The following is a 57,671-nucleotide window of genomic DNA, read 5'->3' as shown; positions in this document are numbered from 1 at the left end:
TCCCGATTATCTGCCGCAGAGCGAGGAAGAGAAATACTTTGATTCTCTGTTAGCCGGACTGTGTGTTGGTTACGCCGCCGAGCGTCACGCTGGCACCAAAAAGCAGGTCTGTACCTGCGTTGGCAACGTCGATTTACAGATGGGACGCGACCTGACCACCGTGCGCAAAGTGGTCGGCTCGGGCGGCTGGCTCTCCCGCGCCAGTCAGTTTGATATCCATCACTGGCTCAAATATCGCGAACTGGACGACGACGGCAGACGCATTCTTTTACCCACTCAGTTTGAGTACTACCGCGATGCAAAAGGTCTGCTCCCGCTGCTGGCAAACGTTGCCAGACTGGATCCCCAGGCCGCTGCGCGCACCAGCATTCACTGTTTAACCCTATAAAACCTAAGGCAGCGACGAATGGAACTTCGAAATAAGAAATTAACCCATGACGAATTTATGACTGAGCGGCATCAGGTGTTGCAGACGTGGCATACCGGCAAAGACGTCGAACATTTTGAAGATGGCGTGAAGTACCAGCAGACCATTCCTGAGAAAAAACGTTTCTCTCATGCCTTGCTGAAGGCTGACCAGGAAGGGAAAACCCTGAGCCAGCCGCGCGCCGGCGTGGCGCTGATGGATGAGCATATTGAACTGCTGAAAACCCTGCAGGCAGAGTGTGACCTGCTGCCCAGCACTATCGATGCCTACACCCGTCTGAATCGTTATGAAGAAGCCGCCATTGGGATCCAGAAATCCATTGAAGCCGGGACGTCGAAGCTCAACGGGTTGCCGGTGGTTAACCACGGCGTGGCGGCCTGTCGCCGAATGACCGAATCGCTGGAGAAACCCATTCAGGTACGTCACGGTACGCCGGATGCGCGTCTACTGGCAGAGATTGCCATGGCCAGCGGCTTCACCAGCTACGAGGGCGGCGGTATCTCCTACAACATTCCTTACGCCAAGCGCGTCACGCTGGAAAAATCCATTCGCGACTGGCAGTACTGTGACCGTCTGATGGGGCTGTATGAAGAACACGGCATTCGCATTAACCGCGAACCGTTCGGCCCGCTGACCGGCACGCTGATCCCACCGTTCATGTCTCATGCTGTGGCGATTATCGAAGGTCTGCTGGCGCTGGAACAAGGCGTGAAATCCATCACCGTCGGCTACGGCCAGGTGGGCAGCCTGACGCAGGATATTGCTGCGATCCAGTCACTGCGCGAACTGTCCCACGAGTATTTCCAGAATTACGGTTTCAATGATTACGAACTGAGCACCGTCTTCCACCAGTGGATGGGCGGCTTCCCGGAAGACGAATCCAAAGCATTCGCCATTATCTCCTGGGGTGCAGCGGTCGCCGGCATGTCCGGTGCCACCAAAGTGATCACCAAGAGCCCGCACGAAGCCTTCGGTATCCCGACGGCCGCGGCTAACGCCCAGGGACTGCGCGCATCGCGTCAGATGCTCAATATGGTCAGCGACCAGAAATTCCCGCCGTGCGCGGCAGTAGAACAGGAAGTGGATCTGATTAAGAGCGAAGTTCGCGCGGTTCTGAAGAAAGTGTTTGAGCTGGGCAACGGCGACGTTGCGCGCGGGACGGTGCTGGCCTTTGAAGCTGGCGTTCTGGATGTGCCTTTCGCTCCGGCATCCTGCAACGCCGGGAAAATCCTGCCGGTTCGCGATAACTCCGGCGCTATCCGTATTCTGGAAGCCGGCTCGGTTCCACTACCAAAAGACATTCTCGCCCTGCACCACGACTATGTGGCCGAGCGTGCGCAATACGAAGGACGTAAACCCTCATTCCAGATGGTTGTTGATGACATCAACGCTGTATCCCACAGTCAATTAATAGGAAGACCATAATGAAAATTAAACAGGCGCTTTTCACCGCTGGCTACTCCTCATTCTATTTTGATGACCAGCAGGCGATCAAAAATGGCGCAGGTCATGACGGGTTTATTTATACCGGCGATCCGGTCACCCCAGGCTTTACCTCTGTGCGTCAGGCCGGTGAGTGCGTTTCCGTACAGCTGATTCTGGAAAACGGCGCGGTGGCGGTGGGTGATTGCGCCGCGGTGCAGTACTCCGGTGCGGGTGGTCGCGATCCGCTGTTCCTGGCTGAACACTTTATTCCGTTCCTCAACGATCACATTAAACCGCTGCTTGAAGGCCGCGACGTGGATGCGTTCCTGCCGAACGCCCGTTTCTTCGACAAACTGCGCATCGACGGTAATTTACTGCATACCGCCGTTCGTTACGGTCTGTCACAGGCACTGCTTGACGCTACCGCGCTGGCTTCGGGTCGCCTGAAAACGGAAGTCGTGTGCGACGAATGGCAATTGCCCTGCGTACCGGAAGCGATTCCTTTATTTGGTCAGAGTGGCGATGACCGCTATATCGCCGTCGACAAAATGATCCTCAAAGGCGTTGATGTACTGCCGCACGCGCTGATCAACAACGTTGAAGAAAAGCTCGGTTTCAAAGGTGAAAAACTGCGTGAGTACGTACGCTGGTTGTCCGACCGTATTCTCAGCCTGCGCAGCAGCCCGCGCTACCATCCGACGCTGCATATCGACGTGTACGGCACCATCGGTCTGATCTTCGATATGGACCCGGTCCGCTGCGCCGAGTACATCGCCAGTCTGGAAAAAGAAGCACAGGGTCTGCCGCTGTACATTGAAGGCCCGGTCGATGCAGGCAACAAGCCGGATCAGATCCGCATGCTGACGGCCATCACCAAAGAGCTGACCCGTCTGGGTTCCGGCGTGAAAATTGTTGCGGACGAATGGTGTAACACCTATCAGGACATCGTGGACTTCACCGATGCCGGCAGCTGCCACATGGTGCAGATCAAAACCCCGGATCTCGGCGGCATTCACAACATCGTTGACGCGGTGCTGTACTGCAACAAACACGGGATGGAAGCCTACCAGGGCGGTACCTGTAACGAAACCGAAATCAGCGCCCGTACCTGCGTACATGTGGCTCTCGCCGCACGTCCGATGCGTATGCTGATAAAGCCTGGTATGGGCTTCGATGAAGGTCTCAATATCGTGTTTAACGAAATGAACCGCACCATCGCGCTGTTGCAGACTAAGGATTAAGAGATGGCACGCACATTTAAGATCTTATCGCCGACGGCTATCCTGGGTTATGGCTTCCCGGAAGAGAGCTTTCGTAAAGCCATGGAAGAGTCACCGGATCTGATCGCGGTTGACGCAGGCTCCTCCGATCCTGGCCCCCACTATCTGGGGGCGGGTAAACCGTTTACCGACAGGGCCGGGGTGAAACGCGATCTGCGTTATATGATCACGGCGGGCGTTAAGAACAACATTCCGGTGGTGATCGGCACCGCCGGGGGATCCGGTGCTGCACCGCACCTTGAGTGGTGTCGGCAGATTATCCTTGAGATTGCACAGGAAGAAAAACTGTCCTTTTCAATGGCCCTGATCCCATCGGATGTGAATAAAGAGGTGGTTCATCAGGCGCTGGATAACGGCAAAATCACCGCGCTGGACTTTGTTCCGGCACTGACCCACGAGGCTATCGAAGAGAGCACCTATATCGTGGCGCAGATGGGGATCGAGCCGTTCCAGCGTGCGCTGGAAGCGGGGGCGCAGGTGGTGCTGGGCGGACGGGCTTACGATCCGGCCTGCTTCGCGGCACTGCCAATTATGCAGGGCTTTGATGAAGGTCTGGCGCTGCACTGCGGCAAGATCCTGGAATGTGCGGCCATTGCCGCGACCCCAGGTTCCGGTTCCGACTGCGCGATGGGGATTATCGACGACAACGGCTTTACGCTGAAGACGTTCAATCCAAAGCGCAAGTTCACCGAAACGTCGGCGGCGGCGCACACTCTGTATGAGAAGTCCGATCCGTACTTCCTGCCAGGCCCTGGCGGCGTACTGAACCTGAAAGGGTGCAGCTTCACGGCGGTAAACGATGGCGAAGTGTACGTCAGCGGTTCCCGTCATGAAGAAACGCCGTATGCGCTGAAACTGGAAGGCGCGCGCCAGGTGGGCTTCCGCTGCCTGACCATTGCCGGTACCCGCGATCCGATCATGATTGCTGGCATCGACACCATTCTCGAAGAAGTTCAGGCAAGCGTTGCCCGCAACCTCTCACTGAATGATGACAGCATCCGCATGACGTTCCACCTGTACGGTAAGAACGGCGTGATGGGTAATCATGAACCGATGCAGACTGCCGGGCACGAACTGGGCATTTTACTGGACGTGGTCGCGCCAACGCAGGATATCGCCAACAGCGTCTGTTCGCTGGTGCGCTCTACCCTGCTGCACTACGGCTACGAAAACCGGATCGCCACGGCAGGCAACCTCGCCTTCCCGTTCTCGCCATCCGATATTCAAAGCGGGCCGGTGTATGAGTTCTCAATCTATCACCTGATCGAAGCCAGCGACGCCCTGCGTTTTGACTTCCATATCGAACAGGTGACGCCAGAAGGAGTTCAGGCATGAAACACGCTATTTGCACCCTGGCGCAGGTGATTCGTTCCAAAAACGCCGGACCGTATGAACTGGTGTTAGATATTTTATTTAAAACGCGCGAAGACTATCAGCGGGTAAAACGTTCTGAGCAATTAACTCCGCAGTTAATTGCCCGCTTATATAACGTTGAACCTGATTTTATTCATCGCATCGTCTGGTTTGACCCTGCGAATGCCGTAAAAATCGTGATGCCTCGCGATATTATTTCCGGCAACGTCGGTGACAATGATGTTTATGGCGCGCAGCAGCATGCGCCGTTATTAAGTATTGAGTTCGACCTGTAATTAAAAAAATACAACAACGTCCATTGGCGTACAGGATTTCGCTGTATCACTGTATTCCAGATAATTCATGCGGTTGGTCATAACAGGCGTGCATCTGAGCTGCTGTCCGCGCTCAGGCGCACGCCGCCCTACATTATTTTACAGACTAGCCTTGATCCGATGGAGTAAACATGAAGAAAATAAGTCTAACAAAAATGATCATATTAGGCCTGATACTCGGCATGATTGCCGGGGTGGCTATTAATAATATGGCATCGGCAGATACAGCAAAATCATACGCGCAGGATATTTCTATTTTTACCACTATCTTCTTACGTATGGTAAAAATGATTATCGCGCCGTTGGTTATTTCAACCCTGGTCGTTGGTATCGCGAAAATGGGCGATGCCAAAACGCTGGGCCGTATATTCTCAAAAACCTTTTTCCTGTTTATCTGCGCCTCGCTGTTGTCGATTGCGCTGGGTCTGGTCATCGTCAATCTGTTCCAGCCGGGTGCGGGCATTAACTTTGTCGCCCATGACGCTGCGGCAGTGGCTGGCGTGCAGTCAGAACCGTTCACGCTGAAAGTGTTTATCTCTCACGCCGTGCCGACCAGCATCGTGGATGCGATGGCGCGTAACGAAATCCTGCAAATCGTGGTGTTCTCGATTTTCCTCGGTTGCAGCCTGGCCGCCATTGGCGAAAAAGCCGAGCCGATCGTGAAAGTACTCGACTCGCTGGTTCACGTTATGCTGAAGCTGACAGGTTACGTCATGCTGTTCGCCCCGCTGACGGTGTTCGCCGCTATCTCCGGGCTGATCGCTGAACGCGGACTGGGCGTGATGGTGAGCGCCGGGATCTTCATGGGTGAGTTCTACCTGACGCTGGGCATGCTGTGGGCGATCCTGATCGGCCTGTCAACGGTGATTGTCGGTCCGTGCATCAGTCGTCTGACGAAAGCGATCCTCGAACCGGCACTGCTGGCGTTTACCACCTCCAGTTCTGAAGCCGCATTCCCTGGCACCCTGAATAAACTGGAGAAATTCGGCGTCTCATCCAAGATTGCCAGCTTTGTGCTGCCTATCGGTTACTCCTTTAACCTGGTGGGTTCAATGGCCTACTGCTCGTTTGCCACCGTCTTTATCGCGCAAGCGTGCAACATTGAACTGAGCATGGGCGAGCAGATCACCATGCTGCTGATCCTGATGTTGACCTCCAAGGGCATGGCGGGCGTACCGCGTGCCTCGATGGTGGTCATTGCCGCGACCCTCAACCAGTTCAACATTCCGGAAGCGGGTCTGATCCTGCTGATGGGCGTCGATCCGTTCCTCGACATGGGCCGTTCTGCGACCAACGTCATGAGTAACGCCATGGGTGCCGCCATTGTCGGTCGTTGGGAAGGTGAACACTTCGGTTCAGGCTGCCGGGGCACTGCGCCGGTCAAAACGCCAGAACAGGAGCGTCCAGCAACTGAACCGTCAGAAGTGGTGATGTCCTGATGATATAAGGTTGCCGGGTGGCGCTATTGCTTATCCGGCCTACACATTGAGTATTAACCTGTAGGCCGGATAAGGGGCTTGCGCCGCCATCCGGCAACATGCCAATCACACCAACAAGGTTGCACCATGAACGTAAAATTCTTCGGCGCGAGCATGTTAACCGCCAGCCTGTTTTTTAGCGCCGCCACGCTGGCGCAAACGGTGCCGGACTACGCCGCATTGATCGAACAGGCACACCAGAAATACAAAAGTAACCACGACGGCAACGTCGCCGACTACATCCCTGCCCTTGCCGCATACAGCCCCAACAACTTCGCCATTACCCTCGCTACCGTTGACGGCAAAATTTACCAGGCTGGAGACATCAATAAAGCGTTCCCGATGGAGTCGCTGAGCAAAGTCTTCACCCTCGCGCTGGCAATGGAACAACGCGGGCCGCAGGAAGTGCTGGATAAACTCGGTGCGAACGCCACCGGCCTGCCCTTTAATTCCGGCCTCGCCGTCGAACTCACGAAGGGCGCGCCGGAGAATCCGCTGGTCAATGCCGGCGCCATGAGTACCGTCAGCCTGATTGATGCTAAAGACAAAACCGACCGCTGGAACAAAATCCTCGCCAACCTGAACGCCTGGGCCGACGCCACGCTCACGGTTAATGAACCGGTGTTCAGATCGGAAATGGAGACCAATCAGCATAACCAGGCGCTGGCGCAACTGATGGCATCGTACAACAGCTTCTACGGCAATACGCAGGATGCTGTGGAGATCTACACCCGCCAGTGTTCAGTGGATATCACCGTTGAGCAGCTCGCCAAAATGGGGGCTGTGCTGGCCAATAAGGGCAAATCGCCGTTCAACGGCAAACAGTTGCTGAATGAACGCTATGTGCCGCAGGTGCTGGCAGAAATGGCCATCGCCGGCCTCTACGACGGTAGCGGCAAATGGCTGTATACCGTCGGTATTCCGGCGAAAAGCGGCGTCGGTGGCGGGATGGTCGCAGTGGTTCCGGGGCAATATGCCATCGCCGTTTACTCACCGCCGCTGGATAGCGCCGGGAACAGCGTGCGCGCCCAGCAGACCATTGAATATGTTGCCCATGCAACGCAGGCCAATCTCTTTATGGCGCATTAAGCAGATGCCGGCGAGCGCTCATGCGCATCCGGCCTACGAATCAGGCATTTTTGTTGGTCGGATACGGCGCGACGCCGCCCTCCGGCGATATCAACCTTAACGTGAGAAGTAACATGTCTAAACCCTTTGTCTGGCAAGAACTCTTTGTACAAAGCAAAGAGAGTACGGAATACGAATTACTGAGCAATCAGCATGTTACGGTGACTGAATTAGATGGCGAAGAGGTCATCAAAGTGGCGCCGGAAGCATTAACGTTGCTGGCTCAACAGGCATTCTATGAAGCATCGTTCTTCCTGCGCACCGGACATTTAAAGCAAATAGCCAGCATCCTGCACGATCCGCAGGCCAGCAGTAACGACAAATACGTCGCCCTACAGCTGTTACGTAATGCGGAAGTGTCGGCGAAAGGCGTGCTGCCGAACTGCCAGGACACGGGCACGGCGACGGTTGTCGCCAGCAAAGGTCAACAAATATGGACCGGCGGCGATGATGCTGAAGCGCTCAGCAAAGGGATTTATGCCACCTTTAAAGAGAATAATCTGCGCTATTCGCAAAACGCCCCGCTGGATATGTACAACGAGGTCAACACCGGTACTAACCTGCCCGCGCAGATAGACATCAGCGCCACGCCGGGTAACGAATACCGCTTCCTGTTCGTCAATAAAGGCGGCGGCTCGGCTAACAAAGCGGCACTGTTCCAGGAGACGAAATCTATCCTGCAACCGGAAAAACTCACCGCATTTCTGATCGAGAAGATGAAATCACTGGGCACGGCCGCCTGCCCGCCGTACCACATTGCCTTTGTGGTCGGTGGTCTCTCCGCTGACCAGGCGCTCAAGGTCGCCAAACTGGCCTCAACCAAGTATTACGACAACCTCCCCACCAGCGGTAATGAACTGGGCCAGGCGTTTCGTGACACGGCGCTGGAGTCCACGCTGCTTAACGCCAGTCGTGAATTTGGCATCGGCGCACAGTTTGGCGGGAAATACTTCGCCCATGACATTCGCGTGATTCGTCTGCCGCGCCACGGCGGCTCTTGTCCGATCGCGATGGCTCTCTCCTGCTCCGCCGATCGCAATATCAAAGCGAAGATCAACAAGCACGGGATCTGGCTGGAAAAACTCGAGCATAATCCAGGCAAATTTATCCCTGAATCCAGCCGCGTCGAGAACAGCGCGCAGAGCGTAAATCTGGATCTGAACCGTCCGCTGCGCGAGATCCTGCATGATTTATCCGCCCTGCCTGTCGGCACACGACTTTCGCTAAACGGCCCGATTGTCGTCGCCCGCGATATCGTGCACGCCAAACTCAAAGAGCGTCTGGACAACGGCGAAGCGATGCCGGCGTATATGAAAGATCACATTGTCTACTACGCGGGCCCGGCTAAAACACCCGACCAGATGGCTTGCGGCTCGCTCGGGCCAACCACCGGCGGGCGCATGGACGGCTATGTCGATGCCTTCCAGGCCGCTGGCGGCAGCCTGGTCATGCTGTCAAAAGGCAACCGCAGTCCGCAGGTGACCGAGGCCTGTCATAAACACGGCGGATTCAACCTCGGCAGTATCGGCGGTGCCGCCGCCTTGCTGGCGCAGCAATATGTGAAAAGTCTGCGCTGTCTCGAATATCCCGAACTGGGAATGGAAGCGGTCTGGATGATGGAAGTTGAAAACCTGCCTGCCTTCGTGCTGGTGGACGACAAAGGCAACAACTTCTTCAGCCAGTTTGAACAACAGCACCGTTGTGCATCCTGCCCGGCAGGACATTAAGGAGCGTTTATGCAAGCGCGAGCCAATAGCGACCGTCATCGTCAGCGCCAGCAAAAGCTGAAAGAACAGGTTGATATCCGCGTGGCTGCCGCCACGGAACAAAAAGGGATTGTGATCGTTTTCACCGGTAATGGAAAAGGGAAATCCACGGCCGCCTTTGGCACCGCCACGCGTGCGGTGGGACACGGCAAAACCGTTGGCGTCGCGCAGTTTATCAAAGGCCAGTGGGATAATGGCGAATACAACACCCTGCATCCGCTGGGCGTTGAGTTTCACATTATGGGCACCGGGTTTACCTGGGAAACGCAAAACCGCGAGTCAGATATCGCGGCGGCGCTTGCCGTCTGGACAGAGAGCAAGCGTATGCTGGCCGACGCGCATTACGATCTGGTGGTACTGGACGAACTCACTTACATGCTGGCGTATCACTATCTTGATACCGAAGAGGTGATTGCCGCCATCCGGGAACGTCCGGCCCAGCAGAGTGTGATTGTCACTGGACGAGGTTGCCATGCGCAGTTACTGGAGCTTGCCGATACCGTGAGCGAGCTGCGCCCCGTGAAGCATGCGTTTGACAACGGTATTCAGGCACAGGCGGGAATTGACTGGTAGTCACGTAGTTGCCGGATAGCGCACGCGCTTATCCGGCCTATCGTTCGCCTGCCAACCGGCATCAGCGTTCCAGGGGTGACACCACCGATTTTTGCAACAACCACTCGCGGAAGACCTGTAAATGACGGGATTCCGCTTTTTCTTCCCGCCAGGTCATGATGAAGCGATTACCTGTACGCATAGGCACATCACAGGGGATCACCATGTCACCGTTATCCAGATCGTGCTGGATAGCAAAGCGCGGGAGCAGCGCGACCCCCAGATTAGACCGCACCGCCGCGATCAGCATCGACAGCAGATCAAAACGCGGGCCTTTGTTGGCCAGTGGACTACTGACATCCGACAGGGCGAACCACTCCTGCCAGCCGTTAATTCGTGTACTTTGATGCAGCAACGGAAACTCATTGAGCAGCTCTTCGACCGCCAGTTTCTGGTTGGGCTGCGACAGCAGACTGCCGCTACAGACCGGTAGAATTTCCTCTTCGAACAGATACTCCACTTCTGACCACGGCGAACAGAAGTCCTCTCGCATAATGGCCGCATCATATTCACGGTTGAGAAAATCACCGATGTTCGCCAGTGAGTGAATATTGACGATAATATCGGGGTTACGTTTATTGAATTCGCGCAGATTGGGGATCAGCCAGTGGGTACTGAACGTCGGATTGACCGCCAGTTCAATGACCTCCACCGTGGGCTGCCAGGTCATAATGGTGTTGGTATCACGCTCAAGTTTATTCAGCGTTTCCTTAACAATGCTCAAATAATGCTTCCCGGCCGCGTTTAAAAAAATCCGCTTTTTGGCATGACTAAATAATGCAGTATGCAGAAAATCCTCAAGTGCATTCACCTGGCGAAATACGGCACTTTGCGTTAATGCTAACTCCTCCGCCGCACGCGTATAACTTTCATGACGTGCCACTACTTCAAACGTCACCAGTAATTCAGTCTTTGGTATCTTTCCTCTCATAACGTCTTCCATATGCCGCGTACAAAAATAGTTTAAATTATAAAAAATAAATGCAACCGACTCCCGATTGGCCTGAGAGTTATATTTTATTTCCTACCTGGATGTCATTGATCCACTCCATGGTTTATTCACACAGAAGGCGAACAAATAATAACCAATAATACGCAAGACTGGCCATAAACACAATTTAATTAAGGTTATTTTGCGACAAATAGCGCCAATAAGTTCTTAATAATTTTTCAAGATAACTTGTTTATCGGAGAAAAAACTTTGCGGGGTTAATCAATATTATTTACTTATTATTTCAGGAGAATTCAGTTCACTTAACGATAAGCAAACGATGGCGTTTTTCCATCCGTTTTTACTCTTTTTACCGTTTTTCCCGACAATAATTAAGGACGACATATGAAAAATTCCGGAAAAGTCTGGCTGGTTGGCGCAGGTCCTGGTGATATCACCTTACTGACCCTCAAAGCCCTGCAGTGCATTCAACAGGCTGATGTCATTATTTACGATCGGTTGGTCAACCCTAAAATACTCGACGGGTGCTCAGTGAACTGTACCTGTATCAATGTCGGCAAAAGTCCGGGCTATCATTGCGTTCCTCAGGAGGAGATCAATGCCCTGCTTATCCAGCATGCGCGGACGCATCGGAACATTGTCCGTCTGAAAGGCGGCGATCCTTACGTGTTTGGTCGTGGTGCCGAAGAGGTGGAGTGTCTGGTCGAGGAAGGTATTGCCTTCGAAGTGGTGCCGGGCATCAGTTCCGCCATTGGCGGGCTGGCCTGCGCCGGGATCCCGGTCACCCACCGCGACCTGGCGTCGGGTTTTCATGTCGTGACGGGACATACCCGCGAAGGCAATCAGCAGCAGGACTGGCGGCAGCTTGCGAAGCTCAACGGCACGCTGGTGATCGTTATGGGGATAGCGAATCTGCCGTTTATCTGTGAAGAGCTATTGATGGGAGGCAAATCACCAGACACGCCCGCCGCCATTGTCATGTCGGCCACCCGGGAAAATCAGCGGCGCTTAACCTGTACGCTCGGCACATTGCTCACCAGAGCGCAGGAAGCGAATATCGTGCCGCCGGCGCTGATTGTGGTCGGCGATGTTGTCCGTCTGAGCGACCGACTCTCTTTTATTCCAGAGGTGATGGAACGCGTCTACAGCGAGAGCTGTTCATGACGGAATGACTGCGGAGAAGTCTGGTGAGCCGCCCGGAATACCCGACAAAAGTAGCTGGTCTGCGCATACTGGAGTTTCCGGGCGATACTGTCGATAGAGTTCGTCGGATCGCACAGTAACTCGCTCGCCCGCTGCATTTTTTTCTGACTCACCCAGGTTTTAAAATTCACTCCCTGCCGTTTCTTAAAGAAGCGGCTAAAGTAATTGGCGCTTAAACAGACATGTGCCGCCACCGACTCCAGCGTCAGTTCCTCGTATAAGTGTTCATCGATATAACGCAGTGCGGCGACCAGTTTCTTTTCGTGACGCGAAAGCTCCATTGCCGACAACCGCAGGTCGCTCAACTGGACATCGGCATTGCTCAGCGTTGAACTCTGGACTGGATTGATATTATTAATAATAAAACTAAGCAGGTTTGCCGCCGCCACCAGATGATTATTTTCAACAATGGCAACCTGATTCCAGGCTGATTTAATTTTGGGATCAAAAACCCATTGCCGATCGTCATCAATGACAATCGTTTTATATTCTGGATACTTTGCGCGCACCTGACCACAAATAATAAATCCCAGCAGATGCCCTTGACGAATTAATGGCATCGAGAAAAAACTCAACCCTGCATGACAGCAGAGTATTCTGATTTTTTCTTCTTTCAGTCCTTCAAAAGCACAATATTTATCACATTTCTGACAACTTTTTTGATATCGCGGATCGGTGCGCAGTAATGAACAGAAAGAATTAAAATTATGACAGGCGGAAATTTCCCGACCATTAATGTCCACCACCACGGCGGCAAGCCCTGTCGCCTTAGAAAACACCTCGGCCAGTGAGTAAAAACTGTGTAAGACATCGTCCTGAATATGCTGAGGCACGTTACGCTCCGCCCGTGGTCTGGATAACGTTGCTAATATGCAAAATTTATTCAGGGGAAAGAATGACCCTGACCGCAAAAAATAATCTCATTTATTCAGGTGATTATGATCAAATTGCAAGAGCGGCGTCCCGTCTCCTCGAAACCTGTCCCGCAGCTGTTGTGACAACATTTCCCAAAGATTAACGAATCTTCACATCACTCTGTGAGCATTATTTCAATGTGAATTGAAATTTTATCTATTGTTTTCATAAAGTTATTAAATATTCATACAATTTTATGATGTGCTTATTTGTGAGAATCATCATGTGAATGTGAAACGTCCTCCTGAATAATAGGCTCAATTACCAGACAATCTGAACGGAGTGGATGTATGCCCGTCACGACAGGTGTTATCGCCGACGACTTTACTGGCGCAACGGATATAGCAAGTTTTATGGCTGAGCAAGGCTGGCGAGTCGCACTGCTGCCCGGTATGCCAGACGCCGCACAGCCGTGGAATGAAGAGGTCGACGCGATTGTCATCTCGCTTAAAAGCCGTTCTCTGGCGGCTGACCAGGCCGTCGATCAATCATTACGCTGCTGGCAATGGCTGCACAACACAGCCGGTGCGCAGCAGATTTACTTCAAATATTGTTCCACCTTTGATTCCACCCCTGCCGGTAATATCGGTCCGGTCAGCGATGCGCTGATGGAAGCCATGCACACGCCGTACATCATTCACTGTCCTGCCCTGCCGCAAAACGGACGGACGGTGATCCACGGCCATCTGTTTGTGAATGGCGTATTGCTGAACGAATCCGGCATGGAGAAACATCCGCTCAACCCGATGACCGACGCGAACCTGATTCGACTGCTCGCGGCGCAAACCCCCCGTACCGTCGGACGCATCGATCTCAGCACGATTCAAAGAGGTGTGGAAGCGGTCACTCACGCCCTGGACCGCTGTCAGTCTGAAGGTGTACGCCACGTGATCGTGGATACGTTCAGTGAAGCCGATCTGCAGACTCTCGCTCAGGCCTTGCGTCATACGCCGTTGCTGGCGGGCGGTTCCGGTCTGGGCGGCGCACTGGCCGCGTGTGCCACCCCGCAGCGTGGACAGGAGGCGGCACATCCTTTCCCGCAGCCTGCAAAAACGGTGGTCTTTTCCGGAAGCTGTTCCACCATGAGCAACCGCCAGGTGAACCGCTATAAAGCGCGGGCCGCGTCCCGTTTACTCGACGTGGCGCGCTGCCTGGCAGACGCAGAAGGTTACAGCGATGAGCTGTCGCTGTGGGCGATGGCGCATGTCGATGACGCGCTCGCCCCGCTGATTTACGCCACCCAGCCGCCGGAAGCGCTAAAACGCATTCAACAGGAGTATGGCGAGCAGCCTGCCAGCCGGGCGATTGAACATACCTTTGCCAGACTGACGGCCAAACTGCAGGCCGCAGGTGTGAACGGTTTTATCGTTGCGGGCGGCGAAACGTCCGGCACCGTAGTGGAAGCGTTGCAGGTATCGCGACTGGCGGTCGGTAAAGCCATCGCCCCCGGCGTCCCCTGGGTGTTTTCCGCCGAACCACCGTTAGCGCTGGCATTGAAGTCAGGCAACTTCGGTGATGAAGAGTTCTTTTTTACCGCGCAGGAGTACACATCATGAACCCGCTTACCGAACAGCAACTCCGCGAACAACTGGTGCATTATGGTCGCTCTCTGTTTATGCGCGGCTTCAGCAGCGGCGGCTCGGGCAACCTGAGCGTAAGGCTGCCGGACGGCGGCTATCTGGTCACACCGACCAACTCCTGCCTGGGAGAGCTGGACGCCGCCACGCTCAGTAAACTGGATGCCAACGGCGTTCACCTGAGTGGCGATAAGCCATCAAAAGAGGTGCCTATGCACCTGGCCTGGTATCGCCATCGTCCGGCCTGCGGCGCGGTGGTCCATCTGCACTCGCCATGGCTGACCGCCCTTTCCTGTCTGCCGTGCAGCACGCCGGAAAACTGTCTTCCGCCGTTAACGCCGTACTACGTGATGCGCGTCGGGCAGTTGCCGCTTCTGCCCTATTTCAAACCTGGTCATGAAGGCATTGCCAGCGCACTTAGCGAAATTGCAGCGGACCATACTGCGGCGCTCCTGGCCAATCATGGCCCGGTAGTCAGTGGTCGCTCACTTCGTGAGGCGGTGTTTAATGCCGAAGAGCTGGAAGACAGCGCCCGCATCTGGCTGACCTTAAAACCCCTCGGTTACGTGCCGCTCACGGCGGAAGCGGTGGCTGAACTCGAACAATCCCAGCGAGCATGAGGTGAAATGATGATCCCCGAACAACGACGTGATTTTATCTACCGCTACGTGCATGAAAAAAACGTCGCCTCGTTTAATGAGTTGGCGGATCTGATGAGCGTGTCACACATGACCGTGCGTCGCGATATTCAGTTGCTGGAAGAAGAAGGCAAAGTCATCTCGATTAATGGCGGGGTGAAACTCAACAATCTGCTGAAATCGGAGCTGCCGTGGCGGGAAAAGGCCGAACTGCATCATGAGGTGAAGCGGCGGATGGGACAGCTTGCCGCAATGCTGATCGAACCGGGGCAAACGCTGTATCTGGATGCCGGCACCTCACTGTTTGAAGTGGCGAAAGCGGTCGCCGCCAGCCACTGCTTCAACCTGACGGTGGTGACGAACGATTTTTCCATCAGCCACTACCTGATGGACATGCCGCACATCACGCTGTATCACACCGGAGGTCTGGTGGATCAGCGTAACCGTTCCTGCCTCGGGAAAAGCGCTGCCAGCTTTCTGCGCACGATTAACATCGACGTGGCGTTTCTCAGCTCGTCCTCGTGGGATACCGAACGCGGTATGTCGACCCCCAGCGAGGGCAAAGCCTCGGTGAAAGAGGCGGTGCTCACCGTCTCCCGCCGGCGGGTGTTGGTCTGCGACAGCAGTAAATTTGGCAAATACGGGATGTTCCACATCTGCTCGCTGGATCAACTGACCGACATTATTTCGGATAACCAGTTACCCGATGTGGCGCAGGACACCATTGCCAGCCAGGGCGTGAAACTGCATCTGGTTGATTGCCGGGAGGGAACGCACCATGCTGAAGTTAGCGGCTAACCTCGACTGGCTGTTTTGTGAACACCCCATTGCCGGACGCTTTCAGGCAGCTAAGGCGGCGGGTTTCCACGGCGTTGAAGGGCTGTTTCTCTGGCAGCATTCGCTGGGCGTTCTACTGGCAGCGCAGCAGGAAACTGGCCTGCCAGTAGCCTTGATGAACGCCCCGGCGGGTAACTGGCAGGCAGGTGAACGTGGGCTGGCATCCCTGCCTGAGCGTGATGAGGAATATCAGCGCAGTCTAATGATTGCCCGCGATTACGCCACGGCGTTAGGTTGTCGCAAGGTGCACGTCATGGCCGGACTGCGCGTGGACACGCTTTCCGCCAGCGCCCAGCGCGAACGATTGACTGACAGACTGCGTATCGCCTGTGACGTCATGGTCGAGGCCGGAATCGACGTACTGATTGAACCCTTAAATCCGCAAGATATGCCAGGTTATTTCGTCGACAGCTTTCCTCTGGCCGAAAGTCTGATTAACGAAGTGGACAGAAAAAATATCGGCTTACAGTTTGATATTTATCACTGCCAAAAAATACACGGTAATGTTGCGCATTTTATTGAACGCTATTTACCGATAATTAAACATTTTCAGATTGCTTCTGTGCCTGGTCGCCATGAGCCAGGAACGGGAGAATTAAACGAAGCATGGCTCTTTGATTTTATTAAGCAGACAGGTTATCAGGGCTGGATGGGTTGTGAATACAAACCGTCAACACCAGGGCCCGAATCGTTACGCTGGATGACACCGTACTTATAATTTTAATATCTCTGTACCGGAATACCGGAGGAACACATGTCGGATACTGTTATTATCTCGTTGGCACCCGTTGCCGCGGATTGCCCCAGAGTTATACCCGAAGAACTGGCGCAGGAAATATTGGCCAGCGTCGAACATGGTGCGGCAATAGTGCATTTACACGTTCGCGATAAGCAGGGGCGCCTGACGCCGGACACCACGGATTTTCAGGCGACAATCGATAACGTCATGCGCCATTCTGACCTGATTATTCAGGCCTCTACCGGCGGCGTCTCCGCTATGTCGATTGCCGAACGCTGCGCGCCGCTGGATTGTCCCGGCGTCGAAATGGCCTCGCTGAACGTCGGCTCCGTTAACCTCGGCGATGCCGTGTATTTTAATCCCGGACCGGACGTCGAATATTGTTCCCAACAAATTACCCAGCGTTCAATTATTCCTGAATTCGAAGTCTTTGAAATAGGGATGATTAATAACATTCTGGCGCTGGAAGAAAAAATTCAGTTCAGAAAACCCATGTTATTCAATATTGTGCTCGGCCATCGTGGAAGTTCCCCGGCGACGGTTGATGCGTTAATTGCCTTGCGGAGTATGATTCCACGTGACGCCTTGTGGGGAATTACGCATTTTGGCCGTAAGAACTTCGATATTATTGCAGCAGCGGTCGGAATGGGTGCCAGTGAAGTGAGGATTGGTTTTGAAGACAGCTATTATTTAAGCGCAGAAGAGAAAGCCCAGCATAATTATCAGCAGGTTGCCAAACTCGCCACGCTTATTCGCAGTATGGATAAAAAGGTCGCCACGCCGGATATTGCGCGGCAAATGTTAGCTATTCCACCACGACAGTAATAACGAGAGAAAGGACATTTCATCATGACTATCACGACCGTTATTCACAAAACCGGACTGGGCGTCTGCATCGCCGGTGGCGCACTGGCGGCAATTGGCGCGCTGATGCAGTCTCCTGCCCTCTGGCAGTCGGGGCTGGTGATGCTGACAGCAGGCTTCGCGGCAGGCGCGGGTTATTGGCCTGGTCTTCGCAGCTATCAGTTTACCCTGTGGATCATCGCCGGCTTTGTCGCCGCGATGACCTGGTCAACCGATCTGATCGTCTGGGGCGGATTCAACATCACGCATAAGTGGATCGTCTTCTTAGTGATCCAGGCGACCATGTTCAGTATGGGCACCAAACTCACGATTCAGGATTTTATCGACGTTGCCAAAATGCCATGGGCGGTGTTCATCGGCACCTTCTGTCATTTCGTCATCATGCCTTTGCTTGGTCTGAGCATCACGCTGCTCTTTGACTTCCCGCCGGAAGTGGCTGTGGGCATTCTGCTGATTGGTTCCTGCCCCAGCGGGCTCTCCTCCACCGTGATGGTGTATATCGCTAACGCCAACCTGGCGCTGGCGGTCTCTATCGCCGCCGTCTCGACGCTGGCGGCGACGGTGATGACGCCGCTGTGGGTGAATCTGCTGGCTGGATCGATGATCGACATCCAGCTCACCGCGATGGTGATGGACGTGGTGAAAATCGTGCTGATCCCAATTGGCGCGGCGATTTTACACGACTACCTGAAAACCTATGCCGGTGTGCAGGGGCGTCGTACCGTGCAAATTCTGGCCGGGATCAGCGCCGTCTGGCTGCTGTATATGATTGCCGGCGGTTGGGACTCGCTGTTTGGCAGCGCCAGCGCTGACGCACAAATGTACGCGGTCGTGCTGAACTTTGTGGCAGGCGGGATTATCTGGGCGCTGTTCTACAACTGGCTGTACAGCCGCGTGGACGGCGTTAAGAAAGTCATGCCGACCATCTCAATGATGGGCATCATTTTCTTTACCACCACCGCGGCGGCTGCCGGACGCGACAACCTGGTGCAGGTCGGTTTCCTGCTCTGCTTCGCCATGCTGATGCACAACCTCGGCGGCTTCCTGATTGGCTATCTGATGAGCCGCTGGATCTTCCGTATGGATGTCCAGTCTGCGCGGACGGTGGCCTTTGAAGTCGGTCTGCAAAACGGCGGTATGGCGTCGGGTCTTGCTGCCGCGATGGGCAAACTGGCAACCGTCGGTCTCGCCTCTGCGGTCATGACGCCGCTTGGCAACGTCAGCGGCTCGCTGCTGGCTAACTACTGGCGCAAAAAAGATGCCCGACAAGCACAGGCCCTGAGTCAAAACACACCTGCTCAGCCAATATCAGAACCTCTGTCAAAAGGATAACCAGCAATGATGACGTTAACTCTGGAACAGGCACGACGCGCGGTAGACTGTGCGCTCGATCTCGCCGATACCCGTTATACGCAACGTCCGCTCAGCGTAGCAGTGTGCGACGCCAACGGTGAATTACTGAGCTTTGCCCGTATGGATAACGCCAAACTGTTAACCATTGAACTGACACAGCGCAAAGCACGCACCAGCAGCCGTTTAGGCTGCACCACACAGGCGTTCCTACAACGCCTGCAAAAAGAGTCGCTGGATATCAGCTACTTTGCTGACCCACGTTTTACCGCGCTGCCCGGCGGTGTACCGATTCTTCACAACGGTAAATGCCTGGGGGCCGTCGCGGTCGGCGGACTGTCCGCGCAGGAAGATCACGATGCGGCCATGGCCGTTGCCGAAAGTTTGCTCAAGGAGATCGCAGAATGAAAAAGATCGCTATGCTTCACACCAGTTCCGCCACGCTCGCCATGATGCAGCAGCTGATCGGGGACATCATGCCAGAGGCGGACGTGATGCACCTGGTCGAAGAGTCGATGATCAAACAGGTGATGAAAGCCGGGGGCGTTACGCCGAACATTGCGGCACGCATTGCCGACTATGTTCACATTGCCGAAAAAGCAGACTGTGAGATTTTCATCACCGCCTGCTCGTCCATTGGCACAGCGGTAGAGCAGTGCCAGTTTATGACGCCGCTGCAACTTGCCCGTATCGACTGCGCGATGGTGGAAAACGCCATTAGCCTGGGTGAAAACATTGCCGTACTGGCCACCGTCGCCACCACGATGAAACCGACGCTGGAGTATGTGCAGCGCAAAGTACAGGCCAGCGGCAAGCCATGCTCGGTGACGCCGATATTGATGGAGGAGGCCTTCCACGCCCTGCTGGCGGGTGATATGGAGACCCACGACCGCATCGTCAGTGAAGGATTACACAGCGCCTATAAACAGGCCGATGTTGTGATGCTGGCACAGGCGTCGATGGCGCGCGTTCTGCAACAGCTTCCTTCTCCGCCCGTCCCGGTGATGACCTCACCAGAAAGCGGTATTCGCTGGCTGAAAACGCTGGCTGAAAGCGCGTGAGCGCCTGATGGCGATGCTGGCGCATCTTATCAGGCCTACACCCGTAGGCCGGATAAGCGACAGCGCCATCCGGCAAACCTGCAGGTAAAAAAAAGGCCATCATCAGATGGCCAACCATGTCGAAACTGGACCAGTCTTTGCCCCTTCATCACGGGTAAATGAAGGGGAGTAGACTGTTTTATTGCTTATTTGAGTCTTACTTAATCACGGCTTTCAGCGCTTCGCCGATATCGGCGAGGCTGCGAACGGTTTTCACGCCAGCAGCTTCCAGGGCAGCAAATTTCTCATCTGCTGTCCCTTTACCCCCAGCGATGATGGCCCCTGCGTGACCCATGCGCTTGCCTTTCGGCGCGGTCACACCGGCGATGTAGCCAACCACCGGTTTGGTGACGTGATCTTTAATGTAAGCAGCCGCTTCTTCTTCTGCGCTACCGCCGATCTCACCGATCATCACGATCGCTTCGGTCTGCGGATCTTCCTGGAACAGTTTCAGGATGTCGATAAAGTTAGAGCCCGGGATCGGGTCGCCGCCGATGCCCACACAGGTGGACTGGCCGAAACCGTAGTCGGTGGTCTGCTTAACCGCTTCATAGGTCAGCGTACCGGAGCGGGAGACGATACCCACTTTACCTGGCTTATGGATGTGACCCGGCATGATGCCGATTTTGCATTCGCCAGGGGTGATAACGCCCGGGCAGTTCGGCCCGATCATGCGTACGCCGGCTTCATCCAGTTTCACCTTCACGGTTAGCATATCCAGCGTCGGGATACCTTCGGTGATAGTGATGATGAGTTTGATACCTGCGTCGATCGCTTCCAGAATGGAGTCTTTGCAGAACGGTGCCGGAACGTAGATAACCGTTGCGGTTGCGCCCGTTGCTTCAACCGCTTCACGCACGGTGTTGAACACTGGCAGACCCAGGTGCGTGGTGCCGCCTTTACCTGGCGTTACGCCGCCAACCATCTGCGTACCGTAAGCAATCGCCTGTTCGGAGTGGAACGTCCCCTGGCTACCGGTAAAACCCTGACAGATAACCTTGGTGTTTTTATTGATTAAAACAGACATTATTTCCCCTCCACTGCGGCAACAACCTGCTGAGCTGCATCCGTCAGACTTTTCGCTGCAATAATATTCAGGCCGCTGTCAGCCAGTTTCTTCGCGCCGAGTTCGGCGTTGTTGCCTTCCAGACGAACCACGACCGGTACGTTAACACCCACTTCCGCTACCGCACCGATGATGCCGTCAGCGATCAGATCGCAGCGCACAATACCGCCGAAGATGTTAACCAGAACCGCTTTAACGTTGTCGTCAGAGAGGATAATTTTGAACGCTTCGGTCACACGCTCTTTGGTAGCGCCGCCGCCAACGTCAAGGAAGTTAGCCGGTTCGCCGCCGTGCAGTTTCACGATGTCCATGGTGCCCATCGCCAGACCCGCGCCGTTAACCATACAGCCGATGTTGCCATCCAGTGCGACGTAGTTCAGTTCCCACTGCGCAGCCTGCGCTTCACGCGGGTCTTCCTGAGACTGGTCGCGCATTTCACGCAGATCCGGCTGGCGGAACAGCGCGTTGCCGTCAGCGCCCAGTTTGCCGTCGAGGCAGATCAGATCGCCCTGCTTCGTGATAACCAGCGGGTTGATTTCGATCAGTGCCAGGTCGCGCTCAAGGAAAATCGTCGCCAGACCCATGAAGATTTTGGTGAATTGCTGAACCAGTTTGCCTTCCAGACCCAGTTTGAACGCCAGCTCGCGTCCCTGATACGGCATTGGGCCGGTCAGCGGATCGAGCGCAACTTTGTGGATCAGGTGCGGGGTTTCTTCCGCGACTTTTTCAATTTCTACGCCGCCTTCGGTGGAGGCCATGAAGACCACGCGACGGGAGCTACGGTCAACCACCGCGCCCAGGTACAGCTCTTTATCGATATCGGTCGCTGCTTCAACCAGAATCTGGTTTACCGGTTGACCGTTGGCGTCTGTTTGATAGGTCACCAGACGTTTGCCCAGCCAGTGTTCAGCAAAAGCGCGAATCTCTTCTTTGCTTTTGACCACTTTCACACCGCCCGCTTTACCACGGCCACCCGCGTGAACCTGACATTTTACTACCCACGGACCTGCACCGATTTTCGATGCCGCTTCTTCAGCTTCACGCGGAGTAGTACAGGCATAACCCACCGGCGCCGGTAAGCCATAGCGGGCAAAAAGTTGTTTTGCCTGGTATTCATGTAAGTTCATGTGTTCTGTCCATCCTTCAGGTAATCGTTATCTTTAAACCGTAGGCCTGATAAGACGCGGTAGCGTCGCCATCAGGCATCTCATCAATGCCTGATGGCGGCGTAAACGCCTTATCCGGCCTACGGGCAGGTGATACTCTTGTTTACTACACGTCCAGCAGCAGACGTGTCGGATCTTCCAGCAGTTCTTTAATCGCCACCAGGAAGCCCACGGATTCGCGACCATCGATCAGGCGGTGATCGTAGGACAGCGCCAGGTACATCATCGGCAGGATTTCCACCTTGCCATCTACCGCCATCGGACGATCTTTAATCGCGTGCATCCCGAGGATCGCGCTCTGCGGCGGGTTGATGATCGGCGTGGACATCAGGGAACCGAACACACCACCGTTGGTGATGGTGAAGTTACCGCCCGTCAGATCTTCTACCGTCAGCTTGCCGTCACGACCTTTGATTGCCAGCGTCTTGATGTTTTTCTCGATGTCAGCCATACCCAGCGTATCAACGTCACGCAGAACCGGGGTCACCAGGCCGCGCGGCGTAGAAACCGCCATGCTCACGTCGAAGTAGTTGTGATACACCACGTCGTCGCCATCGATAGAGGCGTTCACTTCCGGATAGCGTTTCAGCGCTTCCACCACGGCCTTCACGTAGAAGGACATGAAGCCCAGACGGATGCCGTGACGTTTTTCAAACGCTTCACCGTACTGCTTACGCAGATCCATAATCGGCTTCATGTTGACTTCGTTGAAGGTCGTCAGCATGGCGGTGGAGTTTTTCGCTTCCAGCAGACGCTCGGCAACGCGTTTGCGCAGACGGGTCATCGGTACGCGTTTTTCGCTGCGCGCACCCAGAACTGGCTGTGCAGCAGGCGCGGCTGATGCGGCTTTGGCCTCGGCTTTCGCAGGCGCTTTTGCCAGGTGCTTATCCACATCTTCACGGGTGATGCGACCACCTACACCGGTGCCTTTGATAGCACTGGCGTCGAGGTTGTGCTCAGCCAGCAGGCGACGGATCGCCGGGCTCAGCGCATCGTTGTTTTGTTCTTCCAGAGAGGCCTGCTGACGCTGCGCCGGGGTGGACGCTTTTTCTTCAGACTTCGCGCTGGTTTCTTTACCGGCGCTGTTGCCTTCACGCAGGCGACCCAGGATCTGGCGCGAAGTCACGGTCGTGCCTTCGTCTTCCAGAACCGCATCCAGAATGCCGTCCGCTGATGCCGGTACTTCCAGTACCACTTTGTCAGTTTCGATTTCTACCAGCACTTCGTCACGAACCACTGCATCACCCGGTTTTTTGTGCCAGGTGGCAACAGTCGCGTCCGCTACGGACTCAGGCAGGTCGGGAACAAGAATATCTACGCTACTCATTATTTATCCTTTAATTAATCGACGTTCAGCGCGTCATTAACCAGATCTTGTTGCTGTTTCTGGTGAACGGACATATACCCTACCGCCGGAGAGGCGGAGGCCGGGCGACCTGCATAACGCAGAGCGGACCCAAATGGAATTACTTCACGGAAATGATGCTGGCTGCAGTACCATGCGCCCTGGTTGAGCGGCTCTTCCTGGCACCAGACAAAATCATGTACGTGAGCGTACTGTTTTAATACTTCCTGCATCGCCTGATGCGGGAAAGGATAGAGTTGTTCGATGCGCACAATAGCGACATCTTTCTGGTTGTTCTTGCGACGCTGTTCCAGCAGGTCGTAATAAACCTTACCAGAACACATCACCACGCGCTTCACGCCTTTCGGATCGAGGTCATCAACTTCGCCGATGGCCGGCATGAAGGTGCCGTTAGCCAGTTCATCCAGACTGGAGACGGCCAGCGGATGGCGCAGCAGCGATTTCGGCGACATGACCACCAGCGGACGACGCATTCCGCGCAGCGCCTGACGACGCAGCATGTGATACACCTGTGCCGGGGTAGACGGTACGCACACCTGCATGTTTTGCTCGGCGCAAAGCTGCAGATAACGTTCCAGACGCGCGGAGGAGTGCTCCGGGCCCTGCCCTTCGTAACCGTGCGGCAGCAGCATCACCAGGCCACACATCCGGCCCCATTTCTGCTCGCCGGAGGAGATGAACTGGTCGATAACCACTTGTGCACCGTTGGCGAAGTCACCGAACTGCGCTTCCCAGATGGTCAGGGTACGCGGTTCCGCCGTGGCATAGCCGTATTCGAATGCCAGTACCGCTTCTTCAGACAGCACGGAGTCCCAGACGCGGAAGGAACCCTGTCCGTTATGCACATGCTGCAGCGGGGTATAGGTTGAACCGTTCGCCTGGTTGTGAATAACCGCGTGACGGTGGAAGAAGGTGCCGCGACCAGAGTCCTCACCGGACAGACGAACCGGAATACCTTCGTCAACCAGCGTGGCGTAGGCCAGATTCTCGGCGCCGCCCCAGTCGAACAGCTTCTCACCGGCGGCCATCGCCTGACGATCGCCGTAAATCTTCGCGACGCGTGACTGCATTTCCACCGCTTCCGGCACCGTACTGATGCGTTTCGCCAGTTCCTGCAGACGCTTCATCTCCACCTGGCTTGGGTAGTTTTCATCCCACTCGTGGTTGAGGTATGGCGACCAGGTAAAGGAGTGCATGTTCATCGGACGCCACTCTTTCACCACGCATTCGCCCGCGTCCAGCGCGTCGCGATACAGGTTGACCATTTCAGTGGCATCTTCCAGCGTCGCGACCTTATCCGCTTCCAGCTTGTCAGCGTAGATTTTGCGCGGGGTCGGATGCTTTTTGATTTTCTGATACATCAGCGGCTGGGTTGCGCTCGGCTCGTCGGCTTCGTTGTGGCCGTGACGGCGGTAGCACACCAGATCGATGAAGACGTCGCGTTTGAAGGTGTTACGGAAGTCCAGCGCCAGACGCGTCACGAACGCGACCGCTTCCGGATCGTCCGCGTTCACGTGGAAGATAGGTGCCTGTACCATTTTACCAATGTCGGTGCAGTACGGGGTGGAGCGGGCATCCAGCGGGTTAGAGGTGGTGAAGCCCACCTGATTGTTGATGACGATGCGAACGGTACCGCCCACTTCGTAACCCCGCGCTTTCGACATGTTCAGGGTTTCCTGAACCACGCCCTGCCCGGTGACCGCGGCGTCCCCGTGAATGGTGATCGGCAGGACTTTGTTGCTGCTGGGTTCGTCCAGTCGGTCCAGACGCGCACGCACGGAACCAATCACCACCGGGCTGACGATTTCCAGGTGTGACGGGTTAAACGCCAGCGCCAGGTGAACCAGACCGCCTTCGGTTTCGATATCTGACGAGAAGCCCATGTGGTACTTCACGTCACCGGTGCCGAGATGTTCTTTATGTTTGCCCGCAAATTCGTCGAACAGGTCCTGCGGTTTTTTACCCAACACGTTGACCAGTACGTTCAGACGACCACGGTGCGCCATCCCCAGCACCACTTCACGGGTGCCGCTGTTACCTGCATGGCGGATCATCTCTTTGAGCATTGGAATTAACGCATCGCCGCCTTCCAGCGAGAAGCGTTTCGCCCCCGGGAATTTCGCGCCCAGGTAACGTTCCAGACCTTCTGCTGCGGTCAGTTCGCTCAGGAAGCGTTTTTTCTCTTCACCGCTGAATGCGGCGCGACCGGATTCGATCCGCTGTTGCAGCCAGCGTTTCTCTTCGGTGCTGGTGATGTGCATGTACTCAGCGCCAATCGGGCCGCAGTACGTTTGTTTGAGCGCAGAAATCAACTCACCCAGCTTCATCGTCTCTTTGCCGCCGGCAAAAGAACCTACGTTAAAGCTTTCCTGGAAATCGGCCTCTGTCAGATCGTGGAAGGAGGGATCCAGATCGGCCACAGTTTCTTGCTGCCACAGTCCCAGCGGATCGAGATTCGCATGCTGGTGACCACGGAAGCGATAAGCGTTAATGAGCTGCAGGACTTTTACCTGCTTCACATTGGTGTCAGGGTCGGAAATTGAAGAAGAGTAACGTGAGGCATCCTTCGCCAGACGACGGAAATAATCACGTGTTTTGGAATGGAATTGATCCGGTTTGACTCCGGTGCCAGGTAACTGCTGGAACGTCGAACGCCAGTTAGCGTCTACCGAGTCAGGATCGGTTAAGAAGTCTTCATAGAGCTGTTCTATCCAGCTCTGGTTTGCGCCAGAGAGGTAAGAAGAGTCCAACCAGGCTTTCAAAGCGCTGTTCTGCATCGTGATCCCTTAAGCATTTATATGCTTACTTCGCCGTGGATACTACCACGCATACGCCGTATGCGTGCCGGGGTTCACTTGTTACGGACTGTCGTGTGATCTGCGTCCGCTAAGGAACCTTTAAAAACTGTCTAATAATCGTCGTTGTTCAGGCTGCGACTGCGTTGCAACCGTCTCTCACGCGGGTTACATAGTGAACTATGCTCCCGGCGATTCGTTCCGTTCGCGCCTTGTCTCGCGCTGAACATCTCGATTATTGCTATCAATGTGGCAGTTTTTAGAGGTTTCCTGCACTCATTTGCCGGATGGCGACCCCGTAGGCCTGATAAGCGAAGCGCCATCAGGCAAAATGTGCCGGATGGCGACGTAAACGTCTTATCCGGCCTACAGGATTGCCACCGCGGGCAATGTCTACTTACGCACTACGTTGCAACAGCATCGACTTAATATGGCCGATGGCGCGCGTCGGGTTCAGTCCCTTAGGACATACACTGACGCAGTTCATGATGCTGTGACAGCGGAATACGCTGAATGCATCACTTAACCCTTCCAGACGGCTGTCGGTTTCAGTATCACGGCTGTCGATCAGGAAGCGATACGCAGCTAACAGACCTGCCGGGCCGATAAACTTATCCGGATTCCACCAGAAGGATGGGCAAGATGTTGAGCAGCATGCGCACAGAATACATTCATACAGCCCATCAAGTTTTTCACGCTGCTCAGGCATCTGTAAATGCTCGCGAGCTGGCGGATTTTGCCCATTATTCAATAAGTAAGGCTTAATCTTCTCATATTGTGCATAGAATTGCCCCATGTCTACTACCAAATCGCGGACCACCGGCAATCCGGGCAGCGGACGGATAACAATTTTCTTACCAGGCTGAACCAGCGCTGACACTGGCGTAATGCAAGCCAGACCGTTCTTCCCGTTCATGTTCACGCCGTCTGAACCGCACACGCCTTCACGGCAGGAGCGGCGGAAAGAGAGCGTGGGGTCTTTCTCTTTGAGCTGCATCAACGCGTCCAGCAGCATCATGTCGCGCCCTTCTTCGCCTTCCAGGGTGTAATCCTGCATGCGCGGAGCGTCATCAACATCCGGGTTATAGCGATAAATTGAAAACTCGAGTTTCATTGTCCTGTCTCCGCATTAGTAAGTACGAATCTTCGGCGGGAATGCCGGGCGCAGTTTCGGTTCCATGTTGACTTCACGTCGGGTCATGGATTCCGTCTCTGGCAGATACAGGGAATGGCACAGCCAGTTTGCATCATCACGCTCCGGGAAGTCGAAGCGGCTATGCGCGCCACGGCTTTCGGTACGGAAGTTGGCGGACACGGCGGTCGCGTAAGCCGTTTCCATCAGGTTATCCAGCTCCAGACACTCTACGCGCTGGGTGTTAAATTCGCTGGAGGTGTCGTCCAGACGGGCATTTTTCAAACGCTCGCGGATAGCTTTCAACTCTTCCAGCCCTTTCGCCATCGCATCGCCTTCACGGAAGACCGAGAAGTTATGCTGCATACATTCTTGCAGCGCTTTGCGAATCGCCACCGGATCTTCACCATCACGGTTGTTGTTCCAGCGGTTCAGACGCGCCAGGGAAGCATCGATTTCGTCTTCTGTGGCGTCGCGCAGTTCGCCCTGCTCGGCGATAGATTCCTGCAGATGCAGACCTGCCGCACGACCAAACACCACCAGATCCAGCAGCGAGTTACCGCCCAGACGGTTAGCGCCGTGTACCGATACGCAGGCGATTTCACCCACCGCGAACAGACCCGGGATCACCACGTCTTCGCCCTGCTCGTTCACCGTCAGCGCCTGGCCGGTCACTTTGGTCGGAATACCGCCCATCATATAGTGACAGGTTGGGATAACCGGAATCGGCTCTTTCACCGGGTCAACGTGCGCAAAGGTACGGGACAGTTCCAGGATACCCGGCAGACGGGATTCAAGAACGTCTTTACCCAGATGGTCGAGTTTCAGTTTAGCATGCGGGCCCCACGGGCCGTCGCAGCCGCGACCTTCACGGATTTCGATCATGATGGAACGCGCCACCACGTCACGACCCGCAAGGTCTTTCGCATTCGGGGCATAACGCTCCATAAAGCGCTCGCCGTGTTTGTTCAGCAGATAACCGCCCTCGCCGCGACAGCCTTCTGTCACCAGAACGCCCGCGCCGGCGATGCCGGTGGGGTGGAACTGCCACATTTCCATATCCTGCACCGGCACGCCCGCGCGGATAGCCATACCTACGCCGTCGCCGGTGTTAATGTGGGCGTTAGTGGTGGACTGATAGATACGGCCTGCGCCGCCGGTTGCCAGCACCGTTGCGCGGGCTTTGAAGTAGACCACTTCACCGGTTTCGATGCACAGTGCGGTACACCCGACCACCGCGCCATCGGCGTTTTTCACCAGATCCAGCGCATACCACTCGGAGAAAATCGTGGTGTGGTTTTTCAGGTTCTGCTGATACAGCGTATGCAGCAGCGCGTGACCGGTACGGTCAGCCGCCGCCGCGGTACGTGCCGCCTGCTCGCCGCCGAAGTTTTTCGACTGGCCGCCAAACGGACGCTGGTAAATTTTGCCATCGTCAAGACGGGAGAACGGCAGACCCATGTGTTCCAGTTCCAGAATCGCTTCCGGGCCGGTTTTACACATATATTCGATCGCGTCCTGGTCACCGATGTAGTCCGACCCTTTAACGGTGTCGTACATGTGCCATTCCCAGTTATCTTCATGGGTATTACCGAGCGCAACGGTGATGCCACCCTGCGCAGAAACGGTATGGGAACGGGTCGGGAACACTTTGGACAGCAGCGCACAGGTCTGGCCGCTTTGGGAAATTTGCAGCGCTGCGCGCATACCTGCGCCGCCTGCACCAATGACTACAGCATCAAATTCTCTGACTGGCAGTTTCATTACACACCCCACACCACAACGAATCCATAAATCACGTAAACCACCAGTGCAACGACGATAGCCAGCTGCAGCGGCAAACGAATTGCCAGTGGTTTAACGTAGTCGGTCAACACCTGCCACATGCCGATCCAGGCATGAATCAAGATGGAAAAAAGTGCCAGCAGGGTGAAGACTTTGGTGAAAGCCGATGAGAAGAAACCGGTCCAGACTTCCCAGGTGAGTGAGCCGCTTGTAGCGAAGAAACCCACCATATAGATGATGTATAGCGTCAGAACGATAGCGGTAGCACGGACCAGGATGAAGTCATGTACGCCATTGCGTCCTAGTGCGGAGGCGTTGCTTACCATACGAGGACTCCTGCGAGAAGTGAAAGCACGACAGTGATAACAAAAGAGATTTTGGCAGAGCGTTTACCCGCTTCGAATGTTTCTTCCAGATAACCAAAATCCATCATCATATGACGCACGCCGACCACGACGTGATACGCCAGCGCGGTGAGGATGCCCCACATAATAAATTTAACAAAAAAGCTACCCATGATGGCGGATGCCTGTTGGAATCCTTCAGGGGAAGAGAGGCTGGTGCCCAGTAACCACAACAGGATCCCGACCGCCACAAAGGTGATCACTCCGGAAACGCGATGGAGAATGGACGCTATCGCCGTGATTGGGAACCGGATCGTTTGTAGATCCAGATTGACAGGTCTTTGTTTTTTCACATTTCTTATCATGAATAACGCCCACATGCTGTTCTTATTATTCCCTTTGGACTTCGGGTACAGAGAGTGAATCTCCTGTAGCCTGAAAGACGACGGGATTTCCTTCCTCCGGTCTGCGTGCGGGTCAGACAGCGTCCTTTCTATAACTGCGCGTCATGTAAAACACTGCTTCCAGATGCTAAAACGACACGTTACAACGCTGGGTGGCTCGGGATTGCAGGGGTTTCCGGAGACCTGGCGGCAGTATAGGACGTTCACAAAATCATTACAATTAACCTACATATAGTTTGTCGGGTTTTATCCCGAACAGTGACACAGGTCACGATAACAACATTTATTTAATTTTTAATCATCTGATTTGACAATCATTAAACAAAGTTGTTACAAACAACACCAGAAAAAGCATATAATGCGTAAAAGTTATGGGGTCACTCTTTAACCTGCAAATAAGTTATGCAACAGTAGGAAGATATTGACCGATCCCTTCAGTACAGTTAATAGTGATAGACAGGTTGAATAATTCGGATTGCTAAGTTGTTGATTTGTTGCTAATTCACCATGAGTTAACTGATTTACCTGCAAGCGCCCATTGCTCTGTACCCTGGTTTTCTCCTCTATCCAGAGCGGCGAGCCGAATAACAAACTGGTAACGGTTGATTGATGTATCGATGGCAAATCTCACCTGAGTAGTCTTAAGCAATAAGGCGCTAAGGAGACCGTAAATGGCTGACACAAAAGCAAAACTCACGCTAAATGGTGATACTGCTATTGAACTGGATGTGCTGAAGGGCACGCTAGGTCAAGATGTTATTGATATTCGTAGCCTGGGTTCAAAGGGGATGTTCACTTTTGACCCTGGTTTCACCTCTACTGCATCCTGCGAATCAAAAATTACGTTCATCGACGGCGATGAAGGAATTTTGTTACATCGCGGCTTCCCGATCGATCAGTTAGCCACCGAGTCTAACTATCTGGAAGTATGTTACATCCTGCTGAACGGCGAAAAACCGACGCAGGCAGAATACGACGCGTTCAGAACCACCGTGACCCGCCATACGATGATCCATGAGCAAATCACCCGTCTGTTCCACGCTTTCCGCCGCGATTCACATCCGATGGCGGTGATGTGCGGGATCACCGGTGCGCTCGCCGCGTTCTATCACGACTCTCTGGATGTTAACAATCCGCGCCACCGCGAAATCGCAGCATTCCGTCTGCTGTCCAAAATGCCGACGATGGCGGCGATGTGTTACAAATATTCTATCGGCCAGCCGTTTGTTTATCCGCGTAATGACCTCTCCTACGCCGGTAACTTCCTGAACATGATGTTCTCCACGCCGTGCGAAACTTATGAAGTGAACCCGGTACTGGAACGCGCAATGGACCGTATCCTGATCCTGCACGCCGACCATGAACAGAACGCGTCCACCTCGACCGTACGTACTGCCGGCTCGTCTGGCGCGAACCCGTTTGCTTGTATCGCGGCGGGTATTGCTTCCCTGTGGGGACCAGCACACGGCGGCGCGAACGAAGCGGCGCTGAAAATGCTGGAAGAAATCAGCTCGGTTAAACACATTCCGGAATTTGTTCGTCGTGCGAAAGACAAGAATGACTCTTTCCGCCTGATGGGCTTCGGTCACCGTGTTTACAAAAACTACGATCCGCGTGCGACCGTGATGCGTGAGACCTGCCACGAAGTACTGAAAGAGCTGGGTACCAAAGATGACCTGCTGGAAGTGGCAATGGAGCTGGAGCACATCGCACTGAACGACCCGTACTTCATCGAGAAGAAACTCTACCCGAACGTCGACTTCTACTCCGGTATCATCCTGAAAGCGATGGGGATCCCGTCCTCCATGTTCACGGTTATCTTCGCGATGGCGCGTACCGTTGGCTGGATTGCGCACTGGAGCGAAATGCATACCGATGGCATGAAAATCGCGCGTCCGCGTCAGCTGTATACCGGCTACGACAAGCGTGACTTTAAATCTGACCTTAAGCATTAATCGTCAGACTGCCGGATGGTGACGCTACCGCGTCTTATCCGGCCTACGGTTGTCAATTCGTAGGCCGGATAAGCGTTAGCGCCATCCGGCAACTTCCCTACCTTTTCTTGACCCTCGTTATATTAATCTTCTCTGCCCTTCTCTATGATTTACGGATAGTTTGTTCATTTTCTTCCGGGAGCACAGGATGCCAGTTCTGCAGTGGGGCTTGTTGTTTTTGCTGTCACTCCTTCTGTCCCTGCTCTTTCTCAGCATTCATCTTCCGGCGGCGTTACTGCTCGGCCCGATGATCACCGGTATTCTGTTTAGTCTTCGCGGTATCTCCCTGCGACTCCCTCGCTGTACCTTCCTCGGCGCGCAGGCCATTCTTGGCTGTATGATTGCGCAGAATTTGTCAGGCTCATTATTAACGACGCTGGCGGCAAACTGGGTAGTGGTGCTGGCGGTGCTGCTGGTGACGCTGCTCTCCAGCACGGTCGTCGGCTGGCTGCTGGTTCGCTACAGTTCGCTACCGGGTAATACCGGCGCGTGGGGCTCATCGCCGGGTGGCGCGGCGGCGATGGTTGCAATGGCCCAGGATTACGGCGCGGACATCCGTCTGGTCGCCTTTATGCAGTATCTGCGGGTGCTGTTTGTCGCCGGAGCGGCGGTGCTGGTGACGCGGTTTATCATGGGCGAAAGCGCGGAAGCCGTCAGCCAACAGATTGAGTGGTTCCCGCCGCTGAGCGGCAATTTGTTCACTACGCTGCTGCTAGCGGCGGTAGCCAGCGTGATTGGACGGGTGCTGCGCATTCCCTCCGGTACGATGCTGGTGCCGATGCTGGTCGGCGCAGTGCTGCACGCGAGCGGCGTGATGGTAATTGAACTGCCGGAATGGCTGCTGGCGATAGCCTATATGATTATTGGCTGGCAGATTGGTCTCGGGTTCGACAAGCAGGTATTTTTTATGGCACTGCGACCGTTGCCGCAGATCCTGGTCTCCATCTTCGCCTTACTGGCGATTTGTGCGGCGATGGCCTGGGGGCTCGCCCACTATATGCAGATTGATTTTTTAACCGCCTATCTCGCCACCAGCCCAGGCGGGCTGGATACGGTTGCGGTGATTGCCGCCGGCAGCCACGCCGATATGACGCTGATTATGGCGATGCAAACCCTGCGCCTGTTCAGTATTCTCCTCACCGGCCCGGCCATCGCCCGCTTTATTTCAGCAAAGGCGCCACGACAGGCGCATTAATGCTGGCAATGTGGACACCAATAAAACGGGCGTGAGGAGAGCGTGGTTTTTGCGATGATCCCGCCGCAGCGCTCGCAGGGTTCACCGTCGCGGTGGAACACCTTAAAACGAAACAGCGCGCCATGATGTTTGTTGTCATCCGCCTGACCGCGCGTGGTATACGACAGGCGCGGAATATCCAACAGCGCATGCGATAACGCTTCCAGTTGCACCTCGCTGAGATCGCGGGCTTTATGCTGACCGGTTAATCCCACCTGCCAGAGGATCTCCACCCGCAGATAGTTCCCCAGCCCGGCAAGAAAGGCTTGATCCAGCAGCAGACCAGAAAACTGGCGGTTGCGAAAACGCGGTGAGAGTAACCGGGTTTTCACCGCCTCAGGCGTCAGGCGTGGGTCCAGCACGTCCGGTCCGACCCGCTGCAGAAAGGGATGGGTGGTCAGTTGCGCCGGCGTCAACATTTCAATATCAGACGCGCTGTAGAGCAGAATGGTTTTGTCCGCCGTTTGCAGTTTAACGCGCAGAACGCGGGTGGTTTGCGGCGTGTCGCCACTGTCCACCACGCGCCAGACGCCATACAGCTGGTTATGGCTGTAGAGCGTCAGGCCATCGGAAAAATGGGTCAGCAGCGCTTTGCCGCGCGTCTCCATCGCCGTGACGGTCTGCCCCACCAGCGGGGATTGATACGGTTTTAACTGCGCAAAGGCAAACCAGACATCCGTCAAGGGTTTGCCTTTGATCGCCGCCTCCAGGTTATCCGCCGCGCGGCGGATTTCCGGGCCTTCAGGCATGGTTCTGTCCTTATCTGAGAAGATTAGTGCGTGGCACCACCCGTCACGGCGATGTCATCGTCGACCTGTAATGCGGTGGCGATCGCCACCTCCAGCGCCAGACGCACCGTTTCCGCCGCCATACTGGGTGCTCCCGGATGCGCCGCCGCCTGCTGCGGCAGATAAGGGATATGGATGAATCCCCCCTTCACCTCCGCACTACCGCTCAGTTTGTGCAGCAATCCGTACATCACATGGTTGCAGACAAACGTCCCCGCCGTCTGTGATACCGACGCTGGCACGCCGGCTTCACGCATCGCCGCCACCATCGCTTTGATCGGCAGCGTGCTAAACCAGGCCGCAGGCCCGCCGACAACAATCGGCTCATCCACCGGCTGTTGGCCTTTATTGTCCGGGATACGGGCGTCGTCGACGTTGACAGCCACGCGCTCAACGGTGATATCCGACCGTCCGCCCGCCTGACCGATCGCCAACACCAGCGACGGAGAGAGCGTATCAATGGCCGAGTTCAGCACACTGAGTGCGTCGCCAAACACACACGGCAGTTGGCGTGCCACCACGCGACACTCCGCGATGATAGCATTGTCGAGGCGAGAGACCACTTCCCAGGAAGGGTTAACCTGCTCGCCGCCGAAGGGCTCAAACCCGGTAATTAAGACTGTTTTCATCCGTCCTCCTTACAGGAACATCAGGAAATACATCAGGAACACGTTAACGAGCAGTAACAGCACACCGGTCGGCACCTGCGCTTTAATGACCGCGTTTTTATCCGGCAGTTCCAGCAGCGCGGCGGGCACAATGTTAAAGTTCGCCGCCATCGGCGTCATCAGCGTGCCACAATAGCCGGAGAACATCCCGATGGCCGCCATCACCGCCGGATTCCCGCCGTGCTGGAGCACCAGAATCGGAATGCCAATCCCCGCCGTGACAATCGGAAAGGCGGCAAACGCATTGCCCATCACCATCGTCAGCAGAGCCATCCCAATGGTATACACCGCCACCGCAATGAAGCGGCTGTCGACGGCCAGATACTCTTGCGTAAGATATGAAATTCCGCTGCCGACACCTGCCGCCGTAAACAGCAGCCCTAACGTCGCGAGGATCTGCGGCAGAATAAATGCCCAACCGATGGAATCCAGCAGGCGGCGCGCCTCCTGGACTGGCTGATGCACCTTCTCATGGGTCATTTTAATCGCCATACCCAGACCAATCAGCGAGCCTGCGGTCATCGAGAACAGCGTCACCAGCGTGGCGTGATTGCCCGGTCCAAACAGGGCATCCTGCAATCCCGGAATATGGTTGAACATCAGCACACCAATCACGGTGACGACCGGAATGGCCAGCGCCGGATAAAACAGGCGGTTCCCCAGACGCGTGGCGCTCTCTTCACGCTGCTCGCGGGTACGCTGATGATAACTCCCCAATTTCACGCCGCCAAAGCCGGCGATCAGCGCCATTAACACCACCGCGACACCCACGGCAATGTTGACCGTACGTTTGTCGCCCACCAGTTGATATGTCCAGTCGCCCAGTAAGAACAACAGCCCGTAGACGCCCCAGAATAGCCCCGTCGTCAACCGACGCGGATTGGCTTTGTCCTGCCAGGACATGATGGCGACAATGAGCAGAACGATCCCCGCCAGCCAGTAGAGGTAGCTTTGCTGAAAATTCATTGCGCCTCTCCTTTGCGGGTATCAACAGAACCGGCTTTCGCCATCTCGCGTTGCAGATAGTTATCCAGTCGCCACAGTCGCGTGCCGTGGATCACAAAGGCGCACAGGGCCGTCGGGATCCCCCACAGGGCAATGTGCAGCGGCTCGGTCTGAATGCCGCCAGACTCCAGCATAAAGTTGTGCATGAAGATAATCGCGCCGAACGCCACGAAAATATCCTCACCAAAAAAGAGTCCCACGTTATCCGTCGCCGCCGACATCGCCCGCAGGCGGTAGCGCACTGCGCCGGGCAATGTCCCGTACGTCTTCTCCGCTGCCCCTTCCGCCATTGGCGCTAACAGCGGGCGCACCATTTGCGGATGTCCGCCCAGGCTGGTCAGCCCCAGCGCAGCGGTAGCCTCACGAATGAACAGATAGACAATCAGCAGGCGACCTGACGTGGCGCTTTGAATTTTGGCAATCCACGCCTGAGCGCGTTCTTTCAGACCGTGACGCTCGAGCAGGCCAATAACCGCCAGCGGGATCAGCAGGATAAACGGCAGGTTGCGGGTGTTGAGAAAACCTTCGCCCAGCTTTTCGAGGATCGTGGCGAACGGCATTTGCGCCGCCAGCCCAGTGACGATTCCGGCGACAATGACCACCAGCACCGGGTTAAAACGTAAAAGGAATCCAACCACAATGACGGCGATGCCCATCAGTGGCCAGAGAGTTATTGCATCTCCCATAATCCATTCCTGTATGTTATGTTTTGTTGTGGTGTTTTTATATGCACAGCCCCTCAGTGGGGGCTGCGTCAATTCTTATGCGATAATCTTGATACCGCGTGATTCAAATGCCGAGCGTAAACGGCGGGCGAAGGCCAGCGCGTGTTCGCCATCGCCATGAATACAAACCGTCTGCGCGGTGACGCTTGCCCATTCACCGGTGAGGCTTTTTACGCGTCCGCGCTCAACCATCTCCAGCGTTTGTGCCAGCGACTGTTCTTCGTCTTCAATCAGCGCGCCTGGTTGGCTGCGCGGCACCAGGCTGCCATCCGCCAGATAACCACGATCGGCGAACACCTCCTGACGCGTGGTGAGACCGTAGCGCTCACCCGCGCGGATCAGTTCGCTTCCCGCCAGGCCGACCAGAATCAGCGCCGGATCGCAGGCGTGCACCGCCTTCGCAATGGCATCCGCCAGTTGCGGATCTTTCGCCGCCTGGTTGTAGAGCATGCCGTGAGGTTTCACATGACGCATGACGCCGCCCTCCGCCCGGGTCATTGCCGCCAGCGCGCCGATTTGATACAGCGTTTGTGCGTAGACCGTTTGTGCAGGCAGCGTCATCGCCGTGCGGCCAAAGTTTTCCCGATCCGGAAAGCTCGGATGCGCGCCAATGGCAACGCCATTTTTCAGCGCTTCACGCACGCTTGCCAGCATGGTTTGCGCATCGCCGGCATGAAATCCGCAGGCAATGTTAGCCGATGAGACCAGCGTCAACAGCGCGCCATCGCTGGCGCAGCCTTCACCGAGGTCCGCATTTAAATCAATGTTCATCGTTGAGTCGCCATGTGAGTTGTTGCAGATAGCGCTGTTGGTCCTGACGCGCTTTCAGCGCCTCCTCCAGCGAACACTGAACAAAGTGAATGGGTTGACCGAGCGGGATCTGCGCCAGATGGTACATGTCAGCCTCGATAATACAGGCGATGCGCGGATAGCCGCCGGTCGTCTGGGCATCATTCATTAACACAATCGGCTGGCCGTTGTGCGGTACCTGAACCACACCAGGCAGCAGACCGTGCGACACCAGTTCCCGATCCGTCGTTCGCGTCAACGGCTGCCCCTGTAAGCGGTAGCCCATCCGGTTACTCTGCGGACTGAGATGCCACGGCGATCGCCAGAACGACTCCTGCGAAACCGCGTCAAATTCGTGATACTCCGGCCCCGGTAGCGCCCGAATGCGGTTCCCCCACAGCAGCTGTTTTACCCCCAGCGCCTCCCTGAACGTGCGTCGGGGTTTGCCGATGGCCAGCCGGTCGCCATCTTTGAGCAGACGACCTTCCAGCCCGCCAATGCCCACTTTGAGATCGGTACTGCAAGACCCCATCACTTCCGGCACGTCGATGCCGCCCGCCAGCGCAAGATAGCTGCGCATACCGTGCTGCGGACGCTTCAGCGCCAGACGCTGGCCCGCTTTTACCGGCAGACGCCAGCCTGTCCAGACGGGGTGATTGTCCAGTCGCGCTTCACATCCCGCACCGGTCAGGGCAAACCAGCCGTCGGTTTCAAACTCCACCACTAACTGCCCAAGGGTAATTTCCAGTACTGGCGCACTGGCCTCATTGCCCACCAACAGGTTGGCGATTTGCATCGCGGGTTTATCCAGCGCGCCGCAGTGGCTGACGCCTGACTGACGAAAACCGTGCCGACCGCCGTCCTGAACCGAGGTGTACAGTCCCGCGCGAATAATATTCAGCATACCCCCTCCTTCTGCGGGATAAAGCGCACGCTGTCGCCGGGGCGCAGGAGAACCGGTTGCTCTTTTTTCGGGTCGAACAGCGGCAGCGCGGTGTGTCCGATCAGTTGCCAGCCGCCGGGTGTTGGCAGCGGATAAATGCCGGTTTGCGGCCCGCCGATACCCACCGACCCCGCCGGAACGATCAGCCGCGGCTCAGCGCGTCTTGGCGTGTGCAGTTGTTCCGGTAAGCTGCCGAGATACGGGAATCCGGGCTGAAAACCTAAAAACCAGACCACGTACTCGACCGACGCGTGCAGTTCCACCACCTGCTTTTCGCTCAGACCGCTGTGGCGGGCAACGTCTGCCAGATCGGGACCGCCAGCACCGCCGTAGGTCACCGGAATTTCGATATAGCGCGAGTCAGGCTCCAGCGCCTCACTCTCCTCCCACCAGCGTTGCAGGCGTTCAATCGCATCCAGCGCCAGCGTTTGCGGGTCACGCAGGATCACGGTGATATTGTTCATTCCAGGAATAGCCTCAACAACGTTTGGTGTCTCAACCAAACGCTGGGCCAGTCGCCAGATACGTTTCTGGCTCGCCAGCGTCACCGGCGGCTCAAGCTCCAGCACCACCGCCGTTTCACCTAACAGATAACAACGCGCTCGTTGCACTTGCGTTCCTCTTGTTCTTACCACCCGCTTCATCAGGCGTTATTGTCGCAGCCAGTCTGGACTCGGGCAGCGCGCGAAAACCGGAGCGTACAGGGAGTACGTGAGGATTTTGAGCACTGCCCAGGGCCAGAATGGCAAGTAAAATAGCCCTTATGAGGCGGGTTATGCAGGGTTGGGAATATCAATAAATGTCACATCCAAATCGGAGTTCTCCGTCAGCCATTCGCTGAGCGCACGGATCCCGCCGCGTTCGGTAGCATGGTGTCCGGCGGCGTAGAAATGCAGCCCCTGTTCACGGGCAGAGTGGATGGTTTGTTCAGAAACTTCGCCGGTGATAAAGGCGTCGACGCCAGCCTGCGCGGCGCTGTCGATGAAGCTTTGTCCACCGCCGGTGCACCAGGCAACACGTTTAACGGTATCCGGCCCGGTATCACCGCACCACAGCGGCTTGCGTCCAAGACGCGCTTCAATCCACGACGCCAGTTCCAGCCCCGGCACCGGAATCGCCAGTTCGCCCCAGGGAACCAGCGGCTCGATTTCCCCCAGCACGGTGATCCCCAGCAGGGCCGCCAGCTGTGCGTTGTTGCCCAGTTCGGGATGCGCATCCAGCGGGAGATGCCAGCCGTAGAGGTTAATGTCATTCGCCAGCAGTGTTTTCAGGCGATTGCGCTTCATCCCGCGAATCACCGGGGACTCGCCTTTCCAGAAATAACCATGATGAACGATGACCGCATCGGCCTGCAAACGCACCGCTTCATCCAGTAACGCCTGACTGGCGGTCACGCCGGTGACAATTTTCTGCACCGTCTCTTTGCCTTCAACCTGTAAACCGTTTGGCGCGTAGTCGCTGATGGCGGCGCTGTTCAGTTTCTCGTTGATCAGTTGCTCCAGTTCGGTGTTTTTCATCATCGATCCCTTGTTTATTTATGCACTCCGTTAACATAGCGTCCCTGTGCCTGTTCGTCGATAGACAATTTATTAGCCATATTAAGAAACCATCGCCCCGCATTAAACCATAAAAAGAAGGACGGGTTTACACGCGTCCTTCTGAATATTTATGGCGCCAGACCGCATAGTCACCGTCAGCTTTTTCGCGCGGCCTCATACGCGGCAAGCGTCTCCATGCGCGCCTGTTTGTGATCGACAACAGGCTGCGGGTAGTCGAGCGTGATGCCCGCGTTTGTCGCCCATTTCCACGGTTCGTGTATCGCCTTGCCCGGTACATCGCTCAGTTCTGGGATCCACTGGCGGATAAACTCACCGTCGCAGTCGAACTTTTCACCCTGCGTCGTCGGGTTAAAAATGCGAAAGTACGGCGCGGCGTCGGTTCCGGTGGAGGCCGCCCACTGCCAGCCGCCGTTATTTGCGGCGAGATCGCCATCAATCAGTTGCGTCATGAAATAACGCTCGCCTTTACGCCAGTCGATCAGCAGATCTTTCACCAGGAAGCTGGCCGTAATCATCCGCAGGCGGTTATGCATCCAGCCGGTGGCGTTCAGTTGCCGCATCGCCGCATCGACAATCGGATAACCCGTTTTTCCTTCTTGCCAGGCCTGAAAATGGGCCGCGCTGTCTCGCCAGCGCACGCGATCGGTCCAGAGGATAAAGGGGCGGTGTTTGCACAGTTTGGGATGGTACGTCAGCAGATGACGATAAAACTCGCGCCAGATGAGTTCGTTCAGCCAGACGCTGCCCGTGCCGCCGTCCAGCGCCTGCGGCTGTTCCGCCAGCAGGCGATGCAGGCACTGGCGTGGCGACAAGCCCCCCGTTGCCAGACTGGCGGACAAACGACTGGTGCCCTCAATCGCCGGGAAGTCACGTCGTGCTTCGTACTCGCCCGCGCCCTGCTGGCAAAACTGACGCAGCCGGGCAATCGCAGCTTTCTCGTCTGCCGGGAAAAGGGTCTGGTCAAAATCCTGCTGTGGATAGTTAAGGTTAATCGGAGGCAGCGATGTCGAAACCTCATGCCCTTCACGCCGTTCGGGCGCGGGAACACACACCGGCATCCCCTCCTTCAGCCGTTTTAGCCAGGCGTTTTTAAACGGCGTGAAGACTTTATACATCTCATGATTTCCCGTCATCACCGAGCCTGGCGGCAGGATCACGCTGTCATCAAACCCTTCGCAAACCACATCAGGTAACGCGCGTTCCACTGCCGCATCGCGCTCACGCTCATTCACTTCGTACTGGTAGTGGTAGAACAGATGGCTGACGGCCTGCTGTTCACACACCGATTTCACCACGTCGATGCTGGCCGCAAAGTCATCGACCTCCTCAAACAGTAACGGAATGCCCTTTTCCGCCAGCGCCTTTTGTAAGGCGGTCAACTGGGCCTGGATAAAAGCGGCCTGCCGCGGTGACATTTCATGGTTCGCCCACTGTCCAGGCGTGGAGATAAACAGCGCCACGACGCGCGCGGAGCGGTGGCGACAGGCGGCGGCAAGGGCAAGATGGTCATGCAGGCGGAGATCGCGGCGAAACCAGACCAGATGGGTGGACATAACACTCCCGAAAGAAAAAATCAGCTCCCGTAGCGCAGCCGCAGAGCTTCCGGCCAGGGATCAAAATAGCGTTGCCCGGAGAGATACGCATCCGGATATTCCGCCATATAGTGTTTGAGCAGCGTGACTGGCGCAAGCAGTGGTTGCGTAGCGCGTCGGTAGCCGTCAATGAGGGAAGCCAACTCCTGCCGCTGGCGGGCATTGAGCTGTTTGCGAAAATAGCCCTGAACGTGCATCAGGACATTGGTATGGTTACGCCGGGTGGCAGGATGGGACAGCAGTTTCATCAGGCGCAGACGATATTCAATGAAAAACGCATCCAGGTTTTCCCATTCGTGGATAGCAGCGACAAAGCGCCCCAGTTCGCGGTATTCCGGCTGTGAATGAGCCAGCAGTAACAGTTTATAGCGGCTGTGATAGTTAATCAGCGCGCCGCGCGTCAGTCCTTGTTGGCGAAGACCATGCAATTCATGCAGTGCATAAATCCGCGCGACAAAATTTTCTCGTAACTGTGGATCGTGCAGTCGCCCGTCTTCTTCAACCGGGAGCCACGGAAAGCGCGCCATCAGCACTGCGGTATAGATACCGCGCCCGGCCTTACGGTTGTTTTTTCCTTCCGCGTCATACACGCGTACGCGTTCCATGCCGCAACTGGGGGATTTCGCACAGACGATATAACCACAAAGGTGTTCGAAACGACTGACACGTTCTTCACTGAACGCGGTCATCATCTGGGTTAAATCGCCCTCCCGCCGATCGCTGAAACGCAATGCAATTGCCTCTTCCATTTTGACTAAACGCAGTGCAGGACGCGGCACCGGCAGGCCGATCGCCATTTCCGGACAAACGGGTTCAAAGTGCACCCACGGTGAAAGTTCTTCGACTGCAAAGGTCAGGCGCTTATGTCCACCATCAAAGCGAACCGCCTCCCCTAACAAACAGGCGCTAATGCCAACAGGGATTTTCTCGCTCATGATGTCTCCTTTTCCATTTCTGAAATAAGTGTAGACACAGAGACATAAAAAAACCGCCACATTGCTGTTGGCGGTTTTTCTGAACGCGATAGTCTTAGTAGAAATCGCCGGTGGCTTTTTCAGCCTGATCCATCCACACCGGTTTATCGCTGGTTTTTGACCACACACGGTGTAAATAGCTATAAAAACGGGCGCGGTCTTTCCAGAACAACATGACCGGCAGCGCCAGCACCCCAGCCACGACGGCGAAAGTACGGCGTAACAATACAACATGTGCTGGATATTCTTTGTACAACCCCATGATTCTCTCCCCTTTATCTGGCCGGTAATCATCACCGGTAAAGTCAAATTGGTTATCTGCTGAAAATAGTACCGCTTTGCGTGTAATTTTACTACTCATCCGACCACTTATTTTTAGCTATTTACGCTTTGTTTATCTTTATCGCGTAATTAAGTTACATAAAGGTTAAATTAATACTAATCATTAGTTAAATGATGGTCTTTGCCATTTTTATACTTTTTTTACACCCCCGACGCCGATTTTTGCGAAATCTTTGCAGCCAGATATTTACGCTTTGTTTATCTCATTTATGCCACTGGAGGTGCACTGTGAGTGCAGGCGTGATAATCGGCATCGTGCTGATTTTCTTATTATTAGGTTACCTGGTGTATGCATTAATCAATGCGGAGGCGTTCTGATGGCTGCGCAAGGATTTTTACTCATCTTCAGTTTCCTGGTGATTTTATTCGTACTCGCAAGAGCGTTAGGCACGGGCCTGGCGCGGCTGATCGGCAATAACTCGCTACCCGGTACGGCAGGCATTGAGCGCCTGATCTGGCGCGGGCTGGGCATTTCGTCACGCGAAATGAACTGGAAGCAGTACCTGCTGGCGATCCTCGCGCTGAATATGCTGGGGCTGACCATCCTGTTTCTGCTGTTGTTGTGGCAGAACCTTCTGCCGCTGAATCCACAGCAGCTGCCTGGCCTGTCGTGGCATCTGGCGCTCAACACCGCGGTCAGCTTTGTGGCTAACACCAACTGGCAGTCCTACAGCGGGGAAACCACCTTAAGCTACTTCAGCCAGATGGCCGGACTGACGGTACAAAACTTTTTATCTGCCGCAACCGGGATCGCCGTGGTATTTGCCCTGATCCGCGCCTTTACGCGCCAGAGCATGAGCACGCTGGGCAATGCGTGGGTCGATCTGGTGCGCATTACGCTGTGGATCTTATGCCCCATCGCGCTGGTGATTGCGCTGTTCTTTATTCAGCAAGGCAGCCTGCAAAACCTGCTGCCCTATCAACCCTTCACCACCCTTGAAGGCGTGCAACAACTGCTGCCGATGGGGCCAGTGGCCTCGCAGGAAGCCATCAAAATGCTGGGGACCAACGGCGGCGGTTTCTTTAACGCTAACTCTGCGCATCCATTCGAAAACCCCACTGCGCTGACCAACATGGTGCAAATGCTGGCGATCTTTTTAATTCCAGCCGCACTCTGCTTCGCGTTTGGCGACGCGGCAGGCGATCGTCGTCAGGGACGGATGCTGCTGTGGGCCATGTCGCTCATCTTTATCGTCTGCGTTGCGGTGGTGATGTGGGCAGAAGTTCAGGGCAACCCGCATCTGCTGCAGTTTGGCGCAGATTCCAGTCTCAATATGGAAGGTAAAGAGAGCCGCTTTGGCGTGCTGGTGAGCAGTCTGTTTGCCGTGGTCACGACGGCGGCCTCTTGCGGCGCGGTGATCGCCATGCACGACTCGTTGACTGCGCTGGGCGGCATGGTGACGATGTGGCTAATGCAAATTGGTGAAGTGGTATTCGGCGGCGTCGGTTCAGGTCTTTACGGCATGCTGCTGTTCGTGCTGCTGGCGGTGTTTATCGCCGGGCTGATGATTGGTCGCACACCGGAATACCTGGGCAAAAAAATTGATGTTCGCGAGATGAAAATGACCGCGCTGGCGATTCTGGTCACCCCTGCGCTGGTTTTACTCGGTACCGCGCTCGCCATGATGACCGATGCGGGGCGCAGCGCCATGCTTAACCCCGGTCCACACGGCTTTAGTGAAGTGCTGTACGCCGTCTCTTCAGCGGCCAACAACAACGGCAGCGCCTTTGCCGGTCTGAGCGCCAACACCCCGTTCTGGAACTGCCTGCTGGCATTCTGCATGTTTGTCGGCCGCTTCGGGGTCATCATCCCGGTGATGGCGATTGCCGGCTCGCTGGTGGCGAAAAAAAGCCAACCGGCCAGTCCTGGTACGCTGGCGACCCACGGCGCGCTGTTTATCGGTTTACTGATAGGCACTGTGCTGTTAGTCGGCGCCCTGACCTTTATTCCCGCACTGGCGCTTGGCCCAGTCGCTGAACATCTTTCCTTACGCTGAGCAATGCGGAGCAGAATGTTATGAGTCGCAAACAACTGGCGCTGTTCGAACCCTCTCTGGTCGCTCAGGCGCTGATGGACGCAGTGAAAAAATTAAGTCCACATACCCAGTGGAGCAACCCGGTGATGTTCATCGTCTGGATTGGCAGCCTGCTGACTACCGCTATCGCGCTCGCGATGGCGACGGGACAGATGGCGGGCAGCGCGCTGTTTACCGGGGCAATCAGTCTGTGGCTGTGGGTCACCGTACTGTTTGCCAACTTTGCCGAAGCACTCGCCGAGGGGCGCAGTAAAGCGCAGGCCAACAGCCTCAAAGGGGTTAAAAAAACCGCCTTCGCGCGCAAACTGCGTGAGCCGAAGTACGGCGCGAAGATGGACCACGTCCCGGCCGATGAGCTGCGCAAAGGCGATATCGTGCTGGTGGAAGCAGGCGATATTATTCCCTGCGACGGCGAAGTCATTGAAGGCGGCGCCTCCGTGGATGAAAGCGCCATTACCGGCGAGTCCGCGCCGGTGATTCGTGAGTCCGGCGGCGATTTCGCCTCGGTAACCGGTGGGACGCGCATTCTCTCCGACTGGCTGGTGATCGAATGCAGCGTGAACCCTGGCGAAACCTTCCTTGACCGGATGATCGCCATGGTCGAAGGCGCGCAGCGCCGTAAAACGCCCAACGAGATTGCCCTGACTATTCTGCTGGTCGCCCTGACGATTGTCTTTTTACTGGCAACCGCCACGCTGTGGCCGTTTTCAGTCTGGGGCGGTCACGCGGTCAGCGTCACGGTACTGGTCGCCCTGCTGGTTTGTCTGATCCCGACGACTATCGGCGGGTTGCTCTCCGCCATTGGCGTTGCCGGGATGAGCCGTATGCTCGGCGCGAACGTCATCGCCACCAGCGGACGCGCAGTGGAGGCCGCAGGCGACGTGGACGTACTGCTGCTGGACAAAACCGGCACTATCACGCTGGGCAACCGTCAGGCCTCGGACTTCCTGCCTGCACAGGGCGTGGATGAAAAAACGCTGGCCGACGCCGCACAGCTCTCTTCATTAGCCGATGAGACGCCGGAAGGCCGCAGCATCGTAATCCTCGCCAAGCAGCGGTTTAACCTGCGCGAGCGTGATGTGCAGTCGCTGCATGCCACCTTTGTTCCCTTTACCGCCCAGAGTCGCATGAGCGGCATTAACATCGACAACCGGATGATTCGTAAAGGCTCTGTCGATGCTATCCGTCGCCACGTTGAGGCCAACGGCGGCCAGTTCCCGGCGGATGTTGAGCAGAAGGTGGATAGCGTCGCCCGTCTGGGTGCCACGCCGCTCGTGGTGGCGGAAGGTTCCCGCGTATTAGGCGTGATCGCGCTGAAAGATATCGTCAAGGGCGGGATAAAAGAGCGTTTTGCCCAGTTGCGTAAAATGGGTATCAAAACGGTGATGATTACCGGCGATAACCGTCTGACCGCCGCAGCCATCGCCGCCGAAGCGGGCGTAGATGACTTCCTTGCCGAAGCGACGCCGGAGGCTAAACTGGCGCTCATCCGCCAGTACCAGGCTGAAGGTCGCCTGGTGGCAATGACCGGTGATGGCACCAACGACGCCCCGGCGCTGGCCCAGGCCGATGTCGCGGTGGCGATGAACTCCGGTACGCAGGCGGCAAAAGAAGCAGGCAACATGGTGGATCTCGACTCCAATCCCACCAAGCTTATCGAAGTGGTGCACATCGGCAAACAGATGCTAATGACGCGCGGTTCGCTGACCACCTTCAGTATCGCCAACGACGTGGCGAAGTACTTCGCGATCATTCCGGCCGCGTTCGCCGCGACCTATCCGCAGTTGAATGCGCTGAACATTATGCGTCTGCATTCGCCTGATTCGGCCATCCTGAGCGCGGTAATTTTTAACGCCTTGATCATTGTCTTTCTGATCCCGCTGGCGCTGAAAGGCGTGAGCTACAAACCGCTTTCCGCGTCAGCCATGCTGCGTCGTAACCTGTGGATCTACGGTCTGGGTGGTCTGGTTGTGCCGTTTATTGGCATCAAAGTGATTGATTTACTGTTGACCCTGCTGGGTCTGGTGTGAGGTGTCTGATGAGTGGTTTACGTCCGCTGTTCTCAACAATGATGTTCCTGATGCTGCTAACGGGCGGCGTGTATCCGCTGCTGACCACTGCGCTTGGGCAATGGTGGTTCCCGCATCAGGCCAACGGTTCACTGATTCTGGATGACCACGGGGTGCGCGGTTCTGCGCTAATCGGGCAGAACTTTACCTCTGAAGGCTATTTCCAGGGACGGCCTTCGGCCACCGCTGAAATGCCCTATAATCCCATGGCTTCCGGCGGCAGTAATCTCGCCGTCAGTAACCCGGAACTGGATAAACAACTGCAAAGCCGGATCGCTGCCCTGCGCGCCGCCAACCCGCAGGCTAGTCGTAGCGTACCGGTGGAACTGGTCACCGCCTCCGCGAGCGGGCTGGACAACAACCTGACGCCCGCCGCGGTGGCGTGGCAAATCCCTCGCGTGGCGCAGGCTCGCCATCTCACCATTGAACAGGTGACGCGACTGGTTGCAAAATACACGCAGAAACCGCCGGTGAGCTTTATCGGTCCGTCGGTGGTCAATATTGTGGAACTCAATTTAGCGCTGGACGGGCTCTGATGGTTGATGATGACGTTTTACGCCCCGATCCCGATCGCCTGCTGGAGCAGGCGGTTGCCCCGCATCGCGGAAAACTGAAAATTTTCTTCGGTGCCTGTGCGGGCGTAGGAAAAACCTGGGCCATGCTCGCCGAAGCCCAACGCCTGCGCGCACAGGGACTGGACATCCTGATTGGCGTGGTGGAAACGCACGGACGCAAAGAGACCGCTGCCCTGCTGGACGGTCTCAGCATCCTGCCGTTGAGGCGGCAGGCACGCCACGGACGACATATCAGCGAGTTCGATCTCGATGCGGCGCTCGCCCGTCGTCCGGCGCTGATCTTAATGGATGAACTGGCGCACAGTAATGCGCCAGGCTCACGCCATCCCAAGCGCTGGCAGGACATTGAAGAACTGCTCGATGCCGGTATTGATGTCTTTACCACCGTCAACGTGCAGCATCTTGAAAGCCTGAACGACGTGGTCAGCGGCGTGACGGGGATACAGGTACGCGAAACCGTACCGGATCCGTTTTTTGACGCTGCCGACGAGGTGGTGCTGGTCGACCTGCCTCCTGACGATCTGCGTCAGCGCCTGAAAGAGGGCAAAGTCTATATCGCCGGACAGGCCGAGCGCGCTATCGAACACTTCTTCCGCAAGGGCAATTTAATCGCGCTACGCGAGCTGGCGCTGCGCCGTACCGCCGATCGGGTGGACGATCAGATGCGCGCATGGCGGGGCCGTCCAGGTGAAGAAAAGGTCTGGCATACCCGTGACGCCATTCTGCTCTGCATTGGTCACAACACCGGCAGTGAAAAACTGGTGCGCACCGCCGCGCGACTGGCATCGCGACTGGGCAGCGTCTGGCACGCCGTCTACGTCGAAACGCCGGCGCTGCATCGTCTGCCCGAAAAGCAGCGGCGTAATATTCTGCATGCCCTGCGACTGGCGCAAGAGTTAGGCGCGGAAACCGCCACGCTGTCCGACCCCAGTGAAGACAAAGCGGTGGTCCGCTACGCCCGCGAGCACAATCTGGGAAAAATTGTGCTGGGACGCCCGACCACGCGGCGCTGGTGGCACCGGGATTCGTTTGCCGACCGGCTGGCGAAACGCGCGCCGGAACTGGATCTGATGGTTGTTGCCCTGGACGATCCGCCGGTCAGGGCGCTGACGTCTGTGCCTGATACCCGCGCCTTTAAGGACAAATGGCGGGTGCAAATTCAGGGCGGCCTGGTCGCTGTCGCACTCTGCGCCCTTACCACCTTTATTGCCAGCCAGTGGCTGGCCGCCTTTGATGCCGCTAACCTGGTGATGCTCTATCTACTTGGCGTGGTGGTCATCGCGCTCTTCTATGGCCGCTGGCCGTCGGTGTTTGCCACCTTTATTAGCGTGGTCAGTTTTGACCTGTTTTTCATTGCGCCACGCGGCACGCTCGCCGTCTCAGACGTGCAGTATCTCCTCACCTTTGGCGTCATGCTGACGGTGGGCCTGATCGTCGGTAACCTGACGGCGGGGGTGCGTTACCAGGCCCGCGTCGCGCGCTATCGGGAACAGCGAACGCGCCATCTTTATGAAATGTCGAAAGCGCTGGCGATGGGACGCCGTGCACACGATATCGCCACCACCAGCGAGCAATTTATTGCCTCCACGTTTCATGCCCGCAGCCAGATTTTGTTGCCGGATGAAGAGGGTAAACTGACCGCCCTCACCCACCAGCAGGGAATGACGCCCTGGGATGATGCCATTGCCCGCTGGAGCTTTGATAAAGGGTTACCGGCGGGAGCCGGCACCGATACCCTGCCCGGCGTGCCGTACCAGATCCTGCCTTTACGCAGTGCCGATAAAACACACGGACTGGTGGTTGTTGAACCGGGCAATCTGCGCCAGTTGATGATCCCCGAACAGCAGCGACTGCTGGAAACGTTCACCCTGCTGGTAGCGAATGCGCTGGAGCGCCTGACCTTAACGGCCAGCGAAGAACTGGCGCGGATGGCCAGCGAACGTGAAAGCCTGCGAAACGCCCTGCTCGCCGCGCTTTCTCACGACCTGCGTACCCCGCTAACCGTGCTGTTTGGTCAGGCGGAAATCCTCACGCTCGACCTCGCCAGCGAAGGCTCGCCCCATGCCAGACAGGCCAGCGAAATTCGCCAGCATGTGCTGAATACCACCCGCCTGGTCAACAATCTGTTGGATATGGCACGCATTCAGTCGGGCGGTTTCAACCTCAAGAAAGAGTGGCTGACGCTGGAAGAAGTGGTCGGCAGCGCGCTGAAAATGCTGGAACCCGGCCTGGTTCATCCGGTGAATCTTTCCCTGCCCGCGCCGCTGACCCTCATTCACGTCGATGGCCCGCTGTTCGAGCGGGTGCTGATTAACCTGCTGGAAAATGCCATCAAATATGCCGGACCGCAGGCGGAGATCGGTATCGACGCACACGTGGCAGACAAACATCTGCAACTTGACGTCTGGGATAATGGGCCGGGCATTCCGCAAGGTCAGGAGCAGCGCGTTTTCGATAAATTCGCGCGGGGGAACAAAGAGTCAGCGGTGCCGGGCGTTGGGCTGGGGCTGGCCATTTGTCGGGCGATTGTGGAAGTGCACGGCGGGACAATTGCCGTCTATAATCGCCCTCAGGGCGGTGCCTGTTTCCGTGTTACACTGGTGCAAGAAGCCCCGCCAGAACTTGAAGATTTTCATGAGGATATGTGACAAACGTTCTGATTGTTGAAGATGAGCAAGCCATTCGCCGCTTTCTGCGTACCGCGCTGGAAGCTGATGGTCTGCGCGTGTACGAAGCCGAGACCCTTCAACGCGGCTTGCTGGAGGCGGCAACGCGCAAGCCCGATCTCATTATTCTCGATCTCGGCCTGCCGGATGGTGACGGTATTGATTTCATTCGCGACCTGCGACAGTGGAGCGCCGTTCCGGTGATTGTGCTCTCTGCCCGTAGCGAAGAGAGTGACAAAATTGCCGCGCTGGACGCGGGTGCCGATGACTATCTGAGCAAGCCTTTTGGCATTGGCGAGTTACAGGCGCGCCTGCGCGTTGCCCTGCGCCGTCATTCCGCTACCCCCTCCCCCGAACCGGTGGTGCGCTTTTCCGATGTGGAGGTAGACCTCGCTGCGCATCTGATTCATCGCGGCGAAACGGAAATCCACCTGACGCCGATTGAGTTTCGCCTGCTGGCCGTATTGCTTAACAACGCCGGAAAAGTGCTTACCCAGCGCCAGTTGTTGAACCAGGTCTGGGGACCGAACGCCGTCGAGCACAGTCACTATTTGCGTATTTATATGGGCCACTTGCGACAGAAACTGGAGCATGATCCCGCCCGACCCCGCCATTTCATTACCGAAACCGGCATTGGCTATCGTTTTATGCCCTGAATGGTTATTCATTTATTTTAAATAAAACAAAAATAATATCTTTATTATTTTTTGTGTCACAATAGATATATTTCCCATCACGAGTAAAATCCTAAAAAAATAATAAAATACATTTATATAACATATAAATAACAATGCGATATCTTATCGCACGATATGCATAAACAGCGACTAATTATTTTGAAAATGATCGTTTATTATTGATCCTCTTCACAGAATGATGCCATTTCCTGGATAAAATACCCTCACCTTCCACTCATCCAGTAAAGGTAAGCAAAATGGAAAATAATAGCCGTACAATGCCCCATATAAGGCGGACAACGCATATTATGATGTTTGCCCACCGTAATAGCTTTGACTTTCATTTCTTTAATGCCCGTTAGTCTTTCGACTATGGGCACTCCAGCATACAGGTCTTCCTGACTCGCTGTATCACAGGCTCACGCCTGTATTCCTCAGTGCTCACTCTGCTTAAGCCTTGATTCGCCTGTGACCGGACAGGTAAGGTTTTTTGCATCCTAAAAAAAGCAATTTACTGATTTATTTATCAGGGGACACACTTTGCTTTTATTCCGGAGTTATCAGTTTCTCATTCGAGAAATTGAGGACCTGCTATTACCTGAAAATAAAGAGATGAAAATGTCTGAATTAAAAATTGCCGTGAGTCGTTCTTGTCCTGACTGTTTTTCTACACAACGCACGATTGTGAATGTTGATGAAAGCCATTTTATTGATGTGGCTGCAGTGGTGTTATCTGTCAATGATATTGAACGTGGAAAACTCGATGAAATTGACGCGACCGGCTACGGTATTCCCGTCTTCATCGCAACGGAAGAGGAAGAGCGCGTTCCGGCAGAATATCTACCACGCATTTCGGGCGTATTTGAATGTCACGAAGCCCGTACCGCTTTCTACGGTCGTCAGTTAGAAACGGCAGCCAGCCATTACGAAACGCAATTACGACCCCCGTTCTTCCGCGCGCTGGTTGACTATGTTAACCAGGGGAACAGCGCCTTCGACTGCCCAGGACACCAGGGTGGCGAGTTTTTCCGCCGTCACCCGGCTGGCAACCAGTTCGTGGAATATTTTGGCGAAGCGCTTTTCCGCTCCGACCTGTGTAATGCCGACGTGGCAATGGGCGATTTGCTGATCCACGAAGGCGCGCCGTGCATTGCCCAGCAGCATGCCGCGAAGGTGTTTAATGCCGATAAAACCTACTTTGTGCTGAACGGAACCTCTTCGTCCAACAAAGTGGTGCTTAACGCGCTGCTCACTCCGGGCGATCTGGTGCTCTTCGACCGCAACAACCATAAGTCAAACCATCACGGCGCGTTATTGCAGGCGGGCGCAACGCCGGTCTATCTGGAAACGGCGCGTAACCCGTACGGTTTCATCGGCGGGATCGATGCTCATTGTTTTGAAGAGAGCTATCTGCGTGAGTTAGTTAGCGAAGTGGCACCACCGCGTTCCCGGGATGCACGTCCGTTCCGTCTTGCCGTCATCCAGTTAGGAACCTACGACGGCACGATTTATAACGCGCGTCAGGTGGTGGATAAGATTGGTCACCTTTGCGACTACATCCTGTTCGACTCCGCCTGGGTAGGCTATGAGCAGTTTATCCCGATGATGGCGGATTGCTCACCACTCCTGCTGGAACTGAACGAAAACGATCCGGGTATTCTGGTGACGCAGTCGGTTCACAAGCAGCAGGCAGGCTTCTCCCAGACCTCGCAAATACACAAAAAAGACAGCCATATCAAAGGCCAGTCGCGTTATGTACCGCATAAACGCATGAATAATGCGTTTATGATGCACGCCTCCACCAGCCCGTTCTATCCGCTGTTTGCGGCGCTGGATATTAACGCCAAAATGCACGAAGGCGTCAGTGGTCGCAATATGTGGATGGATTGCGTGGCGAACGGTATCGACGCCCGTAAGCTGATCCTCGATAACTGCCATCATATTCGCCCGTTCGTTCCGCAATGGATTGAGGGTAAACCGTGGCAGTCTTACCCTACCGCGGAAATTGCGAATGACCTGCGCTTCTTCCACTTCGTCCCAGGCGAACGCTGGCATGCGTTTGAAGGGTACGCCGAGCATCAATACTTTGTTGACCCCTGCAAACTGCTGCTGACCACGCCGGGGATCAACGCACATAGCGGCGAATACGACACCTTCGGCGTCCCGGCAACCATCCTTGCCAACTTCCTGCGTGAAAATGGCGTGGTGCCGGAAAAATGCGACCTCAACTCGATCCTGTTCCTGCTGACCCCGGCGGAAGATATGGCAAAACTGCAACAGCTCGTCGCCCTGTTGGTGCGTTTCGAGCGGTTGCTGGAGTCTGATGCGCCACTGGCTGATGTACTGCCGTCGCTCTACAAACAGCACGAAGCGCGCTATGCCGGTTATACCCTGCGCCAGCTGTGTCAGGAGATGCACGACCTGTACGCACGCCATAACGTGAAGCAGCTGCAAAAAGAGATGTTCCGTAAGTCGCATTTCCCGCGCGTTAGCATGAACCCTCAGGAAGCCAACTACGCGTATCTGCGTGGTGAAGTGGATCTGGTGCCTCTGCCAGAAGCCGAAGGCCGCATTGCCGCTGAAGGCGCGCTCCCTTACCCGCCAGGTGTGCTGTGCGTGGTTCCGGGGGAAGTCTGGGGCGGCGCGGTACTGCGTTACTTCAGCGCGCTGGAGGAAGGGATCAACCTGCTGCCCGGTTTTGCGCCGGAGCTTCAGGGTGTGTACGTCAAAGAGTGCGATGGTCGCAAACAGGTGTGGTGCTACGTGATTAAACCTCGTGAAGCACAGACTGGCCTGTTGAAAGGAGAAGCATTATGAGTAAAGCCAAATCCAATAAAATGGGCGTGATGCAACTCACCATCCTGACCATGGTCAATATGATGGGTTCCGGGATCATCATGCTGCCGACCAAACTGGCTGAAGTCGGCACCATTTCGATTATCTCCTGGCTGGTTACCGCTGTCGGTTCCATGGCGCTGGCCTGGGCGTTCGCCAAGTGTGGCATGTTTAGCCGTAAATCCGGCGGGATGGGTGGCTACGCGGAATATGCGTTTGGTAAATCCGGCAACTTTATGGCGAACTACACCTACGGGGTGTCGCTGTTGATTGCCAACGTCGCCATCGCGATTTCCGCCGTGGGTTATGGTACCGAGCTATTTGGCGCTACTCTCACCCCGGTGCAAATCGGTCTCGCCACCATTGGCGTGCTGTGGATCTGTACGGTTGCTAACTTTGGCGGTGCGCGCATTACCGGACAGATCAGCAGTATCACCGTCTGGGGCGTCATCATTCCGGTGGTCGGCCTGTGCATTATCGGCTGGTTCTGGTTTAGTCCAACCCTGTATGCCAACTCCTGGAACCCGCATAACGTACCGTTCTTCACGGCGGTCGGTTCGTCTATCGCGATGACGTTGTGGGCATTCCTTGGTCTTGAATCGGCGTGTGCTAACGCGGAAGTGGTGGAAAACCCTGAAAAGAACGTACCAATTGCCGTACTGGGCGGGACGCTGGGCGCGGCGGTGATCTACATCGTCTCCACCAACGTCATTGCCGGGATTGTGCCTAACATGGATCTGGCAAACTCGACCGCCCCGTTTGGTCTGGCGTTTGCGCAGATGTTCACGCCGGAAGTGGGTAAAGTGATCATGGCGCTGATGATCATGTCCTGCTGCGGGTCGCTGTTAGGCTGGCAGTTCACGATTGCCCAGGTCTTTAAATCCTCTGCCGACGAAGGTTATTTTCCCAGGATCTTCTCTCGCGTGACTAAAGTCGATGCGCCCGTTCAGGGAATGCTGACGATTGTGGTCATCCAGAGCGGCTTATCGTTGATGACTATCAGCCCGTCGCTGAACAGCCAGTTTAACGTGCTGGTCAACCTGGCCGTGGTAACGAACATCATCCCGTACATCCTGTCGATGGCCGCGCTGGTGATCATTCAGCGAGTGGCGAATGTTCCGGCGGCGAAAGCAAAATCGGCAAACTTCGTGGCGTTCGTGGGTGCGATGTACAGCTTCTATGCGCTCTACTCGTCAGGTGAGGAAGCGATGCTGTATGGTTCCATCGTGACCTTCCTCGGCTGGACGCTTTATGGTCTGGTCTCACCGCGCTTTGAACTGAAGAATAAGCACGGTTAAAACCCTGCCCGGTGGACGTATTGCTATACGACAGTCATAAAAGGCGCCCTGTGGCGCCTTTTTTTCACTTCTGCAAAAGAAGAAGGTGAGCACAGGAAAGCGTAATCCGATCGGAGCGAGAACGTTTTTCACAGTCTGTGATGTTCATCATTAAAACATCGTTTTATTTTTAATGAATGCATGTTCTATTTACATCCTGAATGTTTCGACAGAATTTCATTAGGTTCAGGGGCCGACTGAGGCCAAAAATTTCTATCAGGAGATGAACATGAAAAAAGCATTTTGTATGGCGCTCTTGCTGTTAAGCAGCTCTTGCTTTGCACAGAGTACAGACGTTAAAGCGGTGACAGATGCCGTAGAAAGCATGCGTCAGGCGATGCTGAGCGGTGAAAAATCCAGTCTGGAAAAAGTGGGAACCGCCTCCCTGAGCTATGGCCATTCCAGCGGAAGAATTGAAAATAACGCCGAATTTGTTGACGCTATCGTGACAGGAAAATCACAATTCAAGACCTTAAATCTGAACGATCAGACTGTTCAGATTGATGGCGATGTCGCGATCGTCCGCCATATTCTGGAGGCGAAAACAAACGACAGCGGCAAACCAGGCGAAGTGAAAATCGGCGTGATGCTGGTGATGAAAAAAGACAGCGCGGGTGACTGGAAGTTATTAGCGCGTCAGGCGTATAAGCTCCCCCAATAACCACGCGAACTTCCAATATCGTGCGAGCGTAGGCCTGATAAGCGAAGCGCCTTCAGGCAATAAAACAACGCCGGATGGCAGCCTACGGGAAAGCGTGCGGGAATAGAAAAAGGAGCCAATCGGCTCCTTTTTAATGCGACTTTTTAACTCAGGCGTTTTTCAGCACTTCGCTGACAATTTCGACGGCTTCTTTCTCGATCTGCTTGCGATGCTCTTCACCGAGGAAGCTCTCGCAATAGATCTTGTACGCATCTTCCGTACCGGACGGACGCGCGGCGAACCAGCCGTTGTCGGTCATCACTTTCAGACCGCCAATCGACGCACCGTTACCCGGTGCTGCGGTCAGACGCGCGGTTATCGGGTCACCTGCCAGCGTGCTGGCGCTGACCATCTCCGGAGACAGTTTAGACAGCGCCGCCTTTTGTGCGGACGTTGCGCCTGCCTGCAGACGGTTGTAGCTCGGCGCACCAAAACGGGCAGCAAGCTCGTTGTAGTGCTCCTGCGGGTTCTTCCCGGTGACGGCGGTAATTTCTGCCGCCAGCAGGCACATGATGATCCCGTCTTTATCGGTAGACCACGGCGTACCGTCGAAACGCAGGAAGGATGCCCCCGCGCTCTCTTCACCGCCAAAGCCGAAGCTGCCGTCAAACAGACCATCAACAAACCATTTAAAACCAACCGGGACTTCCACCAGTTTGCGCCCCAGATCGTTAACCACGCGGTCGATCATGGCTGAAGAGACCAGCGTTTTACCGACGGCCACCTCTTTACCCCACTGCGGACGATGCTGGAACAGGTAGTTGATCGCCACCGCCAGATAGTGGTTTGGATTCATCAGCCCCGCCGGGGTGACAATACCGTGACGGTCATAATCGGGGTCGTTGGCGAACGCCAGGTCGAACTTGTCGCGCAGCGCGAGCAAACCGGCCATCGCACACTCAGACGAGCAGTCCATACGGATCGCGCCATCTTTATCGAGATGCATAAAACGGAAGGTTTGATCAACCTGATCGTTCACGATGGTCAGGTTCAGTTTGTAATGCTCCGCGATACGTTTCCAGTATTCAATACCGGAACCGCCCAGCGGATCCACGCCCAGCGTCAGACCGGCTTTCTGGATAGCAGCCATGTCGACGATGTCCGCCAGCCCTTCAACGAACGGCTGTACCAGGTCCTGTTCTTTGACATGACCGGACGCCAGCGCCGCATCCAGAGAAATACGCTTCACGCCTTTGAGGTCATCAGCCAGTAGCGCATTCGCGCGGTCTTCCACCACTTTCGTGACGTTAGTATCTGCCGGGCCACCGTTAGGCGGGTTGTATTTAATGCCGCCATCTTCCGGCGGGTTGTGGGACGGGGTAATGACAATACCGTCAGCCAGTGGGCCGCCTTTTTTGTTGTGGACCAGAATGGCATTCGATACGGCTGGCGTTGGGGTAAAACCGTTGTTCTCCTGAACAATCACGTCGACACCGTTCGCTGCGAGCACTTCCAGTACGGAGATAAACGCCGGTTCGGACAGCGCATGGGTGTCTTTACCCACATAGCACGGACCCGTAATGCCGTTTTTCGCACGCTCTTCCGCGATAGCCTGCGCAATCGCCAGAATGTGGGGCTCGTTGAAGCTATGACGACCTGCACTGCCACGGTGTCCGGAAGTGCCGAACTTCACCGCGTGTTCCGCATTTCCTTTTGCGGGCTTCAGTACATAGTATTGTGCCGTCAGTTGAGCGACGTTAATCAAATCACTTTGTTGCGCAGGCTTGCCTGCACGGTCGTGGATTGCCATTGCCTGGTCCTTTTCTGCATGGATTAAATTGTTCCGCAAACCTTTTCAATCAATTCCGCCGGGAATTGCATTGACTGCATGATGTGTTCGATCATGCTGCATTTACGGCCGGTGTTGGTGTTGGTGATCACCCAATAAGGCGTGCCGGGCACGTGTTTTGGTTTGGTTTGATTACCGTTTTTCAGTAGCGTCTGTTCATCAGCCGCAAAATAGACACGCGTTCGGCCATGCAACGATTCCGTTGCTTCAGCAAACGCATGTTGATCCAGTGTATAAAGTGTAGTCAGCACCAGCATAAAGCGGTTAACCGCTTTCTTCTGTTCCGCATATTCATCGGACAGAAGCAGTTCACGCATCGCGCGCACTTTATCTTTGA

Annotated in this window: 54 protein-coding genes (2 of these 54 only partly in view); 31 read left to right on the top strand and 23 right to left on the bottom strand. The window is 55.5% G+C overall.

Going from position 1 to position 57,671, the window contains the following annotated elements; translation table 11 throughout:
• The 9 genes from glmL to cobO form a co-directional block, all read left to right on the top strand.
• A protein-coding gene (gene glmL, locus ACERJC_RS02390) for a methylaspartate mutase accessory protein GlmL (RefSeq protein WP_152405417.1) crosses the window boundary here: on the top strand, positions 1-388 show its 3' portion. 1,001 nt of this gene lie to the left of the window's left edge; 388 of the gene's 1,389 nt are visible here — the last part of the coding sequence; its start codon lies beyond the left edge, outside the window; it ends in the stop codon at positions 386-388.
• An 18-nt stretch (positions 389-406) separates the two neighbouring features.
• Positions 407-1,852 carry a methylaspartate mutase subunit E gene (locus tag ACERJC_RS02385; RefSeq protein WP_046477584.1) on the top strand — a complete coding sequence of 482 codons (1,446 nt, stop codon included), beginning with the start codon at positions 407-409 and terminating at the stop codon, positions 1,850-1,852.
• Complete coding sequence (locus ACERJC_RS02380; protein WP_046477582.1) at positions 1,852-3,093, top strand: methylaspartate ammonia-lyase; 1,242 nt, start codon at positions 1,852-1,854, stop codon at positions 3,091-3,093. Before ACERJC_RS02385 ends, ACERJC_RS02380 begins: the two co-directional genes overlap by 1 nt.
• A gap of 3 nt (positions 3,094-3,096) precedes the next feature.
• Positions 3,097-4,467 carry an acyclic terpene utilization AtuA family protein gene (locus ACERJC_RS02375; protein ID WP_046477579.1) on the top strand — a complete coding sequence of 457 codons (1,371 nt, stop codon included), beginning with the start codon at positions 3,097-3,099 and terminating at the stop codon, positions 4,465-4,467.
• Positions 4,464-4,781 (top strand): DUF4387 domain-containing protein, encoded by a 318-nt coding sequence (locus ACERJC_RS02370; protein WP_042320615.1) that lies wholly within the window; start codon positions 4,464-4,466, stop codon positions 4,779-4,781. The genes ACERJC_RS02375 and ACERJC_RS02370 overlap by 4 nt, the downstream gene beginning before the upstream one ends.
• A gap of 170 nt (positions 4,782-4,951) precedes the next feature.
• The gene (locus tag ACERJC_RS02365; RefSeq protein ID WP_373670927.1) at positions 4,952-6,259 is read left to right on the top strand and encodes a dicarboxylate/amino acid:cation symporter; all 1,308 of its coding nucleotides are present in this window, start codon (positions 4,952-4,954) and stop codon (positions 6,257-6,259) included.
• Positions 6,260-6,385: 126 nt separating this feature from the next.
• Entirely contained in the window at positions 6,386-7,387 is a 1,002-nt protein-coding gene (gene glsA / locus ACERJC_RS02360; RefSeq protein WP_373670926.1) for a glutaminase A, read from the top strand.
• Between the two features lie 113 nt (positions 7,388-7,500).
• Positions 7,501-9,153: a class I fumarate hydratase gene (locus ACERJC_RS02355; RefSeq protein ID WP_373670925.1), complete on the top strand. Its 1,653-nt coding sequence runs from the start codon at positions 7,501-7,503 to the stop codon at positions 9,151-9,153.
• A gap of 9 nt (positions 9,154-9,162) precedes the next feature.
• Positions 9,163-9,765 carry a cob(I)yrinic acid a,c-diamide adenosyltransferase gene (gene cobO / locus ACERJC_RS02350; protein WP_152405421.1) on the top strand — a complete coding sequence of 201 codons (603 nt, stop codon included), beginning with the start codon at positions 9,163-9,165 and terminating at the stop codon, positions 9,763-9,765.
• A 61-nt stretch (positions 9,766-9,826) separates the two neighbouring features.
• Here the strand turns inward: cobO and ACERJC_RS02345 are convergent, their stop codons facing one another.
• Positions 9,827-10,735 (bottom strand): LysR family transcriptional regulator, encoded by a 909-nt coding sequence (locus ACERJC_RS02345; protein WP_152405422.1) that lies wholly within the window; start codon positions 10,733-10,735, stop codon positions 9,827-9,829.
• 405 nt (positions 10,736-11,140) lie between these two features.
• Here ACERJC_RS02345 and cobA point away from each other — a divergent pair, with 405 nt between their 5' ends.
• Positions 11,141-11,920: a uroporphyrinogen-III C-methyltransferase gene (cobA, locus tag ACERJC_RS02340; RefSeq protein WP_373670924.1), complete on the top strand. Its 780-nt coding sequence runs from the start codon at positions 11,141-11,143 to the stop codon at positions 11,918-11,920.
• Here cobA and ACERJC_RS02335 read toward each other — a convergent pair.
• A complete protein-coding gene (locus ACERJC_RS02335) occupies positions 11,899-12,792 on the bottom strand; it encodes a PocR ligand-binding domain-containing protein (RefSeq protein WP_152405424.1) in 894 nt (297 codons plus the stop codon). The two genes, cobA and ACERJC_RS02335, sit on opposite strands and share 22 nt — an antisense overlap.
• 62 nt (positions 12,793-12,854) lie before the next feature.
• Here ACERJC_RS02335 and ACERJC_RS02330 point away from each other — a divergent pair, with 62 nt between their 5' ends.
• The 9 genes from ACERJC_RS02330 to ACERJC_RS02290 all read left to right on the top strand — a co-directional run bounded on the left by ACERJC_RS02330 (position 12,855) and on the right by ACERJC_RS02290 (position 19,940).
• Positions 12,855-12,977, top strand: coding sequence for a hypothetical protein (locus ACERJC_RS02330; RefSeq protein WP_373670923.1), 123 nt, complete (start codon positions 12,855-12,857; stop codon positions 12,975-12,977).
• Between the two features lie 187 nt (positions 12,978-13,164).
• Entirely contained in the window at positions 13,165-14,430 is a 1,266-nt protein-coding gene (gene otnK, locus ACERJC_RS02325; protein WP_371895789.1) for a 3-oxo-tetronate kinase, read from the top strand.
• Entirely contained in the window at positions 14,427-15,071 is a 645-nt protein-coding gene (otnC, locus tag ACERJC_RS02320; protein ID WP_284554212.1) for a 3-oxo-tetronate 4-phosphate decarboxylase, read from the top strand. Before otnK ends, otnC begins: the two co-directional genes overlap by 4 nt.
• Positions 15,072-15,077: 6 nt before the next feature.
• Entirely contained in the window at positions 15,078-15,887 is an 810-nt protein-coding gene (locus tag ACERJC_RS02315) for a DeoR/GlpR family DNA-binding transcription regulator (protein WP_174349147.1), read from the top strand.
• On the top strand, positions 15,868-16,644 hold the full coding sequence (locus tag ACERJC_RS02310; protein ID WP_373670921.1) for a hydroxypyruvate isomerase family protein: 777 nt from the start codon (positions 15,868-15,870) through the stop codon (positions 16,642-16,644). The genes ACERJC_RS02315 and ACERJC_RS02310 overlap by 20 nt, the downstream gene beginning before the upstream one ends.
• 36 nt (positions 16,645-16,680) lie before the next feature.
• Positions 16,681-17,490, top strand: a complete 810-nt coding sequence (locus tag ACERJC_RS02305; protein ID WP_371895787.1) for a beta-keto acid cleavage family enzyme — start codon at positions 16,681-16,683, stop codon at positions 17,488-17,490.
• A gap of 24 nt (positions 17,491-17,514) precedes the next feature.
• Positions 17,515-18,861, top strand: coding sequence for a bile acid:sodium symporter family protein (locus ACERJC_RS02300; protein ID WP_373670920.1), 1,347 nt, complete (start codon positions 17,515-17,517; stop codon positions 18,859-18,861).
• Positions 18,862-18,867: 6 nt separating this feature from the next.
• Complete coding sequence (locus ACERJC_RS02295; RefSeq protein ID WP_178823495.1) at positions 18,868-19,287, top strand: GlcG/HbpS family heme-binding protein; 420 nt, start codon at positions 18,868-18,870, stop codon at positions 19,285-19,287.
• Positions 19,284-19,940, top strand: a complete 657-nt coding sequence (locus ACERJC_RS02290) for an aspartate/glutamate racemase family protein (RefSeq protein ID WP_373670919.1) — start codon at positions 19,284-19,286, stop codon at positions 19,938-19,940. Before ACERJC_RS02295 ends, ACERJC_RS02290 begins: the two co-directional genes overlap by 4 nt.
• A 196-nt stretch (positions 19,941-20,136) precedes the next feature.
• On the opposite strand, the gene sucD is transcribed toward ACERJC_RS02290, so the two are convergent.
• From sucD to sdhC, 8 genes are all read right to left on the bottom strand, one after another.
• Positions 20,137-21,006, bottom strand: a complete 870-nt coding sequence (gene sucD, locus ACERJC_RS02285) for a succinate--CoA ligase subunit alpha (protein ID WP_152405446.1) — start codon at positions 21,004-21,006, stop codon at positions 20,137-20,139.
• Positions 21,006-22,172 (bottom strand): ADP-forming succinate--CoA ligase subunit beta, encoded by a 1,167-nt coding sequence (gene sucC / locus ACERJC_RS02280; RefSeq protein ID WP_042320639.1) that lies wholly within the window; start codon positions 22,170-22,172, stop codon positions 21,006-21,008. Before sucC ends, sucD begins: the two co-directional genes overlap by 1 nt.
• 145 nt (positions 22,173-22,317) lie before the next feature.
• Entirely contained in the window at positions 22,318-23,538 is a 1,221-nt protein-coding gene (gene odhB, locus ACERJC_RS02275; protein ID WP_178825194.1) for a 2-oxoglutarate dehydrogenase complex dihydrolipoyllysine-residue succinyltransferase, read from the bottom strand.
• A gap of 14 nt (positions 23,539-23,552) precedes the next feature.
• Positions 23,553-26,354 carry a 2-oxoglutarate dehydrogenase E1 component gene (gene sucA / locus ACERJC_RS02270; protein WP_152405448.1) on the bottom strand — a complete coding sequence of 934 codons (2,802 nt, stop codon included), beginning with the start codon at positions 26,352-26,354 and terminating at the stop codon, positions 23,553-23,555.
• A gap of 415 nt (positions 26,355-26,769) precedes the next feature.
• Entirely contained in the window at positions 26,770-27,486 is a 717-nt protein-coding gene (gene sdhB / locus ACERJC_RS02265; RefSeq protein ID WP_286632703.1) for a succinate dehydrogenase iron-sulfur subunit SdhB, read from the bottom strand.
• A 15-nt stretch (positions 27,487-27,501) separates the two neighbouring features.
• A complete protein-coding gene (gene sdhA, locus ACERJC_RS02260; RefSeq protein WP_152405450.1) occupies positions 27,502-29,268 on the bottom strand; it encodes a succinate dehydrogenase flavoprotein subunit in 1,767 nt (588 codons plus the stop codon).
• A complete protein-coding gene (gene sdhD / locus ACERJC_RS02255) occupies positions 29,268-29,615 on the bottom strand; it encodes a succinate dehydrogenase membrane anchor subunit (protein WP_046477550.1) in 348 nt (115 codons plus the stop codon). The genes sdhA and sdhD overlap by 1 nt, the downstream gene beginning before the upstream one ends.
• Positions 29,609-30,013, bottom strand: coding sequence for a succinate dehydrogenase cytochrome b556 subunit (gene sdhC, locus ACERJC_RS02250; RefSeq protein WP_043001371.1), 405 nt, complete (start codon positions 30,011-30,013; stop codon positions 29,609-29,611). Before sdhC ends, sdhD begins: the two co-directional genes overlap by 7 nt.
• A gap of 695 nt (positions 30,014-30,708) precedes the next feature.
• Here sdhC and ACERJC_RS02245 point away from each other — a divergent pair.
• Together ACERJC_RS02245 and ACERJC_RS02240 are read left to right on the top strand one after the other, a co-directional pair.
• Entirely contained in the window at positions 30,709-31,992 is a 1,284-nt protein-coding gene (locus ACERJC_RS02245) for a citrate synthase (protein WP_152405451.1), read from the top strand.
• A gap of 187 nt (positions 31,993-32,179) precedes the next feature.
• Positions 32,180-33,226 carry an AbrB family transcriptional regulator gene (locus ACERJC_RS02240; RefSeq protein ID WP_286632701.1) on the top strand — a complete coding sequence of 349 codons (1,047 nt, stop codon included), beginning with the start codon at positions 32,180-32,182 and terminating at the stop codon, positions 33,224-33,226.
• On the opposite strand, the gene nei is transcribed toward ACERJC_RS02240, so the two are convergent.
• The 11 genes from nei to ACERJC_RS02185 all read right to left on the bottom strand — a co-directional run bounded on the left by nei (position 33,223) and on the right by ACERJC_RS02185 (position 42,570).
• Complete coding sequence (nei, locus tag ACERJC_RS02235) at positions 33,223-34,014, bottom strand: endonuclease VIII (RefSeq protein WP_286632700.1); 792 nt, start codon at positions 34,012-34,014, stop codon at positions 33,223-33,225. The genes ACERJC_RS02240 and nei overlap by 4 nt on opposite strands.
• 23 nt (positions 34,015-34,037) lie before the next feature.
• Entirely contained in the window at positions 34,038-34,682 is a 645-nt protein-coding gene (pcp, locus tag ACERJC_RS02230) for a pyroglutamyl-peptidase I (protein WP_286632699.1), read from the bottom strand.
• A 9-nt stretch (positions 34,683-34,691) separates the two neighbouring features.
• Complete coding sequence (locus ACERJC_RS02225) at positions 34,692-35,687, bottom strand: DUF979 domain-containing protein (protein ID WP_046477541.1); 996 nt, start codon at positions 35,685-35,687, stop codon at positions 34,692-34,694.
• Positions 35,684-36,412 carry a DUF969 domain-containing protein gene (locus tag ACERJC_RS02220; protein ID WP_046477539.1) on the bottom strand — a complete coding sequence of 243 codons (729 nt, stop codon included), beginning with the start codon at positions 36,410-36,412 and terminating at the stop codon, positions 35,684-35,686. Before ACERJC_RS02220 ends, ACERJC_RS02225 begins: the two co-directional genes overlap by 4 nt.
• A 75-nt stretch (positions 36,413-36,487) precedes the next feature.
• Positions 36,488-37,222, bottom strand: a complete 735-nt coding sequence (pxpA, locus tag ACERJC_RS02215) for a 5-oxoprolinase subunit PxpA (protein WP_373670918.1) — start codon at positions 37,220-37,222, stop codon at positions 36,488-36,490.
• Entirely contained in the window at positions 37,212-38,144 is a 933-nt protein-coding gene (pxpC, locus tag ACERJC_RS02210) for a 5-oxoprolinase subunit PxpC (protein ID WP_371895779.1), read from the bottom strand. Before pxpC ends, pxpA begins: the two co-directional genes overlap by 11 nt.
• Positions 38,138-38,794, bottom strand: coding sequence for a 5-oxoprolinase subunit PxpB (gene pxpB / locus ACERJC_RS02205; protein ID WP_152405458.1), 657 nt, complete (start codon positions 38,792-38,794; stop codon positions 38,138-38,140). Before pxpB ends, pxpC begins: the two co-directional genes overlap by 7 nt.
• 162 nt (positions 38,795-38,956) lie before the next feature.
• A complete protein-coding gene (gene ybgI / locus ACERJC_RS02200) occupies positions 38,957-39,700 on the bottom strand; it encodes a radiation resistance protein YbgI (protein ID WP_286632726.1) in 744 nt (247 codons plus the stop codon).
• Between the two features lie 176 nt (positions 39,701-39,876).
• Positions 39,877-41,295, bottom strand: a complete 1,419-nt coding sequence (gene phrB / locus ACERJC_RS02195) for a deoxyribodipyrimidine photo-lyase (protein WP_373670917.1) — start codon at positions 41,293-41,295, stop codon at positions 39,877-39,879.
• A 20-nt stretch (positions 41,296-41,315) separates the two neighbouring features.
• On the bottom strand, positions 41,316-42,269 hold the full coding sequence (locus ACERJC_RS02190) for a YbgA family protein (RefSeq protein WP_373670916.1): 954 nt from the start codon (positions 42,267-42,269) through the stop codon (positions 41,316-41,318).
• A 94-nt stretch (positions 42,270-42,363) separates the two neighbouring features.
• Positions 42,364-42,570, bottom strand: a complete 207-nt coding sequence (locus tag ACERJC_RS02185; protein WP_152405461.1) for a YbfA family protein — start codon at positions 42,568-42,570, stop codon at positions 42,364-42,366.
• A 308-nt stretch (positions 42,571-42,878) separates the two neighbouring features.
• Here ACERJC_RS02185 and kdpF point away from each other — a divergent pair, with 308 nt between their 5' ends.
• The 10 genes from kdpF (at position 42,879) to ACERJC_RS02135 (ending at position 55,506) form a co-directional block, all read left to right on the top strand.
• Positions 42,879-42,968 (top strand): K(+)-transporting ATPase subunit F, encoded by a 90-nt coding sequence (kdpF, locus tag ACERJC_RS02180; RefSeq protein ID WP_042285393.1) that lies wholly within the window; start codon positions 42,879-42,881, stop codon positions 42,966-42,968.
• Entirely contained in the window at positions 42,968-44,647 is a 1,680-nt protein-coding gene (gene kdpA, locus ACERJC_RS02175) for a potassium-transporting ATPase subunit KdpA (protein WP_373670915.1), read from the top strand. Before kdpF ends, kdpA begins: the two co-directional genes overlap by 1 nt.
• 20 nt (positions 44,648-44,667) lie before the next feature.
• A complete protein-coding gene (gene kdpB / locus ACERJC_RS02170) occupies positions 44,668-46,716 on the top strand; it encodes a potassium-transporting ATPase subunit KdpB (RefSeq protein WP_373670914.1) in 2,049 nt (682 codons plus the stop codon).
• An 8-nt stretch (positions 46,717-46,724) separates the two neighbouring features.
• Positions 46,725-47,291 carry a potassium-transporting ATPase subunit KdpC gene (gene kdpC, locus ACERJC_RS02165; RefSeq protein WP_152405464.1) on the top strand — a complete coding sequence of 189 codons (567 nt, stop codon included), beginning with the start codon at positions 46,725-46,727 and terminating at the stop codon, positions 47,289-47,291.
• Positions 47,291-49,978 (top strand): two-component system sensor histidine kinase KdpD, encoded by a 2,688-nt coding sequence (gene kdpD, locus ACERJC_RS02160; protein WP_373670913.1) that lies wholly within the window; start codon positions 47,291-47,293, stop codon positions 49,976-49,978. Before kdpC ends, kdpD begins: the two co-directional genes overlap by 1 nt.
• Entirely contained in the window at positions 49,975-50,652 is a 678-nt protein-coding gene (gene kdpE / locus ACERJC_RS02155; RefSeq protein WP_152405466.1) for a two-component system response regulator KdpE, read from the top strand. The genes kdpD and kdpE overlap by 4 nt, the downstream gene beginning before the upstream one ends.
• Before the next feature lie 278 nt (positions 50,653-50,930).
• A complete protein-coding gene (gene speFL, locus ACERJC_RS02150; protein WP_114149115.1) occupies positions 50,931-51,035 on the top strand; it encodes a leader peptide SpeFL in 105 nt (34 codons plus the stop codon).
• 256 nt (positions 51,036-51,291) lie between these two features.
• Complete coding sequence (gene speF / locus ACERJC_RS02145; RefSeq protein WP_152405467.1) at positions 51,292-53,490, top strand: ornithine decarboxylase SpeF; 2,199 nt, start codon at positions 51,292-51,294, stop codon at positions 53,488-53,490.
• Positions 53,487-54,806 carry a putrescine-ornithine antiporter gene (potE, locus tag ACERJC_RS02140; RefSeq protein ID WP_373670912.1) on the top strand — a complete coding sequence of 440 codons (1,320 nt, stop codon included), beginning with the start codon at positions 53,487-53,489 and terminating at the stop codon, positions 54,804-54,806. The genes speF and potE overlap by 4 nt, the downstream gene beginning before the upstream one ends.
• Positions 54,807-55,074: 268 nt before the next feature.
• The gene (locus tag ACERJC_RS02135) at positions 55,075-55,506 is read left to right on the top strand and encodes a nuclear transport factor 2 family protein (RefSeq protein WP_152405469.1); all 432 of its coding nucleotides are present in this window, start codon (positions 55,075-55,077) and stop codon (positions 55,504-55,506) included.
• Positions 55,507-55,654: 148 nt separating this feature from the next.
• Here the strand turns inward: ACERJC_RS02135 and pgm are convergent, their stop codons facing one another.
• On the bottom strand, positions 55,655-57,295 hold the full coding sequence (pgm, locus tag ACERJC_RS02130; RefSeq protein WP_152405470.1) for a phosphoglucomutase (alpha-D-glucose-1,6-bisphosphate-dependent): 1,641 nt from the start codon (positions 57,293-57,295) through the stop codon (positions 55,655-55,657).
• Positions 57,296-57,318: 23 nt separating this feature from the next.
• Positions 57,319-57,671 carry the 3' portion of a replication initiation negative regulator SeqA gene (gene seqA, locus ACERJC_RS02125; RefSeq protein WP_152405471.1) on the bottom strand. 193 nt of this gene lie beyond the right edge of the window, so the window shows 353 of its 546 coding nt (coding positions 194-546); its start codon lies off the right edge, out of view — the gene reads right to left on this strand; the stop codon is at positions 57,319-57,321.

Source organism: Citrobacter telavivensis (assembly GCF_041807075.1).
GTDB lineage: Bacteria > Pseudomonadota > Gammaproteobacteria > Enterobacterales > Enterobacteriaceae > Citrobacter_A > Citrobacter_A telavivensis.
The sequence above is the reverse complement of the archived record's forward strand: the minus strand, read 5'-3'. Positions and strand labels throughout refer to the sequence as shown.

Bases quoted from the DNA above. Each gene is read 5' to 3' on its own strand.
- ACERJC_RS02385 (WP_046477584.1), top strand. From the start codon at position 407: ATGGAACTTCGAAATAAGAAATTAACCCATGACGAATTTATGACTGAG.
- ACERJC_RS02380 (WP_046477582.1), top strand. From the start codon at position 1,852: ATGAAAATTAAACAGGCGCTTTTCACCGCTGGCTACTCCTCATTCTAT.
- ACERJC_RS02375 (WP_046477579.1), top strand. From the start codon at position 3,097: ATGGCACGCACATTTAAGATCTTATCGCCGACGGCTATCCTGGGTTAT.
- ACERJC_RS02370 (WP_042320615.1), top strand. From the start codon at position 4,464: ATGAAACACGCTATTTGCACCCTGGCGCAGGTGATTCGTTCCAAAAAC.
- ACERJC_RS02365 (WP_373670927.1), top strand. From the start codon at position 4,952: ATGAAGAAAATAAGTCTAACAAAAATGATCATATTAGGCCTGATACTC.
- glsA (WP_373670926.1), top strand. From the start codon at position 6,386: ATGAACGTAAAATTCTTCGGCGCGAGCATGTTAACCGCCAGCCTGTTT.
- ACERJC_RS02355 (WP_373670925.1), top strand. From the start codon at position 7,501: ATGTCTAAACCCTTTGTCTGGCAAGAACTCTTTGTACAAAGCAAAGAG.
- cobO (WP_152405421.1), top strand. From the start codon at position 9,163: ATGCAAGCGCGAGCCAATAGCGACCGTCATCGTCAGCGCCAGCAAAAG.
- ACERJC_RS02345 (WP_152405422.1), bottom strand. From the start codon at position 10,735: ATGAGAGGAAAGATACCAAAGACTGAATTACTGGTGACGTTTGAAGTA.
- cobA (WP_373670924.1), top strand. From the start codon at position 11,141: ATGAAAAATTCCGGAAAAGTCTGGCTGGTTGGCGCAGGTCCTGGTGAT.
- ACERJC_RS02330 (WP_373670923.1), top strand. From the start codon at position 12,855: ATGACCCTGACCGCAAAAAATAATCTCATTTATTCAGGTGATTATGAT.
- otnK (WP_371895789.1), top strand. From the start codon at position 13,165: ATGCCCGTCACGACAGGTGTTATCGCCGACGACTTTACTGGCGCAACG.
- otnC (WP_284554212.1), top strand. From the start codon at position 14,427: ATGAACCCGCTTACCGAACAGCAACTCCGCGAACAACTGGTGCATTAT.
- ACERJC_RS02315 (WP_174349147.1), top strand. From the start codon at position 15,078: ATGATGATCCCCGAACAACGACGTGATTTTATCTACCGCTACGTGCAT.
- ACERJC_RS02310 (WP_373670921.1), top strand. From the start codon at position 15,868: ATGCTGAAGTTAGCGGCTAACCTCGACTGGCTGTTTTGTGAACACCCC.
- ACERJC_RS02305 (WP_371895787.1), top strand. From the start codon at position 16,681: ATGTCGGATACTGTTATTATCTCGTTGGCACCCGTTGCCGCGGATTGC.
- ACERJC_RS02300 (WP_373670920.1), top strand. From the start codon at position 17,515: ATGACTATCACGACCGTTATTCACAAAACCGGACTGGGCGTCTGCATC.
- ACERJC_RS02295 (WP_178823495.1), top strand. From the start codon at position 18,868: ATGATGACGTTAACTCTGGAACAGGCACGACGCGCGGTAGACTGTGCG.
- ACERJC_RS02290 (WP_373670919.1), top strand. From the start codon at position 19,284: ATGAAAAAGATCGCTATGCTTCACACCAGTTCCGCCACGCTCGCCATG.
- sucD (WP_152405446.1), bottom strand. From the start codon at position 21,006: ATGTCTGTTTTAATCAATAAAAACACCAAGGTTATCTGTCAGGGTTTT.
- sucC (WP_042320639.1), bottom strand. From the start codon at position 22,172: ATGAACTTACATGAATACCAGGCAAAACAACTTTTTGCCCGCTATGGC.
- odhB (WP_178825194.1), bottom strand. From the start codon at position 23,538: ATGAGTAGCGTAGATATTCTTGTTCCCGACCTGCCTGAGTCCGTAGCG.
- sucA (WP_152405448.1), bottom strand. From the start codon at position 26,354: ATGCAGAACAGCGCTTTGAAAGCCTGGTTGGACTCTTCTTACCTCTCT.
- sdhB (WP_286632703.1), bottom strand. From the start codon at position 27,486: ATGAAACTCGAGTTTTCAATTTATCGCTATAACCCGGATGTTGATGAC.
- sdhA (WP_152405450.1), bottom strand. From the start codon at position 29,268: ATGAAACTGCCAGTCAGAGAATTTGATGCTGTAGTCATTGGTGCAGGC.
- sdhD (WP_046477550.1), bottom strand. From the start codon at position 29,615: ATGGTAAGCAACGCCTCCGCACTAGGACGCAATGGCGTACATGACTTC.
- sdhC (WP_043001371.1), bottom strand. From the start codon at position 30,013: ATGTGGGCGTTATTCATGATAAGAAATGTGAAAAAACAAAGACCTGTC.
- ACERJC_RS02245 (WP_152405451.1), top strand. From the start codon at position 30,709: ATGGCTGACACAAAAGCAAAACTCACGCTAAATGGTGATACTGCTATT.
- ACERJC_RS02240 (WP_286632701.1), top strand. From the start codon at position 32,180: ATGCCAGTTCTGCAGTGGGGCTTGTTGTTTTTGCTGTCACTCCTTCTG.
- nei (WP_286632700.1), bottom strand. From the start codon at position 34,014: ATGCCTGAAGGCCCGGAAATCCGCCGCGCGGCGGATAACCTGGAGGCG.
- pcp (WP_286632699.1), bottom strand. From the start codon at position 34,682: ATGAAAACAGTCTTAATTACCGGGTTTGAGCCCTTCGGCGGCGAGCAG.
- ACERJC_RS02225 (WP_046477541.1), bottom strand. From the start codon at position 35,687: ATGAATTTTCAGCAAAGCTACCTCTACTGGCTGGCGGGGATCGTTCTG.
- ACERJC_RS02220 (WP_046477539.1), bottom strand. From the start codon at position 36,412: ATGGGAGATGCAATAACTCTCTGGCCACTGATGGGCATCGCCGTCATT.
- pxpA (WP_373670918.1), bottom strand. From the start codon at position 37,222: ATGAACATTGATTTAAATGCGGACCTCGGTGAAGGCTGCGCCAGCGAT.
- pxpC (WP_371895779.1), bottom strand. From the start codon at position 38,144: ATGCTGAATATTATTCGCGCGGGACTGTACACCTCGGTTCAGGACGGC.
- ybgI (WP_286632726.1), bottom strand. From the start codon at position 39,700: ATGAAAAACACCGAACTGGAGCAACTGATCAACGAGAAACTGAACAGC.
- phrB (WP_373670917.1), bottom strand. From the start codon at position 41,295: ATGTCCACCCATCTGGTCTGGTTTCGCCGCGATCTCCGCCTGCATGAC.
- ACERJC_RS02190 (WP_373670916.1), bottom strand. From the start codon at position 42,269: ATGAGCGAGAAAATCCCTGTTGGCATTAGCGCCTGTTTGTTAGGGGAG.
- ACERJC_RS02185 (WP_152405461.1), bottom strand. From the start codon at position 42,570: ATGGGGTTGTACAAAGAATATCCAGCACATGTTGTATTGTTACGCCGT.
- kdpA (WP_373670915.1), top strand. From the start codon at position 42,968: ATGGCTGCGCAAGGATTTTTACTCATCTTCAGTTTCCTGGTGATTTTA.
- kdpB (WP_373670914.1), top strand. From the start codon at position 44,668: ATGAGTCGCAAACAACTGGCGCTGTTCGAACCCTCTCTGGTCGCTCAG.
- kdpC (WP_152405464.1), top strand. From the start codon at position 46,725: ATGAGTGGTTTACGTCCGCTGTTCTCAACAATGATGTTCCTGATGCTG.
- kdpD (WP_373670913.1), top strand. From the start codon at position 47,291: ATGGTTGATGATGACGTTTTACGCCCCGATCCCGATCGCCTGCTGGAG.
- speFL (WP_114149115.1), top strand. From the start codon at position 50,931: ATGGAAAATAATAGCCGTACAATGCCCCATATAAGGCGGACAACGCAT.
- speF (WP_152405467.1), top strand. From the start codon at position 51,292: ATGTCTGAATTAAAAATTGCCGTGAGTCGTTCTTGTCCTGACTGTTTT.
- potE (WP_373670912.1), top strand. From the start codon at position 53,487: ATGAGTAAAGCCAAATCCAATAAAATGGGCGTGATGCAACTCACCATC.
- ACERJC_RS02135 (WP_152405469.1), top strand. From the start codon at position 55,075: ATGAAAAAAGCATTTTGTATGGCGCTCTTGCTGTTAAGCAGCTCTTGC.
- pgm (WP_152405470.1), bottom strand. From the start codon at position 57,295: ATGGCAATCCACGACCGTGCAGGCAAGCCTGCGCAACAAAGTGATTTG.